The sequence below is a fragment of the Roseateles flavus genome (genome assembly GCF_039872765.1).
GTDB classification, from domain to species: domain Bacteria; phylum Pseudomonadota; class Gammaproteobacteria; order Burkholderiales; family Burkholderiaceae_C; genus Roseateles_B; species Roseateles_B flavus.
Genome location: NZ_JBDPZC010000001.1, coordinates 1,230,448 through 1,285,564 on the forward strand (window position 1 = coordinate 1,230,448; position 55,117 = coordinate 1,285,564).

At 69.1% G+C, this 55,117-nt stretch carries 50 protein-coding genes (2 of these 50 running past the window's edge); 21 read left to right on the forward strand and 29 right to left on the reverse strand.

The window, feature by feature from the left end; all coding sequences use genetic code 11:
- From ABDJ40_RS05570 to prfB, 3 genes are all read right to left on the reverse strand, one after another.
- Positions 1-959, reverse strand: the 5' portion of a protein-coding gene (locus ABDJ40_RS05570; RefSeq protein WP_347607143.1) for a class 1 fructose-bisphosphatase. It extends 55 nt beyond the left edge of the window; 959 of the gene's 1,014 nt are visible here — the first part of the coding sequence; its start codon is at positions 957-959; the stop codon falls past the left edge of the window.
- A 37-nt stretch (positions 960-996) separates the two neighbouring features.
- Positions 997-3,681 (reverse strand): aminopeptidase N, encoded by a 2,685-nt coding sequence (pepN, locus tag ABDJ40_RS05575; protein WP_347607406.1) that lies wholly within the window; start codon positions 3,679-3,681, stop codon positions 997-999.
- Positions 3,682-3,873: 192 nt separating this feature from the next.
- A protein-coding gene (gene prfB, locus ABDJ40_RS05580; RefSeq protein ID WP_347607145.1) for a peptide chain release factor 2 occupies positions 3,874-4,981 on the reverse strand; the annotation gives its coding sequence in 2 pieces (ribosomal slippage) (positions 3,874-4,899 and positions 4,901-4,981; 1,107 coding nt in all).
- A gap of 210 nt (positions 4,982-5,191) precedes the next feature.
- Between prfB and ABDJ40_RS05585 the strand changes: the two genes are divergently transcribed.
- Together ABDJ40_RS05585 and ABDJ40_RS05590 are read left to right on the forward strand one after the other, a co-directional pair.
- A complete protein-coding gene (locus tag ABDJ40_RS05585) occupies positions 5,192-5,476 on the forward strand; it encodes a DUF4212 domain-containing protein (RefSeq protein WP_269631455.1) in 285 nt (94 codons plus the stop codon).
- Between the two features lie 241 nt (positions 5,477-5,717).
- Positions 5,718-7,568, forward strand: a complete 1,851-nt coding sequence (locus ABDJ40_RS05590; protein ID WP_347607149.1) for a pre-peptidase C-terminal domain-containing protein — start codon at positions 5,718-5,720, stop codon at positions 7,566-7,568.
- A 352-nt stretch (positions 7,569-7,920) separates the two neighbouring features.
- On the opposite strand, the gene ABDJ40_RS05595 is transcribed toward ABDJ40_RS05590, so the two are convergent.
- On the reverse strand, positions 7,921-8,832 hold the full coding sequence (locus ABDJ40_RS05595; protein WP_347607152.1) for an alpha/beta fold hydrolase: 912 nt from the start codon (positions 8,830-8,832) through the stop codon (positions 7,921-7,923).
- Positions 8,833-8,982: 150 nt separating this feature from the next.
- On the opposite strand from ABDJ40_RS05595, the gene ABDJ40_RS05600 reads away from it, so the two are divergent.
- The gene (locus ABDJ40_RS05600; RefSeq protein ID WP_347607155.1) at positions 8,983-9,474 is read left to right on the forward strand and encodes a GNAT family N-acetyltransferase; all 492 of its coding nucleotides are present in this window, start codon (positions 8,983-8,985) and stop codon (positions 9,472-9,474) included.
- Positions 9,475-9,495: 21 nt separating this feature from the next.
- On the opposite strand, the gene arsC is transcribed toward ABDJ40_RS05600, so the two are convergent.
- A complete protein-coding gene (gene arsC / locus ABDJ40_RS05605) occupies positions 9,496-9,834 on the reverse strand; it encodes an arsenate reductase (glutaredoxin) (RefSeq protein ID WP_269632105.1) in 339 nt (112 codons plus the stop codon).
- Between the two features lie 134 nt (positions 9,835-9,968).
- Here arsC and ABDJ40_RS05610 point away from each other — a divergent pair, with 134 nt between their 5' ends.
- Positions 9,969-11,702 (forward strand): acetate--CoA ligase, encoded by a 1,734-nt coding sequence (locus tag ABDJ40_RS05610; RefSeq protein ID WP_347607158.1) that lies wholly within the window; start codon positions 9,969-9,971, stop codon positions 11,700-11,702.
- A gap of 6 nt (positions 11,703-11,708) precedes the next feature.
- On the opposite strand, the gene ABDJ40_RS05615 is transcribed toward ABDJ40_RS05610, so the two are convergent.
- The 3 genes from ABDJ40_RS05615 to ABDJ40_RS05625 are packed head-to-tail and all read right to left on the reverse strand — an operon-like array spanning position 11,709 to position 13,230.
- Entirely contained in the window at positions 11,709-12,398 is a 690-nt protein-coding gene (locus tag ABDJ40_RS05615) for a hypothetical protein (protein WP_347607161.1), read from the reverse strand.
- Between the two features lie 26 nt (positions 12,399-12,424).
- Positions 12,425-12,670 carry a helix-turn-helix domain-containing protein gene (locus tag ABDJ40_RS05620; RefSeq protein WP_347607165.1) on the reverse strand — a complete coding sequence of 82 codons (246 nt, stop codon included), beginning with the start codon at positions 12,668-12,670 and terminating at the stop codon, positions 12,425-12,427.
- Positions 12,670-13,230 (reverse strand): DUF2975 domain-containing protein, encoded by a 561-nt coding sequence (locus ABDJ40_RS05625; protein ID WP_347607168.1) that lies wholly within the window; start codon positions 13,228-13,230, stop codon positions 12,670-12,672. Before ABDJ40_RS05625 ends, ABDJ40_RS05620 begins: the two co-directional genes overlap by 1 nt.
- A gap of 127 nt (positions 13,231-13,357) precedes the next feature.
- Here ABDJ40_RS05625 and ybaK point away from each other — a divergent pair, with 127 nt between their 5' ends.
- Genes ybaK through ABDJ40_RS05640 form a run of 3 tightly spaced genes read left to right on the forward strand, consistent with a single transcriptional unit; the run spans position 13,358 to position 14,934 of the window.
- Positions 13,358-13,852 carry a Cys-tRNA(Pro) deacylase gene (ybaK, locus tag ABDJ40_RS05630; protein WP_269631446.1) on the forward strand — a complete coding sequence of 165 codons (495 nt, stop codon included), beginning with the start codon at positions 13,358-13,360 and terminating at the stop codon, positions 13,850-13,852.
- A 6-nt stretch (positions 13,853-13,858) separates the two neighbouring features.
- Complete coding sequence (gene plsY / locus ABDJ40_RS05635; protein WP_269631445.1) at positions 13,859-14,587, forward strand: glycerol-3-phosphate 1-O-acyltransferase PlsY; 729 nt, start codon at positions 13,859-13,861, stop codon at positions 14,585-14,587.
- Positions 14,587-14,934, forward strand: a complete 348-nt coding sequence (locus tag ABDJ40_RS05640) for a RidA family protein (protein WP_269631444.1) — start codon at positions 14,587-14,589, stop codon at positions 14,932-14,934. The genes plsY and ABDJ40_RS05640 overlap by 1 nt, the downstream gene beginning before the upstream one ends.
- Positions 14,935-15,009: 75 nt before the next feature.
- Here ABDJ40_RS05640 and ABDJ40_RS05645 read toward each other — a convergent pair whose 3' ends face one another.
- The 13 genes from ABDJ40_RS05645 to ABDJ40_RS05705 all read right to left on the reverse strand — a co-directional run bounded on the left by ABDJ40_RS05645 (position 15,010) and on the right by ABDJ40_RS05705 (position 29,342).
- Positions 15,010-15,789 carry an oxygen-binding di-iron domain-containing protein gene (locus tag ABDJ40_RS05645; RefSeq protein ID WP_269631443.1) on the reverse strand — a complete coding sequence of 260 codons (780 nt, stop codon included), beginning with the start codon at positions 15,787-15,789 and terminating at the stop codon, positions 15,010-15,012.
- Between the two features lie 154 nt (positions 15,790-15,943).
- The gene (locus ABDJ40_RS05650; RefSeq protein WP_347607175.1) at positions 15,944-17,254 is read right to left on the reverse strand and encodes a M56 family metallopeptidase; all 1,311 of its coding nucleotides are present in this window, start codon (positions 17,252-17,254) and stop codon (positions 15,944-15,946) included.
- On the reverse strand, positions 17,251-18,780 hold the full coding sequence (locus tag ABDJ40_RS05655) for a M56 family metallopeptidase (RefSeq protein ID WP_347607178.1): 1,530 nt from the start codon (positions 18,778-18,780) through the stop codon (positions 17,251-17,253). Before ABDJ40_RS05655 ends, ABDJ40_RS05650 begins: the two co-directional genes overlap by 4 nt.
- Positions 18,773-19,138, reverse strand: a complete 366-nt coding sequence (locus ABDJ40_RS05660; RefSeq protein WP_269631440.1) for a BlaI/MecI/CopY family transcriptional regulator — start codon at positions 19,136-19,138, stop codon at positions 18,773-18,775. Before ABDJ40_RS05660 ends, ABDJ40_RS05655 begins: the two co-directional genes overlap by 8 nt.
- A 361-nt stretch (positions 19,139-19,499) precedes the next feature.
- Positions 19,500-19,862, reverse strand: coding sequence for a TonB family protein (locus tag ABDJ40_RS05665; protein ID WP_347607182.1), 363 nt, complete (start codon positions 19,860-19,862; stop codon positions 19,500-19,502).
- A gap of 23 nt (positions 19,863-19,885) precedes the next feature.
- The gene (locus ABDJ40_RS05670; RefSeq protein ID WP_347607185.1) at positions 19,886-21,436 is read right to left on the reverse strand and encodes a methyl-accepting chemotaxis protein; all 1,551 of its coding nucleotides are present in this window, start codon (positions 21,434-21,436) and stop codon (positions 19,886-19,888) included.
- Between the two features lie 203 nt (positions 21,437-21,639).
- On the reverse strand, positions 21,640-22,272 hold the full coding sequence (locus ABDJ40_RS05675; protein WP_347607189.1) for an L-threonylcarbamoyladenylate synthase: 633 nt from the start codon (positions 22,270-22,272) through the stop codon (positions 21,640-21,642).
- A gap of 58 nt (positions 22,273-22,330) precedes the next feature.
- Positions 22,331-23,527: a M56 family metallopeptidase gene (locus ABDJ40_RS05680; protein ID WP_347607192.1), complete on the reverse strand. Its 1,197-nt coding sequence runs from the start codon at positions 23,525-23,527 to the stop codon at positions 22,331-22,333.
- Positions 23,517-23,888 (reverse strand): BlaI/MecI/CopY family transcriptional regulator, encoded by a 372-nt coding sequence (locus ABDJ40_RS05685; RefSeq protein WP_347607195.1) that lies wholly within the window; start codon positions 23,886-23,888, stop codon positions 23,517-23,519. The genes ABDJ40_RS05680 and ABDJ40_RS05685 overlap by 11 nt, the downstream gene beginning before the upstream one ends.
- A 94-nt stretch (positions 23,889-23,982) precedes the next feature.
- A complete protein-coding gene (locus ABDJ40_RS05690) occupies positions 23,983-24,849 on the reverse strand; it encodes a 3',5'-nucleoside bisphosphate phosphatase (RefSeq protein WP_347607410.1) in 867 nt (288 codons plus the stop codon).
- A gap of 98 nt (positions 24,850-24,947) precedes the next feature.
- Positions 24,948-26,513, reverse strand: coding sequence for a methyl-accepting chemotaxis protein (locus tag ABDJ40_RS05695; protein WP_347607198.1), 1,566 nt, complete (start codon positions 26,511-26,513; stop codon positions 24,948-24,950).
- Positions 26,514-26,688: 175 nt separating this feature from the next.
- Entirely contained in the window at positions 26,689-28,425 is a 1,737-nt protein-coding gene (gene recJ / locus ABDJ40_RS05700; protein WP_347607201.1) for a single-stranded-DNA-specific exonuclease RecJ, read from the reverse strand.
- Positions 28,422-29,342: a hypothetical protein gene (locus ABDJ40_RS05705; protein ID WP_347607204.1), complete on the reverse strand. Its 921-nt coding sequence runs from the start codon at positions 29,340-29,342 to the stop codon at positions 28,422-28,424. Before ABDJ40_RS05705 ends, recJ begins: the two co-directional genes overlap by 4 nt.
- Positions 29,343-29,427: 85 nt before the next feature.
- Here ABDJ40_RS05705 and ABDJ40_RS05710 point away from each other — a divergent pair, with 85 nt between their 5' ends.
- Both ABDJ40_RS05710 and ppk1 read left to right on the forward strand, forming a co-directional pair.
- Positions 29,428-30,378 (forward strand): UDP-2,3-diacylglucosamine diphosphatase, encoded by a 951-nt coding sequence (locus ABDJ40_RS05710; protein ID WP_347607207.1) that lies wholly within the window; start codon positions 29,428-29,430, stop codon positions 30,376-30,378.
- A gap of 9 nt (positions 30,379-30,387) precedes the next feature.
- Positions 30,388-32,448, forward strand: a complete 2,061-nt coding sequence (gene ppk1 / locus ABDJ40_RS05715; protein ID WP_347607210.1) for a polyphosphate kinase 1 — start codon at positions 30,388-30,390, stop codon at positions 32,446-32,448.
- A 21-nt stretch (positions 32,449-32,469) separates the two neighbouring features.
- Here the strand turns inward: ppk1 and ABDJ40_RS05720 are convergent, their stop codons facing one another.
- Positions 32,470-34,008 carry a Ppx/GppA phosphatase family protein gene (locus tag ABDJ40_RS05720; RefSeq protein WP_347607213.1) on the reverse strand — a complete coding sequence of 513 codons (1,539 nt, stop codon included), beginning with the start codon at positions 34,006-34,008 and terminating at the stop codon, positions 32,470-32,472.
- 206 nt (positions 34,009-34,214) lie between these two features.
- On the opposite strand from ABDJ40_RS05720, the gene ABDJ40_RS05725 reads away from it, so the two are divergent.
- Positions 34,215-35,009, forward strand: a complete 795-nt coding sequence (locus tag ABDJ40_RS05725) for a ZIP family metal transporter (RefSeq protein ID WP_269631428.1) — start codon at positions 34,215-34,217, stop codon at positions 35,007-35,009.
- Positions 35,010-35,068: 59 nt separating this feature from the next.
- Here ABDJ40_RS05725 and ABDJ40_RS05730 read toward each other — a convergent pair whose 3' ends face one another.
- From ABDJ40_RS05730 to ABDJ40_RS05745, 4 genes are all read right to left on the reverse strand, one after another.
- Positions 35,069-35,503, reverse strand: a complete 435-nt coding sequence (locus ABDJ40_RS05730; RefSeq protein WP_269631427.1) for a universal stress protein — start codon at positions 35,501-35,503, stop codon at positions 35,069-35,071.
- A gap of 181 nt (positions 35,504-35,684) precedes the next feature.
- Positions 35,685-36,539, reverse strand: coding sequence for a sulfurtransferase (locus ABDJ40_RS05735; protein WP_347607218.1), 855 nt, complete (start codon positions 36,537-36,539; stop codon positions 35,685-35,687).
- Positions 36,536-37,444 (reverse strand): DMT family transporter, encoded by a 909-nt coding sequence (locus tag ABDJ40_RS05740; protein WP_347607221.1) that lies wholly within the window; start codon positions 37,442-37,444, stop codon positions 36,536-36,538. The genes ABDJ40_RS05735 and ABDJ40_RS05740 overlap by 4 nt, the downstream gene beginning before the upstream one ends.
- 76 nt (positions 37,445-37,520) lie before the next feature.
- Positions 37,521-38,627: an aromatic ring-hydroxylating oxygenase subunit alpha gene (locus ABDJ40_RS05745; protein ID WP_347607224.1), complete on the reverse strand. Its 1,107-nt coding sequence runs from the start codon at positions 38,625-38,627 to the stop codon at positions 37,521-37,523.
- Positions 38,628-38,982: 355 nt separating this feature from the next.
- Between ABDJ40_RS05745 and xseB the strand changes: the two genes are divergently transcribed.
- The 5 genes from xseB to ABDJ40_RS05770 all read left to right on the forward strand — a co-directional run bounded on the left by xseB (position 38,983) and on the right by ABDJ40_RS05770 (position 46,282).
- Positions 38,983-39,255: an exodeoxyribonuclease VII small subunit gene (gene xseB, locus ABDJ40_RS05750; protein WP_430765598.1), complete on the forward strand. Its 273-nt coding sequence runs from the start codon at positions 38,983-38,985 to the stop codon at positions 39,253-39,255.
- A gap of 3 nt (positions 39,256-39,258) precedes the next feature.
- Entirely contained in the window at positions 39,259-40,146 is an 888-nt protein-coding gene (locus tag ABDJ40_RS05755; RefSeq protein ID WP_347607227.1) for a polyprenyl synthetase family protein, read from the forward strand.
- Between the two features lie 23 nt (positions 40,147-40,169).
- Positions 40,170-42,092 carry a 1-deoxy-D-xylulose-5-phosphate synthase gene (dxs, locus tag ABDJ40_RS05760; protein WP_347607230.1) on the forward strand — a complete coding sequence of 641 codons (1,923 nt, stop codon included), beginning with the start codon at positions 40,170-40,172 and terminating at the stop codon, positions 42,090-42,092.
- Between the two features lie 151 nt (positions 42,093-42,243).
- On the forward strand, positions 42,244-43,038 hold the full coding sequence (gene folE2, locus ABDJ40_RS05765) for a GTP cyclohydrolase FolE2 (protein WP_269631420.1): 795 nt from the start codon (positions 42,244-42,246) through the stop codon (positions 43,036-43,038).
- Positions 43,039-43,654: 616 nt separating this feature from the next.
- Positions 43,655-46,282, forward strand: a complete 2,628-nt coding sequence (locus tag ABDJ40_RS05770; protein ID WP_347607234.1) for a TonB-dependent receptor plug domain-containing protein — start codon at positions 43,655-43,657, stop codon at positions 46,280-46,282.
- A gap of 166 nt (positions 46,283-46,448) precedes the next feature.
- Here the strand turns inward: ABDJ40_RS05770 and ABDJ40_RS05775 are convergent, their stop codons facing one another.
- Positions 46,449-46,625 carry a hypothetical protein gene (locus ABDJ40_RS05775; RefSeq protein ID WP_347607236.1) on the reverse strand — a complete coding sequence of 59 codons (177 nt, stop codon included), beginning with the start codon at positions 46,623-46,625 and terminating at the stop codon, positions 46,449-46,451.
- 227 nt (positions 46,626-46,852) lie between these two features.
- Complete coding sequence (locus ABDJ40_RS05780; protein ID WP_347607238.1) at positions 46,853-47,773, reverse strand: LysR family transcriptional regulator; 921 nt, start codon at positions 47,771-47,773, stop codon at positions 46,853-46,855.
- Between the two features lie 107 nt (positions 47,774-47,880).
- Here ABDJ40_RS05780 and lysA point away from each other — a divergent pair, with 107 nt between their 5' ends.
- The 3 genes from lysA (at position 47,881) to ahpF (ending at position 51,592) form a co-directional block, all read left to right on the forward strand.
- Complete coding sequence (gene lysA, locus ABDJ40_RS05785; RefSeq protein ID WP_347607241.1) at positions 47,881-49,125, forward strand: diaminopimelate decarboxylase; 1,245 nt, start codon at positions 47,881-47,883, stop codon at positions 49,123-49,125.
- A gap of 155 nt (positions 49,126-49,280) precedes the next feature.
- Positions 49,281-49,844 carry an alkyl hydroperoxide reductase subunit C gene (ahpC, locus tag ABDJ40_RS05790; protein WP_183103175.1) on the forward strand — a complete coding sequence of 188 codons (564 nt, stop codon included), beginning with the start codon at positions 49,281-49,283 and terminating at the stop codon, positions 49,842-49,844.
- A 182-nt stretch (positions 49,845-50,026) separates the two neighbouring features.
- Positions 50,027-51,592 carry an alkyl hydroperoxide reductase subunit F gene (ahpF, locus tag ABDJ40_RS05795; RefSeq protein ID WP_347607245.1) on the forward strand — a complete coding sequence of 522 codons (1,566 nt, stop codon included), beginning with the start codon at positions 50,027-50,029 and terminating at the stop codon, positions 51,590-51,592.
- Between the two features lie 16 nt (positions 51,593-51,608).
- On the opposite strand, the gene rarD is transcribed toward ahpF, so the two are convergent.
- A complete protein-coding gene (gene rarD, locus ABDJ40_RS05800; protein WP_269631413.1) occupies positions 51,609-52,499 on the reverse strand; it encodes an EamA family transporter RarD in 891 nt (296 codons plus the stop codon).
- Between the two features lie 154 nt (positions 52,500-52,653).
- Between rarD and ABDJ40_RS05805 the strand changes: the two genes are divergently transcribed.
- The 3 genes in view from ABDJ40_RS05805 to ABDJ40_RS05815 are tightly spaced (at most 45 nt apart) and all read left to right on the forward strand, a layout consistent with a single transcriptional unit that may run on beyond the window.
- Complete coding sequence (locus tag ABDJ40_RS05805) at positions 52,654-52,929, forward strand: MoaD/ThiS family protein (protein ID WP_347607249.1); 276 nt, start codon at positions 52,654-52,656, stop codon at positions 52,927-52,929.
- Between the two features lie 35 nt (positions 52,930-52,964).
- Positions 52,965-54,053 carry a WD40/YVTN/BNR-like repeat-containing protein gene (locus ABDJ40_RS05810; protein ID WP_347607252.1) on the forward strand — a complete coding sequence of 363 codons (1,089 nt, stop codon included), beginning with the start codon at positions 52,965-52,967 and terminating at the stop codon, positions 54,051-54,053.
- A gap of 45 nt (positions 54,054-54,098) precedes the next feature.
- Positions 54,099-55,117, forward strand: partial view of a CocE/NonD family hydrolase gene (locus tag ABDJ40_RS05815; RefSeq protein ID WP_347607255.1) — the 5' portion only. Its footprint extends 910 nt past the window's final position; 1,019 of the gene's 1,929 nt are visible here — the first part of the coding sequence; its start codon is at positions 54,099-54,101; the stop codon falls past the right edge of the window.

Here is a 55,117-nt window from a genome sequence, read left to right on the forward strand (position 1 = left end):
CCCAGCACCACGGCCACGCGCTCATGCAGCTTGGTGGGCTTGAGGTCCATGATGCGCTCGCGGGCGTTGGTGGCTGCGCCGCCGGCCTGCTCCACGAGGAAGGCCATCGGATTGGCCTCGTACATGAGACGCAGCTTGCCTGCCTTGTTGGGCTCGCGCTTGTCCCAGGGGTACATGAAGACGCCACCGCGGGTGAGGATGCGGTGCACGTCGGCCACCATGGAGGCGATCCAGCGCATGTTGAAGTTCTTGCCGCGCGGGCCTTCCTCGCCCGCCAGGCATTCGTCGATGTAGCGCTTCACCGGGGCGTCCCAGTGCCGCATGTTCGACATGTTGATGGCGAACTCCTTGGTGTCCTCGGGGATCTTCACGTCCTCCTGCGTCAGCACGAAGCTGCCCTGCTCGCGATCCAGGGTGAACATGGCCACGCCGTCGCCCACGGTGAGCACCAGCGTGGTCTGCGGGCCGTAGACGCAGTAGCCCGCGGCAGCCTGGGCGCTGCCGGGCTGCAGGAAGTCGTCCTCGCTGACGCCCTTGCTGCCTTCGGGCTTCTTCAGCACCGAGAAGATGGTGCCGATGGACACGTTGACGTCGATGTTGGACGAGCCATCCAGCGGGTCGAACATCAGCAGGTACTCGCCCTGCGGGAAGCGGTTGGGCACCAGGTAGATGCCCTCCATTTCCTCGGAGGCCATGGCCGCCAGGTGGCCGCCCCATTCGTTGGCCTCGATCAGCACCTCGTTGGCGATGATGTCCAGCTTCTTCTGGACCTCGCCCTGCACGTTCTCGCTGCCGGCCGTGCCCAGCACGTCACCCAGGGCACCCTTGTTGACGCTGATGGCGATGCGCTTGCAGGCGCGGGCCACGACTTCGATCAGCAGGCGCAGCTCCTGCGGGATGTGGCCGTGCTGGCGCTGTTGCTCGATCAGGTACTGCGTGAGGCTGATGCGACGGGTCATGGAAACACCTTGAAGTTGCGAATGCGGGGCAGGGCACTCAGGCGGCGCCGCCGGAGGCCAGGGCGCGCTCGACGATCTCGCGCACGTCATTGGACAGCTCGGGCTTGGCGGCCACGCGGGCGATGGCCTCGCGGGCAGCGGCGCGGTAGGGCTCGGCCAGCACCGTCCAGCGGTCCATGGCGCGGGCCACGCGGCCGGCCAGCTGCGGGTTGATGCCGTCCAGCAGTTGCACCTGCTCGGCCCACAGCACGTAGCCGGCGGCATCGGCGCGGTGGAAGGCGGCCGGGTTGAACATGCACAGCGAGGCCAGCAGGCTGCGGGCGCGATTGGGGTTCTTCAGCGTGAAGTCCGGGTGCTGCAGCAACTGCTTGACGCGGGCGAAGGTCTTGCCGCCGTCCTCGGCCGCGCGGGCCTGCAGGGCGAACCACTTGTCCACCACCAGGGCCTCGTGCTTGAACAGCGCGTGGAAGCGCTGCAGCGCGGGCTCGGCCAGCTCGGCATGGGCGTTGACCAGGGCCGACAGAGCGCCCAGGCGCTCGGTCATGTTGGTGGCGTCCTTGAAGCGCTGGTAGGCGCGGCCGGGCCAGACGGCGTCGCCGTTGCGGGTGGCATGGAGCACCAGCATGGACAGGGCCAGGTTGGCCAGGGCGCGCTGCCCGGACTGCACCGGGCTGGGCTCGTAGCCGGCCTTGACCTGGTTGGCCTCGTAGGCGGCGGCCCAGTCGTCCGCCAGGGCGGCGGCCAGCTGCACGTGCGCGGCCTCGACGGCGGCGTGGATCTCCTGCGGGTCGACCACCTCCAGCTGCTCGGCCACATAGGCTTCGCCCGGCAGCGTGAGGGCCAGTTCCTTGAAGGCGGCGTCCAGCTGCGGGTCGCGCAGCACGGTGCGCATGGCATCCAGGTAGGCGGCATCCAGCACCAGGGTCTCGCCGGTGCGCACGGCCTGCAGGATGCGGTTCAGGGCCAGGCGCTGGCTGGCTTCCCAGCGGTTGAAGGCGTCGGCGTCGTGCTGCAGCAGGACCAGCAGCTCGGCGTCAGTGAGGCCGTCGTCCAGGATCACCGGGGCCGAGAAGCCGCGCAGCAGCGAAGGCACAGGTTCGCTGGCCACGCCGGTGAACACGAAGCACTGCTCGGCCTGGTCCAGCACCAGCACGCGCTCGGTGCCCACCGGGGCGGCCTCGCCCTGCAGCTGCAGAGGCAAGACCTGACCCTCACGGCTCAGCAGGCCCATGGTCACAGGGATGACCTGGGGCAGCTTGTGCTCCTGGCCGGGCGTGGCGGGGTTGTGCTGCTTCAGTGTCAGGGTGTAGGTCTGGGCAGCGGCGTCGTAGCTGCCGCGGGCCTGCACACGAGGCGTGCCCGACTGCGAGTACCAGCGCTTGAAGGTCTCCAGGCGGGTGCTCAGGGCGGAGCCGGGGTTGGCGTCGGCGATGGCAGCGGCGAAGTCGTCGCAGGTCACGGCCTGGCCGTCATGGCGCTCGAAGTAGAGCTTCATGCCGGCCTCGAAGCCCTGGCGTCCGACCAGGGTCTGGTACATGCGCACCACTTCCGAGCCCTTTTCGTAGACCGTCGGGGTGTAGAAGTTGTTGATCTCGACGTAGGAGTCGGGGCGCACCGGGTGGGCCATGGCGCCGGAGTCCTCGGGGAACTGCACGCTGCGCAGCGCGCGCACGTCCTGGATGCGGCAGACGGCACGGGCGCTGGGCGCGGCGGCCATGTCCATGCTGAATTCCTGGTCGCGGAAGACGGTCAGGCCTTCCTTCAGCGAGAGCTGGAACCAGTCACGGCAGGTGACGCGGTTGCCGGTCCAGTTGTGGAAGTACTCGTGGGCGACGATGGACTCGATGCGGGCGAAGTCCGCGTCGGTCGCGGTGGCCGGCGAGGCCAGCAGGGCGCTGGTGTTGAAGATGTTGAGGCCCTTGTTCTCCATGGCGCCCATGTTGAAGTCGGACACGCCGACCACCATGAAGCGCTCCAGGTCCAGGGGCAGGCCGAAGCGGGCCTCGTCCCAGACGATGGAGGCGATGAGGCTGTTCATCGCATGCTCGGTCTTCTCCAGGTCACCGCGGCGCACGTAGACCTGCAGCAGGTGGTCCCGGCCGGCGCGGGTGCGGATGCGCTGCTCGCGCGAAACCAGGTCCGCCGCGACCAGCGCGAACAGATAGCTGGGCTTGGGGAAGGGGTCATGCCACTTGGCCAGGTGGCGGCCGTTGTCCAGCTCGGCGGTCTCCAGCAGGTTGCCGTTGGAGAGCAGCACGGGGTACTTGGCCTTGTCGGCGCGCAGGGTGACCGTGTAGACGGCCATCACGTCCGGGCGGTCCAGGAAGTAGGTGATGCGGCGGAAGCCCTCGGCCTCGCACTGCGTGAAGAAGCCGCCGCCCGAGGTGTAGAGGCCCGACAGCGAGCTGTTCTTCTCGGGGGCGCAGGTGTTGCGGATCTCGAGGGAGAAGTCAGCGTCCGGCGCGCTCTCGATGATCAGCTCATGGCCCTCCTGGCGGAAGGACACGCTCTCGCCATTGATCAGCACGCGCAGCAGGTTCAGCTCCTCGCCATGCAGGCGCAGCGGGCCGTGCGGCACGGCGGCATTGCGCTCGACCTTCATCTTGCTGGTGACCAGCGTCTTCGCCGGGTCCAGGTCGAAAGTCAGGTCGACGGTGCGGATCCAGTAGGCCGGAGCCACGTAGTCTTCGCGGCGGATCAGTGCGGCGGTGCCTTCACGCATCATGGCGGACTTCCTCGTTTTGTTTGTCATTGCCCGGGCTCGTGACCCGAAGCTGTTGGATTCAATCGGGAGAGACGCGCCCGTCGGCACGCCTCAGCCTGCATTCCCCAGCGGGCCCCGCTGATCCGGCTCTGCCGGGCAGCCGGGGCCGCCCCCTCGAGGGGGCCGGCGCAGCCGGTAGGGGGTGGTCCATCACACGCCCTGTTTCAGGGACGCGGTGATGAAGGCGTCCAGGTCGCCGTCCAGCACCTTCTGGGTGTTGGAGATTTCCACATTGGTGCGCAGGTCCTTGATGCGGCTTTGGTCCAGCACATAGGAGCGGATCTGATGGCCCCAGCCCACGTCCGTCTTGCTGTCCTCGAGCTTCTGCTGCTCGGCCATGCGCTTCTTCATCTCGTGGTCGTACAGGCGCGAGCGCAGGCGGCGCCAGGCCACGTCACGGTTGCTGTGCTGCGAGCGGCCGTCCTGGCACTGCACCACGATGCCCGTGGGGATGTGGGTCAGGCGCACGGCCGAGTCCGTCTTGTTGATGTGCTGGCCGCCGGCGCCGGAGGCGCGGAAGGTGTCGGTGCGCACATCGGCCGGGTTGATGTCGATCTCGATCGAGTCATCGATTTCCGGGTAGACGAACAGCGAGGCGAAGGAGGTGTGGCGGCCCCCCGAGGAGTCGAAGGGGCTCTTGCGCACCAGACGGTGCACGCCGGTCTCGGTGCGCAGCAGGCCGAAGGCGTACTCGCCCTCCACCTTGATGGTCGCGCTCTTGATGCCGGCCACGTCGCCGGGCGTCTCGTCTTCCATCGTGGTGGTGAAGCCCTTGCGCTCGCAGTACTTCAGGTACTGGCGCAGCAGCATGCCGGCCCAGTCGCAGGCCTCAGTGCCGCCGGCACCGGCCTGGATGTCGATGAAGCAGTTGCTGGGGTCGGCCGGGTTGTTGAACATCCGGCGGAACTCCAGCTCCTCGACCTTTTCGTTCAGTTTGGCCGCATCCGCTTCAATGGTTTCCAGGCCGCCGAAGTCGTTGTCGGCCTTGGACATCTCATAGAGCTCGACGTTGTCGGAGAGGTTGCTGGTCAGGTAGTCAATGGTTCCCACCACCTGCTCCAGTGCGCCTTTCTCCTTGCCAAGTTCCTCGGCGCGCTTTCGATCGCTGGTCCAGATGTTTGGATTCTCCAGCGCCGCATTGACTTCATTCAGCCGAAGTGACTTGCGGTCGTAGTCAAAGATACCCCCTTAGCGCGTCGGTACGCGCTGTGAGGTCGGCGAGGGTCGTGCCGATTTGGTTGATGCGTTCGATGTCCATGACGGATCCTGATTGGTGCCCGTGGTGCTGCCTTCGCGTTCAGCGGGGCCAGCCGGGGGCTGGCAGCGGCTCGGCCGGGCCATGTCTTGTGAGCAACCGCGCATTTTAAGCTGGCCCGGGGCTGATCCCGGCTTCCCGGGCCGCCGAAATGGGGCCGGCCCGCTGTCGCCCGTGCGGCTGCTGAGGCACACTGCGCACCGGACACCCGCCATGGACCCCCTCCACCAGCCCGCCACGCCCGCCCGTGAACGCCGCCATCGCCGCTACTGGCGGGCCACGCGGCGCCTCACCCTCGTCCTGCTGGGCGGCTGGACCGTGCTGAGCTTCGGCCTGACCTGGTTCGCGCGGGACCTCAGCTTCAGCTTCTTCGGCTGGCCCTTCAGCTTCTGGGTGGCCTCGCAGGGGGCGCTGATGGGCTATCTGCTGATCGTGGTCCTCTATGCCTGGCTGATGGCCCGGCACGACGACGAGCACCGCGAGGACGCCGGCGACTGAGCCCGCGCCGCCAGACCGGCGCCTGCCAGGCTTCGCGCGGGCAGCCCATCAGGGTTGCCACGGCTGTCAATGCTGACACTTGGGCGATCAACGCCCGCTGACCATAGTCCGCATGGCGCCAGCATGCCGGCGGCATTCTGTGCCGGCGCTGGCCCGTCCCCGGCGCCGCAATGGCCGGCAGTACCCCGTTGCGATGCTTCACCCGCGGCACCGACCGCGTCTCCACACCGAGAGATCGTCCATGAAGCGTATGTTCCATTTCCCTTCTTCTCACGCACGCCTGTCGGCGCTGATGCTGGCCTGCCTCGCCGCCTGCCCGGCCACGTCCGCCCTGGCTGCCGACGGCACCGAGCTGGGCAGCGCCAGCGGCCTGATCCAGAGCCTCAAGCAGCAGCACCAGGGCCGCCAGGCCCTGAGCCTGCAGGCCCAGGACGGCACGGCGCTGCCGGTGCTGGTCCAGGACTTCTTCGAGCAGGGTGGCAAGGTCTCCATCGCCGGCCGCCACCGCGATGCCGAGGACTCCATGTTCTTCCTCAAGGGCGACGGCAAGACCCTGCGCGGCTTCCTGGTCCTGCACGGCCAGAAGAAGGCCTGGGAGTACAGCACCGACGCCCGTGGCGTGGTCAGCGTCAAGGCCGTGCCGCTGAGCCGCGTCTACCCCGACCTGGACGAGGACTTCCAGCGCAGCAACCGCAGCACCGCCAGCCTGGCCCAGATCGCGGCGGCGCACCCGGTCTACAGCCCCATGGCCCTGCGCCAAGCGCCCCACATCGGCCCCTACAACAACCAGGACGTCACCAAGCTGGAGAGCAAGCCCGGCAGCCCCTACGTCTTCTACCTGAACACGGCTGCCGTGATGAGCGGCAGCACGCCCCTCAACGGCGTGACCAAGGAGAACATGTACCGGGCCTGGCAGTCCGTGGCGGACCAGTACTCCATGCTGCAGCTCAACGTCACCACCAACAAGGCGGTCTATGACGCCGCCAAGGCGGCCAGCCTGCTGCGCACCGGCGTCATCAATTTCGTCAACCAGGACGGCCGCAGCTTCGCCCCCCTGCACTCCTTTGGCACCACCTCGGCCGGCACGCTGTACCGCAACCCGGCCAGCGGCTTCGACTACGGCTACGGCATCGGCATGACCGGCGCGCACGAGGTCGGCCACCAGATGGGCATGAACCACGATGGCGGCGGCACCGGCGGCGAGTACTTCGAGGGCATCGCGGCCTATCAGTGGGGGCCCATCATGGGCAACTACTGGATGGGGGGCTCCTGGACCAACCAGCTTTTCACCTGGAGCAAGGGCGAGTACAACACCGCCAGCAACAGGGAAGACGATCTCAAGATCATGACGGTCGACGAGGGCGTGCCTTACATGGCCGATGACAACGTCAACGGCAAGCCCCTGGCCCTGCGTGCCGGCGGCGAGATCAACCCGGCGGACAACTGGGGCCAGATCGAGCGCAACACCGACACCGACGTCTTCACCTTCAGCCTCGGCAGCGCCGGCACGCTGAACCTGCGGGTCGATCCCATCGAGTACCTGCGCATGCTGGACGTCGACGCCACCATCACCACCGCCGCCGGCACCCAGGTGGCGCGCAGCAACCTCTCGGTGAACCGCTCGGCGGAGTTCGTCAACCTGAACCTGGCGGCGGGCGACTACAAGCTCATCATCCAGGGCGGCGCGGAAGGCACGCCGGCGAACGGCTTCTCCAAGTACAGCTCCCTGGGCTACTACGCGATGAAGGGCACGCTGAGCGCCGCCACCACGCCGTCCACCATCCCGCTGACCAGCGGCGTGGCCCTGGGCAGCCAGTCGGCGTCCACGGGCACCTGGACCTACTACTCCATCCAGGTTCCGGCCGGCAGCACCAAGCTGGTCGTCAACCTGGCGGGCAGCAATGGCGACGCCGACCTCTTCGTCGGCGCCGGCCAGAAGCCGACCGGCACCAGCTATGCCTGCAAGTCCGACGGCTCCACGAGCACCGAGACCTGCACGGTGAATTCGCCGGTGGCGGGGACGTACTACGTGGGGGTGCAGGCCTATGCCACGTACAGCGGCCTCAGCGTCAAGGCGACTGTGAGTCCTTAACCCCCCCCTACCGGCTTCGCCGGCCCCCCCAGGGGGGCGCGCATGTAGGACCGGCAAAGCCGGATCCTCATGCGCCGTGCGGGGCGGCCTGCTGGCGCGGCCGGTTGGGTGTGCTGCGGGTGGGGGATGCGGTGAGCAAGGCCGGATCCTCGTGCGCCGTGCGGGGCGGCTGGCTGGCGCGGCCGGTTGGGTGTGCTGCGGGTGGGGGATGCGGTGAGCAAAGCCGGATCCTCTTGCGCCGTGCGGGGCGGCTGGCTGGCGCGGCCGGTTGGGTGTGCTGCGGGTGGGGATGCGGTGAGCAAGGCCGGATCCTCTTGCGCCGTGCGGGGCGGCTGGCTGGCGTTAGCCTAGCTCAGCGCAGGAAGTCCTCCAGCACGGCGGCCAGCGCTTCGGGCTGGTCGTGGTGCAGCATGTGGGCGGCGTCCTCGAGGCGGGCACGCTGCAGCTGGGGCACGAGGGCGAGGCGGGCCTCGAAATCCTCGCGGGGGTAGCGATTGCCCCACCACTGGCTGAGCTGGGTGTGGGCGCCTTCCACCCACAGCGTCGGAGCCTGGATGGCCTGCCAGCAGGCCTGGGCCTCGGCCTTGCGATACAGCACCGGATTGGTCCGCTTGTGGGCCGGGTCGCCGAGGATGTGGAAGGCACCGTCGCGCTGCTCGGACCAATGCGGCGCCAGCCAGGCGGCCTTGGCGGGCGAGAGGCGCGGGTTGGTCTTCATCAGGCGCTGGGCCACTTCGTCCAGGCTGGCATAGGGCTTGAGCTGCTGGGGCTGCTTGAGCTCGTCCAGCCACTGCCGCAGGCGCTTGGGCGCTTCCTCGGGCAGGGTGTCGGGCAGGCCGAAGCCTTCGAGGTTGACCAGGCGGCGGATTCGCTCCGGCCGCACGCCGGCATAGCTCATCACCACATTGCCGCCCATGCTGTGACCCAGCAGATCCACCGGCCGGTCGGGGCTGACGGAGTCCAGCAGGGCGTCGAGGTCTCCCAGGTAGTCGGGGAACCAGTAGGCGTCGCTGGCCGTCCAGTCGCTGAGGCCGAAGCCGCGCCAGTCCATCGCCACCACATGGCGGTCCGAAGGCAAGGCGTCGACCACGAACTGGAAGGACGCGCCCACGTCCATCCAGCCGTGCAGCATCACCAGCAGCGGGCGCTCGGGCGTCTGCATCGAGGCGTCGCCCCAGTGCAGCACGTGGTGATGGAGGCCGCGCAGCAGGAGCATGTCGCTGCGGAAGGGGCGGCGTTCGGTGTAGGCGGTGGGGGTGTTCATGGCGGCGACTCTAGCGGCTTGCCGCAGGGCCTGCTGTCCGGGCTGGGACAGGCCCCCAGTGCCGTCGGATTTTGCAGGCCGGGGGCAGGTCATTCCGGGGGGCGCAGGCTGCAGCACCCTGCCTTGGCGAGCGGCGGTCAGAATGCAGGGATGGACAAGCACAACTACCTCATTCGCCCCGCCGAACCCCACGACCTCGGCGCCATCGTCGGCCTCATCCGCGAGCTGGCGGACTTCGAGCGGCTCACCCACCTGCTGCAGGTCGACGAAGAACGGCTGCGACCGCATCTCTTCGGGCCCAGCCCCAAGGCCGAGGCCGTGGTGGCCGAGGCCGGCGAGGGCCAGGTGGTGGCCTTCGCGCTCTTCTTCCACAACTTCTCGACCTTCCTGGCCCAGCCGGGGCTCTACCTGGAAGATCTGTACGTGCAGCCCGCGCATCGCGGGACGGGCCTGGGGCGGCAGCTGCTGACGCATCTGGCGCAGCTGGCCGTGGCCCGCGGCTGCGGTCGATTCGAATGGAGCGTGCTGGACTGGAACCGGCGCGCCATCGACTTCTACGAAGCCATGGGTGCCACGGTGATGCCGGACTGGCGCATCTGCCGCCTCAGCGGCGAGGCCCTGCAGGCCTTGGGCAAGACCTGACCCTGTCAGCGGGCCGAGGCTTCAGAGCCAGGCTTTGAGCCGCTCCGGCGGGCGGGCGATCAGGGCCTGCTCGCCGCGCACGACGATGGGCCGCTGCAGCAGCTGCGGATGGTGCAGCAGGGCGTCGAGCAGCTGCTCGTCACTGGCGTCGGCCAGGCCCAGCTCGGCGTAGAGCGCCTCGCTGCTGCGCAGCAGCTCGCGCACAGGCAGGCCCAGCTGGCGCACCAGGGCTTTCAAGGTGCCCAGGTCGGGCGGCGTCTTCAGGTACTCGATGACTTCAGGCGCCAGGCCGGCCTCCTGCAGCAGGGCCAGGGCCTCGCGGGACTTGGAACAGCGGGGGTTGTGGAAGATCTTCATGATCGCAGGGCAGAAGCAAATGCGGCCGGCGCAAAAGGCGCAGTGTAGAACCGGCGGGCTTGGTGGAATCCATGAGGAGCCCGCCGGGCCGGCTCGATAGCATGCGGCGCTTGACCTGCCGACGCAAGGAGGGCCCGATGGCCCAGGATGCCCTCGCTGCCCCCGCCCCCCGCCCTGCGGACGGCCCGGGCGATCTCCACGCCGCCCTGCATGCCGGCTTCCGCTGGCGGGTCCCGCCGGACTTCAGCCTGGCCGAGGCCTGCTGCGGCCGCTGGGCCCGGGACACACCCGAGGCCACCGCGGTGATCTTCGAGGACGAGGGCGGCAGCCGCGCCAGCTACAGCTACGGCCAGCTGCAGCGGGCGGCGAACCGGCTGTCCAACGCACTCGCGCGCCGCGGCGTGCGGACGGGCGAGCGCGTGGCCCTGATCCTGCCGCAGCGCTTCGAGACGGCCGTCGCCCACATCGCCATCAACCAGCTGGGCGCGGTGGCGGTGCCGCTGTCCATGCTCTTCGGCCCCGACGCCCTGCAGTACCGGCTGCAGGACAGCGGTGCCGTGCTGGCCATTGCCGAGGGCAGCGTGCTGCCCGCCTTGCGAGGCCTGCGCGACAGCTGCCCGGCCCTGCGCGAGCTCATCGCCGTGGGCGAGGGCGCCGGCGCTGGAGAGAGCGCCTGGATGGACGCCCTGCAGTCCGAGGACGCCCGCTTCACGTCCGCCGCCGCCCACGCCGACGCGGCCGCCGTGCTGATCTACACCAGCGGCACCACCGGCCCGCCCAAAGGCGCGCTGATCCCGCAGCGGGCCCTGATCGGCAACTTGAGCGGCTTCGTGGCCAGCCAGAACTGGTTCGGCTTCGATCCCTTCGACGCCAGCCGCCCGAGCGGCGCGGTGTTCTGGTCCCCTGCCGATTGGGCCTGGACCGGCGGCCTGATGGACGCCCTGCTGCCCACGCTCTACTTCGGCCGCCCCATCGTGGCTTTCCAGGGCCGCTTCTCGCCCCAGCGGGCCTTCGAGCTGATGCAGCGCCACGGCGTCACCCACAGCTTCCTCTTCCCCACGGCACTCAAGGCCATGATGAAGGCGGTGCCGGAGCCGCGCCGTCACTACCGGCTGCGCCTGGAGGCGGTGATGAGCGCCGGCGAGGCTGTGGGCGACGCCGTCTTCCGCTGGTGCCAGCAGGCCCTGGGCCTGACCGTCAACGAGATGTTCGGCCAGACCGAGATCAACTACGTGGTGGGCAACTGCAGCCGCCTCTGGCCGGCGCGGCCGGGCAGCATGGGCCGGGCCTATCCGGGCCACCGGGTGGCCGTGATCGACGAGGCAGGCAAGACCTGCCCCCCGGGCGCGCCCGGCGATGTGGCCGTGCACCGGCGCGACGTGCATGGGGATCCCGACCCGGTCTTCTTCCTGGGCTACTGGAACCGGCCCGAGGCCACGGCGGCCAAGTTCACCGGGGATCCGGCCGACAGCTGGTGCCGCACGGGCGACACGGCCGTGATGGATGCCGATGGCTACCTCTGGTACCAGGGCCGCAGCGACGACCTCTTCAAGTCCGCCGGCTACCGCATCGGCCCCAGCGAGATCGAGAACTGCCTGGTCAAGCACCCGGCGGTGGCCAATGCCGCCGTCGTGCCCAAACCCGATGCCGAGCGCGGCGCCCTGGTCAAGGCCTTCGTGGTGCTGGCGCCGGGCCATCAGGGCAGTGATGCGCTGGTCGAGGCGCTGCAGGCGCTGGTCAAGGGGCAGCTGGCGCCTTACGAGTACCCCAAGGAGATCGAGTTCATCGAGGCCCTGCCCATGACCACCACGGGCAAGGTGCAGCGCGCCGTGCTGCGCCAGCTGGAGGCGCAGCGCGCGGCAGGGGCCTGAACGACTTCAGCGCTCCCGCATGGACGCATGGGCGCCGTTGCGACCGCTGGGCTCGGGGGGCGGCGGCCCGGCGGGCGGCGGGTTGCCCTTGGCGCATTTGCCCGTGGCCTCGGCCAGCAGGTAGAAGGGCGCGCTGAGCAGACCCATGCCGCCGCCGGCGTACTGGCCCTTGGCGCAGTCGCCATGGCCGGCCTGCTGCATCTTGCGGCCCAGCTTGTCGCTGACGCTGACGCCCGTCTCCTGCTCCTGCGCCATCAGGTGCTTCTCGCCGTTGAGCGGCTCGCGGGCGGCCTGGCGCAGGGCCGAGCGGGTGGCGGCGCTGTCGATCAGGCGTTCCGGGCTGGCCGATGCGGCGGGCGTGGCAGGCAATGCCAGGCTCTGGGGCACCTCAGCGGCACGGGGCGCGGGCGCCTCGGGCTGGATGCCCGTGGCCGGCGCGGCGTCTGGCCTGGGCCTGGCCAGTGCTGGAGCGGCCGCTCGCCGGGCCGGCGCTGCGAGGGGCTGGAGGGCGGCCGGCGTGCGAGGGCGGCGCTCCTGCAGCAGCGTCACGGTGATGCGTTGGGCCTCGTGCGCCTGCGGGGCCGCTGGGTGGCGCAGGCCCGCGCGCAGACCGGCGAGCAGGAGCAGGTGCAGGACGATGACCAGCAGAGTCAGCTGCCATCTTCTGGGCGTGGCGGGGAGGGGGGCGTGGTCCATCGGAGGCAGGAAATCAGGCAGGGCGCTCAGTCCTGCGCCTCGGGTTCGTCGGCGCCATCGGCCTCGGGACCGGGCTCGTAGGCCAGCAGCTCGCCGGGCTGGCATTGCAGCTCGCGGCAGATGCGGGCCAGGGTGTCGAAGCGCACGCCCTTGACCTTGCCGGACTTCAGCAGCGAAAGATTGGCCTCTGTGATGCCTACCCGCTCCGCGAGCTCCTTGGAGCGCATCTTGCGGCGGGCCAGCATGAGGTCCAGGGTGACGACGATGGGCATCAGACGAACTCCGCGTTCTCCTGCGCCACCCGCACGGACTCGCGCATGATGCGCGCCATGGCCACCAGCACCAGGCCCAGCATCAGCAGCGTGTAGTGGTCCGAGCTGATGCCCACCAGCAGCTGGCGCTGCCCTGGCGGGTTGTGCCAGCTCAGCGTCAGCACGGCCAGGGTGTGACTCAGCGGCCGGGCCGCTGCCAGCGCCAGCAGGCCCCAGCCCAGCCACTGCAGATGGCGCACCGAGGCCAGGTCGAACACGCGCCCCGCGGCGTAGTGACCGAACAGCCGCCACACATGCCATAGCAGCAGCAGGCCCGACACCAGGGGCAGGCTCAGAGACAGCCACAGCACGGCCAACGTCGGCCCGTCCGGCGTGCGGTAGGGCAGCTCGGGCACCACCTCGTGCAGGACGTACTGGATCATCAGCTCCGGGGCCCAGGCCAGCTGCACGGCGTACTGGGCCAGGCCGAAAGCGCCCAGCAGCGCGAGGATCTGCACGGCCCGTGCCAGGCCCTTGAGGGCGAAGGGCGAAGGCGGGGAAGGGCGGTGCGAGGCGGCCATCATCAATTTCGAAGTCTGAGAATTATTGTATGACAGCAATAAATTGATGTGCCAATGAAATTCGTCAGGGTGGGTTCGGCGGGCTGAGGCACACTGCGCTGCCTGCATTTCCCTTTGCTCCGCCTGCATGTCCAAGAAGTCCGCCCATGTCAGCGAAACCCCGGCCACCCAAGTGCTGCGCCGGCACGGCATTGCCTTCACCGAGCATGTCTACGACTACGTCGAGCATGGCGGCACGGGCGAGTCTTCCCGCCAGCTGGGTGTGCCCGAGCATGAGGTGGTCAAGACCCTGGTGATGCAGGACGAGAAGGCCCAGCCCCTGATCGTGCTGATGCATGGCGACCGCACGGTGAGCCTCAAGGAGCTGGCGCGGCAGATTCCCTGCAAGAAGGTCGAGCCCTGCAAGCCCGACGTCGCGCAGCGCCACAGCGGCTACATGGTCGGCGGCACTTCGCCCTTCGGCACGCGCAAGGAGATGCCGGTCTTCGTGGAGGCCAGCATCCTCGAGCTGGCGCGCATCTGCATCAACGGCGGCCGGCGCGGCTACCTGGTGGGCATCGAGCCCCGGGTGATCACCGAGCTGCTGCAGGCCCGGCCGGTGCAGTGCGCCAGTGCAGAATAGCGGCCCATGCAAGACCTCCTCTACCCTTTGCTGGCCGGCGTGGCCGGCTATCTGCTGGGCTCGCTCTCCTTCGCGGTGATTGTCAGCCGCGTGATGGGCCTGTCCGATCCACGCAGCTATGGCTCCGGCAACCCGGGCGCGACCAATGTGCTGCGCTCGGGCAACAAGAAGGCCGCCCTGCTGACCCTGCTCTTCGACGCGCTCAAGGGCTATGTGCCGGTGCTGCTGGTGCTGCTCTACGGCGAGCGCTTCGGCCTGGGCGAGGACAGCGCCGCCTTCGTGGGCCTGGCCGCCTTCCTGGGCCATCTGTGGCCGGTGTTCTTCAGGTTCGAGGGCGGCAAGGGCGTGGCCACGGCGGCCGGCGTGCTGCTGGCGATCAACCCGCTGCTGGGCGGCGCCACCCTGCTGACCTGGCTGATCATTGCGTACTTCAGCCGCTATTCTTCGCTGGCCGCCATCGTGGCGGCGGTGTTCGCGCCCTTCTACCAGATGCTGATCTGGGGGGCCTCGCCCACGGTGCTGTACGTCGCGCTGATGGGCCTGCTGCTGGTGTGGCGCCATGAGGCCAACATCAGGAAGCTGCTGAACGGCACCGAAAGCAAGCTCGGCCAGAAGTCCGGCAGTGCCACGCCGCCTCAGGGCAGCAGCAAGAAGCATCCGCATGGCGAGGGCTACCAGGCTCGCGGCCATTCGCACCATCACACGAAGAACCAAGCCAAGAAGAAGGGCAACTGATGACGATCCAACGCTTTGATGTCGGGCAGCGCATGTCCGAGATGGCCGTGCACAACGGCGTGGTCTACCTGGCCGGCCAGGTGGCCTCGGACGCCAGCCTGGACATCACCGGCCAGACCGCCGACGTGCTGGCCCAGATCGACGCCCTGCTGGCCCGCGCCGGCAGCGACAAGACGAAGATCCTGCGCGCCCAGATCTACATCGCCGACGTCGCCGAGTTCGCCGGCATGAACGCCGCCTGGGACGCCTGGGTGCCGGCGGGCCACACGCCGCCGCGTGCCACCGTCGAGGCCAAGTTGGCCAAGCCGGAATGGAAGGTGGAGATCGTGGTCACCGCCGCGGTCTGACCCTCGATCCCGCAAGGCAAAGGCCCCGTCCGGCAGGTCGCCGGCGGGGCCTTTGTCATTGGAGGGCGTGGGCGCTTACTCGGGGATCTGGTACTGCGCCGAGCCCATGAGGTCGATGCCGCACTGCAGGTTCTCGGCCCAGTCGATGAAGTCCTTCACCGCCGGGCCCGCCATGGGCGCGCCGTGCTGGGGCACGATCATCTTGATGTCCAGCTGGCGCACCATGCCGGCCCACAGGCGCATCACCTTGTTGCTGACCATGTAGCGGCGGTGGAAGCCTTCCATGCGCTTGAGATGGGGGCCCAGGTCGGTGACGGTCTTCTCGGGGTTCAGGTCGGCGCCGATGGACGCGCCCAGGTCGCCCGAGAAGAGGATGCGGCTCACCGGGTCGTAGAACTGGAAATTGCCCTCGGAATGCAGGAAGTGCGCGGGCAGGGCGATGAGGTCGAAGGCTGCGCCGCCCTCGCCCAGACGCAGGCGCTGGCCCGGGTCGGGGATGCCCGCGATGCGGCCCACGGTCTTGCCGGGCTTGCAGAAGTGCGGGGCGAAGCGCTCCCAGATGCGCGAGATGTAGACGGTGGCGTTGGTCGCCGTCATCCAGCGGTCCAGGGAGGCGATGATGTCCGGGTCCGCATGCGAGGCCAGGATGGCGGCGAGCTTGTGCGGCGGGAAGTGCTGGGACATGCCCAGGTACAGCTCGTTGTAGGCGAGGTTGCCACCCGGGTCGATGATGCAGCCCGTCCCCTTGTTGACGATCAGGAACTGGTTGGACTGGACGGCCTCGCCTTCCTCCTCGCTCAGCTTCGCGAACATCAGACAGACGTGATCGTCCTTGCGGAACAACTCGATGGCCACGGGCTCTCTCCCTGCATTGGATGAGCCCCTACTCTAGGTGGGGTGGTGTGCCCGCGGCTTGAGGCATCTCAAGACGGACGGTGAATTCTTGGCCTGGATCAAGAAAGGCCGGGCCCTTTTCACGGGTCCGGCCGCGGACTTTTTGCAATGGGGCCTACAGGACGGCCGTCTTTGGGGCTGTGTCCCGGGTCGGGTCCCGCGCCGGATCCAGGGGCTGGGCCAGGAGGTCGATGCGCAGGGCGCGGCCCGCCTCGTTGACGTCCACGCGGATGGGCTCGCCGGCCTTGAACTCCAGGCGGGGCTGGGCCACCAGGGTCAGGGGCTGGCCCTGCTCCAGCTTCAGCACCACGTGATAACGGTTGCCTGGCACGGCCTGGGTCGTGATGCCCAGGCGCAGGGGCCGGCCGGCCTGCGCGCCGTCCTCGCTGCGGATCTCGACGGCCGCGGCCTGGCCGTCCTGCACCACCAGGCGGGGGCGGCCCAGCAGGGTCTCGCCCTCATGGATGCTGAGGTGCAGGTCGATGGGCTGTGTGGCGGGCTGACTGCCCTGGGCCTGGACGCCATAGCCGAGGCCTGCCAGCAGCACGGCACACAGGCCCGCGCCGACGCGGGCACGCCAGCGGTGGGCCGCGTGCAGGGGGTGGGTCTTGAGCATCAGGATTCTCCTCTTGAGTGGATGGCAGTCTTGCCAGGAAGCGGCCAGCGCGGGCCAGGCCGCGTCGGCATCGGGGGCCTGCCCGGCCTTGAGCAGGGCGTGGGCGTAATGCGCCAGGTCCTGGGCGCGGGCCTGCTGCAGCACGAGGGCGTCGCAGGCCAGCTCCTGGTCCTGCGCGAAGCGCCGCAGCGCCCACCAGGCCAGCGGGTTGAACCAATGCAGGCAGGCCAGCAGCCGGGCCAGCAAGGTCCAGGCGTTGTCGCCGCGGCTTGCATGGGCCGCCTCGTGGGCCAGCACCAGGGCCTGCTCGGCGGGCGTGAAGCGCTGCTCGAAATCAGCCGGCAGGACCAGACGCGGCCGCCACAGGCCGATCAGGGCCGGGCTGCAGCCGGCCTGGCTGCGCCAGGGCTGCTGGCGGCGGTCCAGCTGCTTCAGCACGCGGGCGTGGGCCCGCCCTTGCAGCAGCACCAGGGCCGAGACGCCCGCCAGCCAGCCCAGCACCAGCAGTGCCGGCCAGGCCCCGCCCTGCGCGGCGGCCGCGGGCGCCGCGCCCCAGGGCAGCAGGGCGTCCGGGGGGGCCAGGCGCAGCAGGGGCAGGGGCGGCAGGGCCGCCGGGGTGGGCAGCAGAAGCCCCAGCAGGCCCAGGGGCAGGGCGATCCAGGCGGCATGCACCGCCCGGGGACCCGCCGCCCGCATCAGCAGGGGGCGCAGCAACGTGAGCAGCAGCAGCGCGAGGCTCAGAAAGGCGGTGCAGCGCGCCAGGCCCTGCAGGACGGCCGCGGCGTCCAGCCCGTTCGGCAGTGGACTCAAGGCTGCTCCCCGCGGGACAGGCGCCAGGCCTTGTCCTGGGCCTGCAGTGCCGAATGGTGGCGGCTGTGTTCGTCGAGGTACTCCGTCATGCGGGCGCGCTGCTGAGGCGACATCTCCTCGAGCTGCTGACGGTACAGGGCCTGGAAGGCCTCCGAGCGGGGGTCCTCGAGGCGCAGGCTGACCTGGGCCTGCACGACCTCCTGCGCGCCCTGCGGCAGGCGGGCCATGAGGCTGGTCTGACCCTTGCCCAGGATCACGGGCTGCAGCTCCGTGAGCGTCTTCCTGCAGTCCTTGTCCAGGATCTCGGTCCGGGGGCGGAACTCGCCGCCTGGCATGCGGTAGAGGTGCATGCCCAGGCACCAGTCCTTCATGGGCGCTACCAGCTGCATCTGCGAATAGGTGTCTTGCAGGGGATGGGCAAAGGCAAAGACCATGTCCTTGTGCTTCCAGCCTTCCTGCCCTTGCTGGCTGTCCAGCTGCACGACCAGGCCGATGGGACGGGCGCCCAGGGTGGCCGACTCCTTCTCCAGGTGCTGCATCATCCGCTCGAAGGCCTCCGAGCCTGAGACCGGCTGCGCGGCCCGGGCCAGCACGGTCAGGCCCAGGCACAGCCCGATGGCGCCGCCGCGGCCCAGCACGCGCTGCCATGCCGGGCGGCGGTGCAGGCGCAGGCCCTTCACCCGCTCCAGCAGGGGATGACGGTGGGCCCAGCCGGTGCTCAGTACGGGCAGGGCGCGCTGGGGATGGGACTTCAGCAAGGCGTTGACATAGGTCTTCACAAGGGGCTCCTCTCCTGGGTTGTGGGGATGTGCTTGATTGAGTACGGCGGCGTCGCAGGCCACTTCCTGGTCCAGGCGCATGGCACGCAGGGCCCACCAGGCCAGTGGGTTGAACCATTGCAGGACCAGCAGGCCGGCGGCCAGCAGGTTCCAGGCGTTGTCATGGCGGCGTGCATGGACGGCCTCGTGCGCCAGGATCAAGGCCTGCTCGCGGGCGCTGAAGCGCGTCTCGAAGTCCTGAGGCAGGACGAGGCGGCCATGCCAGAGGCCCATCAGCGCGGGGCTCTCGCCAGCCGGGGCGCGCCAGGCATCGGCCTGGCGCAGCAGGCGGTCATTGAAACGGCGCTGGCGCTGCGCCAGCAGGGCGAGCAGGGCCAGGGCGCCCAGGCCCCAGCCGGCGAGCGCGAGTGCCTGGGGCGCCGGCCGGCCCGGGGCCGCGTCCGGCTGGGGCCGCGCCGCCGGGGCACTGGATGCAGGCGTCTGCGCAGCGGCCGCCGAAGGCGTCCGGAGCCAGGCGGGCACGGCGCGCTCCAGCGGCTGCACCGGCGAAGGCAAGACCTGACCCTGCAGCAGGCGTGGCAGCGCCGGGCTCAGCATCATCAGGGGCACCAGCAGCCAGGCCAGGTAGATGGCGCCGGCGTCCAGCAGGCGCCGAAGCAGCGGGCGCAGCAGGGCCAGCAGCAGCACGGCGGCGCTGAACAGCAGGGTCTGTGTTGCCAGCAGCTGGATCCAGGGGGCCTCAGTCATTTTCATGCTCCCGGATCAGCTGCTTGAGGGCCTGGATGTCGGCCTCGCTGAGCTTGCGCTCGGACGAGAACTGCGCCACCAGGGGCGCCAGGCTGCCGCCGAAGAGGCGGTCCAGCAGGCCCATGCTCTGGCGCTTGAGCCAGTGCTCGCGCTGCAGCACCGGGCTGTAGAGGTAGCGCCTGCCGTCCTTCTCGGCACTGATGGCGCCCTTGTTGAGCAGGCGGTTGAGCAGGGTCTTGATGGTGGCCAGCTGCCAGTCCTGGCGGTCCTGCAGGGCGGCGGCAATGTCCTCGGTGCTTTGCGGGGCATGGCCCCACAGCACTTCCATGATCTGGGCTTCGGCGTCGCTGATGTTCATGGTCTGATTACGGTTGTAAACGTCGATATTGTTTACGCGTGTAATCGAATGAGGCAAGGGCCGACTGCTAGGGACTTACCCGAGCCTGGCTCGGGCATGAAAAAACCCGCCGAGCGGCGGGTTTGCGGGGTGAGGCGGCCTGGCGCCAGCGTGCGCCAAGCCCTGATGCAGGCTGGGTGCCTCTGGAGCTTGAGGGCTTGCAAGCCCTCAAGCCTTCGTCAGACAGGGGGCTCTGGAGGCTTGGCGCTTGCATGCGCCAAGCCCTGATGCAGGCCGGGTGCCTCTGGAGCTTGAGGGCTTGCAAGCCCTCAAGCCTTCGTCAGGCACAAGACATGCCGCAGGGCATGTCTTGTGTCCTGACTCAGTCCTCGTTCTTGAAGACGAGCTTGACTTCGTGGGTCTGCTTCTCGCCCGTGCCCTCGAAGCGCCATTCCATCAGCGCATTGGTCACCGCACGGTCGAAGATGCGCTTGGGCTCGGCCTCCAGGATCTCGACGCCGGTCACCTTGCCATCGGCATCGATCAGGATCTTGGCCTTGACGCTGCCGCCATTCACGCCCTTCTGCGTGGCCTCGCGCGGGAACTCCGGCGGCACCTTCTTGACGATCTTGGGGCTGGCGTGCGCGGCAACGCTCAGCAGGGCGGCGCCCACAAAGGCCAGCAGCCAGCGGGAGATGCCTGTCTTGTCGAACATGGGGTTCATGGCCTTGCGCTTCATCTGCATGGTGTTCCCTGGATGGTGGTGGTTCATGTGCCGGTACGGAAGAAGTCTACGGCCTGCAGCAGGCGCGAAGAGCTGTCGGTCAGGGCCTCGGTGGAGCGGGTCAGCTCGCTCACCAGGCTGGCGTTTTGCTGGGTGCTGCGGTCCAGCTCGTTCATGGCCTGGTTGACCACGCCCACGCCGCTGGCCTGCTCCTGAGCCGAGTGCGAGATCTCTTCGATCAGCTGGCCCATGTTGTTGACCTCGTCGACCACACTGCGGATGGTGGCGCCGGCATTGTTGACGTGGCCCGTGCCCTGCTCGACGCGCACGGAGGATTCCTGGATCAGGACCTTGATTTCCTTGGCCGCCGCGGCCGCACGCGAGGCGAGGGCGCGGACTTCCGAGGCCACCACCGCGAAGCCTTTGCCGTGCTCGCCGGCACGGGCCGCCTCCACGGCCGCGTTCAGGGCCAGGATGTTGGTCTGGAAGGCGATGCCGTCGATGACGCCGATGATGTCGCCGATCTTCTTGGAGCTGGCGCTGATCTCCTGCATGGTCTCGACGACCTGGGCCACGGCATTGCCACCGGCCGAGGCCGATTGGCGGGCCTTGCCGGCGATGTTGGCAGCCTTGCGGGTCAGCTCGCTGGCGCCGCTGAGGTTGGCGGCGATCTCCTCCACCGAGGCGGCCGTGGTCTGCAGATTGGACGCCGATCGGGCGGTGCGCTCCGAAAGGTTGTTGTTGCCTCCGGCGATGTCCCCGGAGTTCTGCGCCACCTCGCGAGCGGCGGTGCTCACGCTGCTGACCACGCCGCGCAGGGCGCGCTGCATCTCCTGCATGGCGTCCAGCATCTGGCCGAGCTCGTCGCTGCCCATGGTGCGGATGTCGTGCGTCAGGTCGCCCTGGCTGATGGCCTCGGCGGCGCTGCGGGCCTCGTGCACCGGCACGATGATGCTGCGGGTGATTAGCAGGCCGCCCCCGGCGCCCAGCACCACCGCGGCGATCACCAGCACCACGGTGACGATGACGGAATTGCGCGCCACCTCGCCGTCGGCGATGGCGAGGTCCTTGGCCGTCTCGAACTGCAGGTCCACCAGCTGCTTGAGCCCGTCCTGGTAGGCCTGCTGGGCGGGGCGGACGTCAGTGATCAGGCTCTCGCGGGCCTCGTCGGGGCTGCCGTCGGCCTGGACCTTGAGGAACTTGGCCACCGAGGCGAAGAACTTGGCCTGGCGTTCCTTGACGCTGCTGAGAACCTCGGTCTCCCTGGGGGTGTCGATCTGCTGCTGCAGCGCGCCCAGCTGCTTGTCGATCTCCTGCAGGGCGCCATCGATGGCGGCCTTCTGCTTCTTGATCTGGCGAGCCTCGTCCAGCAGCAGCAGGTCGCGCGAGGCGCGGGCAATGACGTTGACATTGCCTTCCAGCGTATTGGCCGCCGCGATCTTGACCAGGCTCTGGTTGGCCGTGCGGTCCAGATCCTTGGCCAGGCGGTTGGCGCTGCTGGCACCGTAGGCACCGATGACCACCAGCAGCACGATCAGCAGCCCGTAGCTGAGGGAGAGGCGCTGGCTGATGCGCAGGCTTGTCAGAAAGCTCATGTTCTTGTCCTCGCGGTTGGAGTCCCGAAAGGCACAGATTCAGGCCTCCAGGACGGGCGCGGGATGCTGGCGGGACCGGTGCCGCATCGAGCCGTGCCTGTTTCCGATTGTGTCGGCAGCACTCGCTCCTTGGGGGAGGTCAAATGCGCACAATTTGATGCGCATTTCGCGGTCGGCTGGCAAATATGCGGCGTGTCCGGGCCTCAATCGAGCTGCAAACCGAGGCTCTCCGGGTTACCCCTGCCCTGGCGGATGAGCACGGGTTCCTCGCCGCTGAGGTCGATCACGGTGGTGGGCTGCATGGGGCAGGCGCCGGCATCGATGATGGCCTGCAGCTGGCGGTCGAAGCGCTCGCTGATCTCGTGCGCATCGTTGAGGGGCTGCTCCTCGCCGGGCGGGATCAGGGTGGTGGCCAGCAGGGGCTGGCCCAGCAGCTCCAGCAGGTCCAGCGTGACGCGATGGTCCGGCACGCGCAGGCCAATGGTGCGGCGTGACGGGTGCGAGACCCGGCGCGGCACCTCCTTGGTCGCCTCGAGGATGAAGGTGAAGGGCCCCGGCGTGGCGTTCTTCAGCAGGCGGTACTGCTTGTTGTCCACCCGGGCGTAGGTGGCCAGCTCGCTGAGGTCGCGGCACAGCAGGGTCAGGTGGTGCTTCTCGTCGACCCCGCGCACGCGGCGCAGGGCGTCCGCGGCGGCCTTGTCGTCGAGGTGGCAGACCAGGGCATAGCTGGAGTCGGTGGGGATGGCGACCACGCCGCCGGCATGCAGGATCTGCACGGCCTGGCGCAGAAAGCGGGGCTGCGGGTTGTCGGGATGGACTTCAAAGAGTTGGGCCATGACAGGCATGGTGTGCCTGTCATGGCCCGGGGTGTGTGGCAAGGATGCTGCGCAGGTGTCAGTCGATGACGAAGACGAACTCCTGCATCACCTCCATGCCTCTCGTGGTGGGCTTGCAGGCATAGCCCTGGATGGACTCCTGAACGGCCGCCCTGAGAGCCGGCTCGCCGGCGATCCTGATGTTGAAGGGCTCACCCTTGGGGCTGACCTCGTAGATGGCGACCAGCTCAAAGCGGCCGCGCAGGTCCACCTCCGGCACATTGGGCTTGGGCATGACATGGCACACGGAGCCGGCCGTCAGGGGCTTGCCCTGGGTGCCAGCGGTCGAGGGCGTGTCCGCTGACCTCAGGGCCTGGACGGCGCCCGCGGCCAGCAGCGCGACGGCACTCAGGCCCAGGCGCGCCAGGTGGCGGCGCCAGCTGGGAAGATGGGAACTTGTCTTCAGCATTTCGATCCTCTCCTTCAAGGGATGGGTGGGCTGCCAGGCCGAGGCAGTGATCGGTACTGCGGGGACTGCAAATCGGGGATCCGTCTTCAGCAGCGCCTGCGCATAGGCGCGCCATTGCCCGGGTTGGCGGCGCAGCAGGGCGGCGTCGCAGGCCAGCTCCTGGTCGTGACGCAGGGCCGGCAGGGCCCACCACAGCAGCGGGTTGAACCAGGCCAGGGCCTGCAGCAGGGCGGCGAGCAGGCGCACGGCGTTGTCATGGCGGCGGGCGTGCTGGGCCTCATGGGCCAGCACCCAGGCCCGCTCCTGTGGTGTGAAGCGCTCCTCGAAGTCCAAGGGCAGCAGCAGGCGCGGCTTCCACACGCCCACCAGGCCTGGCGAGCTGCCCCGCGGCGTACGCAGGCAGTCCTGCAGGTCCATGGGCAGGGCACGCAGGAAGCGCCGGTGCCGATGCCAGTGCCCGCCCGCCACCAGCAGCGCGCCCACGGCCCACACCAGGGGCCACGACAGACCGGGCAGGGCCGCCTGGGCCCGGGCGTCGAACGTGGCCATGGTGGCGTGCCAGACCACTGGCGCGAGCGTGAGCTGCGTCAGGCCAGCGTCGGGCAGCGCGGTGCCGGCCACGCACAGCAGCGGCAGCAGCCACAGCGCATAGGCCTCCTGCGGGCCGGCCAGGCGCCGCAGGGGACGCCTCAGCAGGGCCACCGCGAGGAGGCCCAGGCTCAAGCCGAGATGGGCCTGCCAGAGCCCCAGCAGCCCGGCCTCCAGCCACGCGGGCAGCCCGGCAGCGCCGAGTCCTTCAGTGCTCATCGTCATGCTCCTTGAGCAGCTGGCGCAGGGCTTGGGCATCCTCGGCGCTGAGCCTGCGCTGGGCCGAGAAGTGCGCGACGAGCGGCGACAGCCGGCCGCCGAAGACGCGGTCCAGCAGGCCCATCGATTCCGAGCCTTCCCACTGCGCCCGGTCGATCAGCGGCTCGTAGAGATAGCGCCGGCCCTCGCGCTCAGCCTTCACGGCGCCCTTGTTGAGCAGTCGGTTCAGCAGGGTCTTGACGGTGCCCAGCTGCCAGCCGCCCTCGGCGGGCAGGGCGGCGAGGATGTCCTCGGCACTGAGCGGATGCTGGCCCCAGAGGGCCTGCATGATCTGGGATTCGGCGTCTGAGATGGTGCTCATGATTCGACAACAGTTGTTGACGAATTGATTGTCAACACGTGTTGTCGAAGTGCCTAGCCCAGGCAAACCCTAGGATGGCCGGGGTCGCAAAGGCTCAGTGGGAGGGGGCGATGATGCGCGGCTGCAGCGCTTCCCAGACCGGCTTCAGGCGGCCCGAGAGGGCGGCCAGCTTGCCGAGGTCGGTGTGGCTTTCGTCCGGGCTGTGGAAGTCCGAGCCGCGCGAGGCCAGCAGGTCGAATTCCAGGGCGGTCTCGGTGTACTTGGCCGCCTCGGCCGCGGTGTGGCTGCCCGTCACCACCTCGATGCCACGGCCGCCGTGGGCCATGAACTCGGTGATCAGCGCGTATTCCTCGGTGGGCGTGAAGTCGTAGCGCCCGGGATGGGCGATCACGGCCTCGCCGCCGGCCTGGGTGACCCAGCGCACGGCATCGCTCAGGCGGGCCCAGCGGTGGGGCACGAAACCGGGCTTGCCTTCGGTGAGGAAGCGGCGGAAGACCTCGGGCACGTCCTGGCAATGGCCGGCATCCACGAGGAAGCGGGCGAAGTGGGTGCGGGAGATCAGCTCGGGGTTGCCCACGTACTTCAGCGCGCCCTCATACGCGCCCTTGATGCCCACCTGCGCCAGGCCCTCGGCCATGTCGCGGGCGCGCTCGCCGCGGCCGCCGCGGGTCTCGCGCAGGCCCTGCACCAGCGCCTCGTCCTCGTGGTCGAAACCCAGGCCGACGATGTGCACCACGCGGCCGGCGAAGGTCACGGAGATCTCGCAGCCGGTCAGGTAGTGCAGGCCCAGGCGGCCCGCGGCCTCGATGGCGCGGGCCTGGCCGCCGACCTCGTCATGGTCGGTCAGGGCCCACAGCTCGACGCCGTTGGCCTGCGCGCGCGCGGCCAGGGCCTCGGGCTCCAGCGTGCCGTCGGACACCTTGGAGTGGCAGTGGAGGTCGGCGTTGCTGAGGGCATTGATGGTGTTCACACGCCCATTTTAGAGGGCCCACCCTGGAGGCCCGCTGCGCTGCAGCAAAGCCCCTGCGGGTCGCACAGCAGGCGCCACGTTTGCCGCGATCAGGCGCGCCGCGCGCTCACGCGGAAGCTGCTGATGGCGGCCGTCAAGCCGACGGCCTGGTCGCGCAGGCTGCTGGCCGCGGCAGCGCCCTGCTCGACCAGGGCGGCATTCTGCTGCGTCATCTGGTCCAGGTTGGTGATGGCCTGGCCGACCTCACCGATGCTGGTGCTCTGCTCCAGCGTGGAGGCGCTGATCTCGCCCATGATGTCGGTGACGCGCTGCACGGAGCTGACGATCTCCTGCATGGTGCTGCCGGCCTCCTGGACCAGGCTGGCGCCGGCCTCGATGCGGTCCATGGAGCCGGTGATCAGGCTCTTGATCTCCTTCGCGGCCTCGGCGCTGCGCTGGGCCAGCGAACGCACCTCGCCGGCCACCACCGCGAAGCCGCGGCCCTGCTCGCCGGCCCGCGCGGCTTCCACTGCGGCGTTCAGGGCCAGGATGTTGGTCTGGAAGGCGATGCCGTCGATCACGCCGATGATGTCGCCGATCTTGCGCGAGCTGGTGCTGATCTCGCCCATGGTGTGCACGACCTGCTGCACCACATCGCCCCCGCGCTGGGCCACGCTGGAGGCGCTGCTGGCCAGCTGGTTGGCCTGGCGGGCGGAGTCGGCGTTGTGACGCACGGTCTCGGTCAGCTGCTCCATGGAAGAGGCGGTCTCCTCCAGGCTGGCTGCGGCCTGCTCGGTGCGGGCCGACAGATCCTGGTTGCCCGTGGCCACCTCGGACGCCGCCACCTGGATGGACTCCGAACCCTCGCGCACCTTCAGCACGATGCCGCGCAGGCCCTCCTGCATGTGGACCAGGCTGGTGGACAACGCGGTCAGCTCGTCCTTGCCCTCGATGTGCAGGTGCTCGTCGAGGTTGCCGTTCTCCACCGCCGAGGCGAAGGCCATGCCCTGCTGGATGGGCAGCAGCAGCGAATGGGCGATGCGCCAGCCGATGAAGGCCGCCAGGCCCATGCCCGCCAGCAGGGCCACCACGATCACGGTGGTGATGGTGGCGTAGACGCCGGCGATCTTGTCATGGGCCATCTCGACGAAGCGGTCCACCGTGGTCAGCGCCTGCTCCAGGCCCTGCTCGGCGAGGTCGATGGACTTCTTGGCCTCGCGCGGGGCGTCCCAGGCGGCCTTGAGGTCCCCCTCCATGCCGCCCTTGGCGAGCTGGGCCATGACCGGCTGCATGCCGCTGCGGTAGGCGTCGAAGTTGTTGCGGATGAGGGTCAGGCCTTCACGCACCTTGGGGTCCTTGACCCGCAGCTCCAGGTCCTTGAGGCCCTTGTCCGCGGACTTCATGGCCTCCTCCCAGCGCTCCTGCGCCCGCTTGAAGTCGGCCACGCCGATGGCGGCGAAGATCATGTCCTTCTCGTAGCGGCGTGCCGTGAGCATGCCCGAGCGCAGGTCGTCCACGCTGCGCAGCGAGGCCACGACCGAGGTATTGAAGGTCTCGAAGGCGCCGAACATCGCGCGGGTGGCCAGCCAGCCGCCCCCGCCCAGCACCAGCATCAGCAGCACCATCAGGCTGAAGGCCAGGCCCAGTCGGGCTTTGATGGACAGTTGTCGCAGCATGGCGGTGTCTCCTTTTCTTGTGGCTTGTGGCGTCAGGGCTGCGCCCCGCGGAGAAAGCCTCCGGCCGGACCGGGCGCAGCCTGCAAGCATGCGCTTCGCCGCAGTCCCCCAGCAAGCAGAAATGCAGGACAGCCGTGGCGCTCTTCACACGAGCGGGCTGCGCGTGCTCAGGCGCTCAGACGATGGCCTCCACCACCATCTGCACCCGCTGCTGCCCCTGGTATTCGTCCAGGCTCAGGCGGTAGGCCATGCGGGCCTGCTCGGGGACCGGGTCGGTGTGGCCGAACCAGATGGCGTCGCGCAGCAGGCCGCCCTGGCGCACCCGCAGCTTGAGGTGGCGCTCTCCTACGATGCGCTGGGCCACGATCTGGACCTCGTCGCAGAACAGCGGGGCCTCGAAGGCCTGGCCCCAGACCTGGGACTCCAGCTCCTGCACGGTCTGGGCGTTGAAGGCCTCGGCGGGCAGGGGGCCGTCGGTGCGCAGCGTGCGCTGCAGCGAGGCCTCGTCCAGCCATTCGGCGGCGACCTGGGTGAAGGCCTGGCGGAAGGTCTCCACCCCGCCCTCGGCCAGGGTGCAGCCGGCCGCCATGGCGTGGCCGCCGAACTTCTTCAGCAGCTCGGGGTGGCGCTTGGAGACCAGGTCCAGCGCGTCCCGCAGATGGAAGCCAGTGATGGAACGCCCCGAGCCCTTCAGCTGCCCATCGACCCCGCGGGCCAGCACGAAGGTGGGGCGGTGGGCGGCGTCCTTGATGCGCGAGGCCACGATGCCCACCACGCCTTCGTGGAAGTCCTCGTCGAAGATCACCAGCGCAGGCGGTGTCTGCTGCTCCAGGCGGGTCTGCAGGCGGGCCAGCTGGGCCTCGGCCTGCTCGCGCATGCCGGCTTCGATCTCGCGGCGCTCGCGGTTGATGGTGTCCAGCAGGCGGGCCAGCTCCAGCGCGCGGGCCGGGTCTTCGCAGAGCAGGCACTCGATGCCCACGGTCATGTCGGACAGCCGCCCCGCCGCATTGATGCGCGGGCCCAGGGCGAAGCCCAGGTCGAAGGTGTTGGCGCGGGCGGCGTCGCGGCCCGCGGCGGTGAAGAGGGCGGCCACGCCCGGCTGCATGCGGCCCGCGCGCATGCGGCGCAGCCCCTGCGCGACCAGGCGGCGGTTGTTGGCGTCCAGCCGCACCACGTCGGCCACAGTGCCCAGCGCCACGAGGTCCAGCAGGCCGTCCAGGCGCGGCTGCTCGCGGCCCTCGAAGGCGCCGCGGCGGCGCAGCTCGCCCCGCACCGCCAGCAGCACATAGAAGGCCACGCCCACGCCGGCCAGGTTCTTGCTCTCGAAGGCGCAGCCTGGCTGGCTGGGGTTGACCAGGGCATCGGCCGCGGGCAACTGCACCACCTCGTCCACCAGGGCGGGCAGATGGTGGTCGGTCACCAGCACCTTCAGCCCCAGGGACTTGGCGTGCGCCACGCCGGCCAGGCTGGCGATGCCGTTGTCCACGGTCATCAGCAGCTGCGGCTGCAGCGGCAGGGCGAGGTCCACGATGGCCGGCGTCAGGCCGTAGCCGTGGATGGCGCGGTCGGGGACGACATAGTGCAGGGTGTCAGGTCTTGCCCCCAGCAGGCCCAGGCCGCGCAAGGCAACGGCGCAGGCGGTGGCGCCGTCGCAGTCGTAGTCGGCGACCAGGCAGATGCGCTCGCCTTGCTGGATGGCATCGGCCAGCAGGGCGGCCGCCGCGGCGATGCCCTTGAGGCCCTCGGGCGGCAGCAGCTTGTCCAGGCCGGCGTCGAGCTCGTCGGCGCTGCGCACGCCGCGGGCGGCGAAGAGCCGGGCCAGCAGCGGGGAGACGCCGGCCTGCTCCAGCGCCCAGGCGGCACGCGGCGGGGCGTCGCGGGTCAGCAGGGTGGGGCTGAGGGAAGGATTCACAGGCTCTCCAGGAGGCGGGCGGCCTGCCCGTGGGTCGGGCGCAGCTGCTGCCACAGGCGCTGCGTCCAGGAGCGCGGCTGCGGGCGTAGGGTCAGGGCTTGCCGCTCGCCGGCCAGGCTCAGCGTGGCGGTGCCGGCGGCGAGGGCGGGCAGCAGCGGGGCGATGCGCCGGGCGTCCAGCAGGCGCCACGCCTCGGCCCAGGCCGTCCAGTCGCCGGCGATCCAGGGGGTGCGCAGCTGCTCGTCGAGCTCGATGTCCGCGGGCAGCGCATGGTCCGCCGCGCTGCCGCAGCCCCAGATCCACACGCTGTTGATGGGGCGCAGGCCCGCCTGTTCGCGGGCGGTGTTCAGGGGATGGCCATGCAGGGTCATCTGCGCCTCCATCTGCAGGCGCAGCAGCTGGCGCGGCTCGGGCAGCCAGGCGTCGACATTGCGATGGATGACGCGGTCCAGGCTGGCGGTCTCCAGGCCTTGCAGGCGCTCGTGGGAGATGAACCACTGGCCCGCGGCCTGGTGCATGAGCGCCCAGCCCTCCTCCTCGGGAAAGAGCGGCGCCAGGGCCTCGAAGAGCAAGGCCTGCGAGCTGGCGGCGTCCAGGCCCAGGGCCTCCGGGTCCAGGGCCGTGACCTGGTCACTGCCCACATCGCAGTGCAGGGGCGTGAGGCGGGCCCAGACCTGCGAACCGGCCGACGCGCCCAGGGCCCAGGCGGCCAGGGGCGGCGGGCTCTCCTCAGGCAGGCCGGCCAGCGCGGCGAGCAGGCGCTCCTGGGGCAGGGCGGGGCTGTATTCGTCGCCGCCGAAGCGGGGGCCGGCGCCCAGGTCGGCCAGGGCGCGGTCCAGGGCCGGCAGCTGCAGGTCGGCCAGGACGGCTCGGGCCTGCGGGTCCATGGCGCTGGCATAGGGAATCACGAGATGCATGGGGCGGATTATCCGGTGCGGCCTGTCATCGCCCGGCCATGGTCCGGACATCAGGCGGACATCGCACGGCGGCAAGCTGCGCGGCATGCAGCACGACACCCTCCTGGCACGCGCCGCCACCCTGGTCCCCGGCCTTCGTGGCGTCCCCGGCGCCGGCGGTGAGGAGCCTGCCGAGGCCGGCGAGGGCCTGCCGCGGCTGCGGGTGCGCACGGTCTGGATCTCGGACCTGCACCTGGGCACGCCCGGCTGTCAGGCCCGCCACCTGCTGGACTTCCTGCGCACCGTGGAGTGCGAGCAGCTCTTCCTGGTGGGCGACATCATCGACGGCTGGCAGCTGCGGCGCAGCTGGTACTGGCCCCAGGCCCACAACGACGTGGTGCAGAAGCTGCTGCGCAAGGCGCGCAAGGGCTGCCGCGTGATCTTCATTCCCGGCAACCACGACGAGTTCGCCCGCAGGTACGTGCAGCACAGTTTCGGCGGCATCGAGGTGGCCGAGGACTGGATCCACGAGACCGCGGACGGCCGCAAGCTCTGGATCACCCACGGCGACCTCTTCGACGGCGTCATCCAGTGCGCGAAGTGGCTGGCGCACGTGGGGGATTCGCTCTACGAGTTCACCCTGCGCCTGAACCGCCACCTCAACAGCCTGCGGGCGCGGATGGGCCTGCCCTACTGGAGCCTGTCCCGCTACCTGAAGCTCAAGGTCAAGCGGGCGGTGAGCTATGTCTCGCAGTTCGAGGAGGCCGTGGCGCGCGAAGCGCGGCGCCGCGGCGTGCAGGGCGTGGTCTGCGGTCACATCCACCATGCGGAGCTGCGCACCATCGACGGCGTGCTCTATGCCAACGACGGCGACTGGGTCGAGAGCCTTACCGCCCTCGTCGAGCATGCCGACGGCCGCCTGGAGATCCTGGACTGGACGAGCTTCAGCCAGAACGTCGGCCAGGGCGGCGGCCCTGCGTCCGCTGCGCGCACGGCAGAATCGGCAGCGGCCGCATGTGCCGAACAGCGTCATGCGCCTGTCACGATGCCTTCATAAAGTGAGGACATGACCCTGATGCCTCCCGCCCTGCTCAATCGCGAACAAGCCATCCTGGAATTCAATGCCCGCGTGCTGGCCCAGGCTCAGCGCGAGGACGTGCCGCTGCTGGAGCGGCTGCGGTATGTGTGCATCGTGTCGTCCAACCTGGACGAGTTCTTCGAGGTGCGCTTCGCCGACATGCTGGATGCCGCCCGCGAGCCGGGCAGCGTGGTGAGCAACCGCGACATCGAGCGCGTGGCCGGCGAGGCCCACGCGCTGATCGACCGCCAGTACGACGTGTTCAACGAGCAGATCATGCCCAGGCTCCTGGAGCAGGGCATCGTGATCCACAACCACGCCGATCGAGACGAGGCGCAGCGCCACTGGGTCTCCCGCTTCTTCGAGCGCGAGGTCAAGCCCCTGCTGGTGCCCGTGGGCCTGGACCCCGCCCATCCCTTCCCGCAGGTGGCCAACAAGTCTCTGCACTTCGTGGTGAGGCTCTCGGGCAAGGATGCCTTCGGGCGCGACAACCGCATCGCCATCGTCAAGGTGCCGCGCGTGCTGCCGCGGGTGATCAAGCTGCCGGCGCAGATCAGCGGCGGGCGGCAGGTCTTCGTGCTGCTGACCAGTGTGATCCGGGCCCACCTGGAGGAGCTGTTCCCGGGGCGGCAGGTGGAGTCCTTCTCCCAGTTCCGCGTGACCCGCGATTCGGACCTGGAGGTGGACGAGGAAGAGGTGGCCAATCTGCGCCACGCCCTGCGTTCCGGCCTGACCACGCGCCATTTCGGCCGGGCCGTGCGCCTGGAGGTGGTCAACTCCTGCCCCGAGGAGCTCTCGCGCTTCCTGCTGGAGCAGTTCCAGCTGCCGCACGCGGCCCTGTACCGCGTCAACGGCCCGGTGAACCTGGTGCGGCTCAACGAGCTGATCGACCTGACCGATGCGCCGGAGCTGCGCTTCGTGCCTCATGAGCCGCTGTGGCCCCAGGCCAGCCTGCCGCGCCAGAAGCGCTGCTTCGAGCGGCTGCGCAAGGGCGATGTGCTGCTGCACCATCCCTTCGAGAGCTTCGAACCCGTCGTGCAGTTCCTGCGCGAGGCCGTCGAGGACCCGGACGTGCTGGCCATCAAGCAGACCATCTACCGCACCGGCAGCCAGTCCGTGCTGATGGACCTGCTGATCGAGGCCGCGCGCCGCGGCAAGGAAGTGATGGCGGTGGTGGAGCTCAAGGCCCGCTTCGACGAGGAGGCCAACATCAACTGGGCCGAGCGCCTGGAGGCCGTCGGCGCGCAGGTGGTCTACGGCATCGTCGGCCTGAAGACCCACGCCAAGATGCTGCTGGTGACGCGGCGCGAGGGCAAGCCCGGCGGCAAGCACGTGCTGCGCCGCTACGCCCACCTCTCCACCGGCAACTACAACCCCAAGACGGCGCGGCTCTACACCGACATCGGCTGCCTCACGGCGGATCCGGACCTCACCGCCGACATCGACAACGTCTTCCGCCAGCTGGCCTCGCTGGGCAAGGCCAGGCCCGCGAAGCGCCTGCTGCTGGCGCCCTTCCACATGCACGAGCGCATGGTCGAGTGCCTGGCGCGGGTGGAGCAGTCGGCCCGCGAGGGGAGGGTGGCGCGCGTGGTGCTCAAGGTCAATGCGCTGACCGACGCCGAGCTGATCCACGCCCTGCTGCGCTGCGGCCAGGCCGGGGCGGAGATCGACCTCATCGTGCGCGGCGCCTGCATGCTGCCCCCGCAGCTGCCGGGCATCTCGGACCGCATCCGCGTGCGCTCCGTGGTGGGCCGCTTCCTGGAGCATTCGCGCGTCAGCTACTTCCGCTGGGGCGAGGGTGAGGAGGACGAAGCCCTGTACCTCTCCAGCGCCGACTGGATGAGCCGCAATATGTTCCGCCGCATCGAGGTGGCCTGGCCGGTGCTGGACCCCAAGCTGCGCCAGCGCCTTATCGACGAGACCTTGCAGCCCTATCTGCATGACAGCCTCGATGCCTGGGAGCAGCTGCCCGACGGCCACTACCGCCGCATCGAGGGCGAAGGCCTCAGCGCCCAGCAGGCCCTGATGCGGCGCTACGCCGTCGAGTGAAGCCGGGCCGCCGGCGCGGCCTCAGGTCTGGAGGCTCAGCTGCAGGCGACCCAGCTTGCGCCAGGCCTCCAGCTCCTCGCTGAGCAGGTACAGCGCCCGCGGGTGCGAAGGCGCCCAGCCCTCGGCCATGCGCACCGTCACCCGGTCACCCTCGCGCTGCAGGCGCATGGCCTGAGGGGCGATGGGCTGGCGGGCATGGCACATGATCAGCGCCAGGCGCAGGGCCAGCAGCTGCCACAGCAGGCTGTCGTCCTGCAGCTCCTGCTCCAGCTTGCGCAGGCCGCCGCGCTGGCCCAGGGCCAGGTCGCCCAGGCGGCGCAGCTGGTTCTGGGAGAAGCCGGGGGCATCCACATGGGCCAGCAGGTAGGCGCTGTGGCGGTGGTGGTCGTGGTGCGACACCATCATGCCGATCTCATGCAGCTTGGCCGCCCAGGCCAGCTCGCGCTGGCGCTCGCGCTCGGCCTTGGGGGCGAGCTGCTCGTGCAGCTGCAGGGTCAGGTCTTGCACGCGCTGGGCCTGCTCGGTGTCCACGCCGAAGCGCAGCTGCAGGGCGGCCACGGACTGGTCGCGCATGTCACGGCCGCGGCTGAGCTCACCCTGGCTGGCCTGCAGCCGCTCGGCGAGGTCGAAGACCACGCCCTGGCGCAGCGCACCCTTGGCTGGCTGCAGGCGTTCGATCTGGAACTGGCTCAGCAGGGTGTAGAGGATGCACAGGCCGCCGCCCACCACGGCGCGGCGGTCGTCCTTGAGGCCGGGCAGGTCCAGCGCGTCCATGTGGCCGGCGTCCAGGCAGCGCTCGATGCACCAGCGCAGGGCCTCGGGCGTGATGCTGCCGTCGGTGACGCCGCTGGCGGCCAGCAGCTGCGAGACGGCCCCCACGGTGCCCGAGGAGCCCAGGGCCTCCTGCCAGACCGGCTGGGAGCGCTCGCGGGCGAAGAGGTTCAGCGCCTCTTCCAGCTCGGCACCGGCGGCCACCTGGGCCGCGCGGAAGGCCTCGGGCGTGAAGCGGCCGTCGGGGAAATAGCGCAGGGACAGGCTGACGCTGCCGATCTGGAAGGACTCGGCCTTCAGCGGCTTGCGGCCCAGGCCCAGGATCATCTCGGTGGAGCGCCCGCCGATGTCGATCACCAGGCGCGGCCGCTCGGAGGGCTGCAGCCGGGCCACGCCGGCGAAGATCAGGCGGGCCTCCTCGCGGCCCGAGATGACCTCGATGCCATGGCCCAGCGTCTTCTGCGCCAGCTCCAGGAAGGCGTTGCGGTTGCGCGCCTCGCGCAGGGTCTGGGTGGCGACGGCGCGCACGCGGCCGGCCGGGAAGTCGCGCAGGTGCTCGGCAAAGCCGGCTAGGCAGTCCAGGCCGCGCTGCATGGCCTCGGCGGTGAGCATGTTGTCGCCGTCCAGGCCGGCACCGAGCCGCACCGTCTTCTTCAGGTAGAGCTGGCGCTTGTACTGGCCGCGGTACAGCTGGGCGATCTCCAGCCGGAAGCTGTTGGAACCCATGTCGATGGCGGCCAGGGCCTCGCCGGTCGGGGCGAGCGTGGAATCGGTGCGGAGCGCGTTCATGGCGACGGATTGTCGCGGCTGATGCGGCGTGTCGTTGTGTAAGCGTGCGCGGGGTGTGGCGGCCTGCACAAAGCTTGTCGTTCCGCTTGCCGCTCTGCCCGGCGGCCCGACTCCGGCGAGGCCATTGACAGGTCTGAGAGAATCCCGGCATGTGCAAACCCTGAAGGCGCGCCACCCGGTGCGCCTTTTGTTGTCGAGCGCCGGGCATGACGGCGCGCCTCGCCTCACGCATGACCCTGTCCTACATCCTGCTCGCCACCTTCGTTGGCGGCCTGCTCTCCGTGCTGATCGCCGCCAGCCTCACGGTGGCCCTGCTGGGGCGCCTGGTGCGGCATCTGGTCAGCCTCTCCACCGGTGTGCTGCTGGCCACGGCCCTGCTGCATGTGCTGCCCGAGGCCTTCGAGCGCCAGGCCAGCCCTCACGCCCTCTTCATGACCCTGCTGGGCGGGCTGATGTTCTTCTTCCTGCTGGAGAAGGCCGAGCTGTACCGCCACACCCACCACCACGAGGGCGACGGCCACCACCACCACCATCATTTCGATGCGGAGCAGGCGGGGCGCGGCGGGCTCTCCGTGCTGGTGGGGGACAGCATCCACAACTTCTGCGACGGCCTCATCATCGCGGCCGCCTTCCTGGCGGACCAGCACCTGGGCTGGGTCACGGCGGCGGCCATCATCGCCCATGAGATCCCGCAGGAGGTGGGTGACTACATCGTGCTGCTCAACGCCGGCTTCAGCCGTGGCAAGGCCCTGCTGTTCAACGCGCTGTCCGGCCTGGCTGCAGTGGCGGGCGGCCTGCTGGGCTACTTCGTCGTGGGCCCTTGGGAGTCCCTGTTCCCCTATCTGCTGGTGCTGGCCTCCAGCAGCTTCATCTACGTGGCCGTGGCGGACCTGATCCCCCAGCTGCAACGCCGCCTGCCCTGGCGCGAAACGGCCGCCCAGCTCTTCTGGCTGGCCGCGGGCATGGGCTTCATCGTGCTGGTGCTGGGCAGCAGCCACTGAACACGCGCCCATGAAAAAAGCCCGCCTCGGGGGCGGGCCTTGTCGAGGAGCGCGGGGTCTCAGCGCACCACGAGGACCGGGATGGTCGAGTGGGTCAGGACCTTCTGGGTCTCACTGCCCAGCAGCAGAGCCTGCACGCCGCGGCGGCCGTGCGAGGCCATCACCACGAGGTCAGCCTCCACGCGCTTGGCGTGTTCGATGATGGCCTCCCACGGGTGCAGGGCCTCGATGCTGTGCGCCTCGGCGGGCACGCCGGCCTTCTCGGCGGCGGCCAGCACGGTGCGCAGGCGGGTCTGGGCGATGCGTTCCTGGGCGTCGAAGAACTCCTGCGGCGGCGTGGGCTGCATCTCGGAGACGGCGCTATAGGGGAAGGGTTCCTTGACGCTGATCGCGAAGATCTTGGCGCCCAGTTCCTGGGCCAGGGCCAGGGCCTGTTCGAGGGCCTTGGCGGTGATGTCGGAACCGTCGGTCGGGACGATGATGCGCTTGTACATGCGAGCCTCCTTTGAGCTGATCCTGAAAGCCTTGGGTGAAGACCTCGCCGGACCTCTTGGGCGGCTGTGTCGGCCGCTGCTGAAATCCGGTGCTGATGCACAGAGTGTTGCTGTTCAGTAGGCCGCCGCGCTTGCGCTATGTCAAGACTCGGGCTCGCATCGCCGCGAGGGCGTCAGGGGCTCAGCCCTGGGCCACCGGCCGGCGCGGATCGGCCGACCATTCGCTCCACGACCCCGGGTAGAGACGCGAGCCGCGCAGGCCCGCATGCTCCATGGCCAGCAGGTTGTGGCAGGCGGTGACGCCGGAGCCGCACTGGTGCACGACTTCCGAGGCGGCGAAGGGCGGCAGCAGGGCTTCGAAGTCCGCCCGCAAAGCGTCTGCCGGCTTGAAGCGGCCGTCGGCCTGCAGGTTGTCCTTGAAGAAGCGGTTCAGCGCGCCGGGGATGTGGCCGGCCTGCTTGTCCAGGGGCTCGACCTCGCCGCGGTAGCGTTCGCCGGCCCTGGCATCCAGCAGGCGCACGCGGCCCAGCTGGGCCTGCAACGAGTCGGCCTGGATCGATGGGGCGAGCGAGGCGCTGGCCTGGAAGCTGCCGGCGCGGGTGGCGGGGAGGTCGGTGCCCAGCGCGCCGCCGGCCGCCTGCCAGGCGGCGAGGCCGCCGTCCAGCACGGCCACGGCCTCGTGGCCCAGCCAGCGCAGCATCCACCAGACGCGGGCGGCGTACATGCCCCCCTGGCCGTCATAGGCCACGACCTGCATGCCGGCGTCCAGCCCCAGGGCCGCCAGGCGCTGCGCGAAGGCGGCCGGCTCGGGCAGCGGGTGGCGGCCGGTAAAGACCTGACCCTCCGCCGCCTTGGCGCCGCTGAGATCGCGGTCCAGGTGCAGGTAGTGGGCGCCGGGCAGGTGGCCCTGGGCATAGGCGCGCTCGCCGGCGGCGGTGTCCGCCAGGTCGAAGCTGACGTCCAGCAGCAGGAGAGGGCGGGCAGCGGCCTGCAGGGCTTGCAGTTCCTGGGCGCTGATCAGGGTGGTGTGGCTCATGATTCGCTCGTGCCTTGCGGGCTGTCGGAAGGGAGGCTGCGGGTGCGCAGCAGCGTGGCCGCGAGGCCGGCGCCGACGATCAGCAGCATGCCCAGTATCGCAGCGGGCTCCAGGTGTTCCTGGAAGATCCAGACGCCGTAGAGGCAGGAGAAGACGATGCCCAGGTACTGCAGGCTGGCGTTCACCAGCGTGCGGCCCTTGCGGTAGGCGGCCGTCATCAGCAGCTGGGCCGCAGTGGCCAACAGGCCCACGGCCAGCAGCAGCATCAGGCCGCGGCCACTGTGGCCGTGCCAAGCCTGGGGCTGGCCCCATTGCTGCGCGACATTGACCAGCGCGCCGGCCAGCGCGCCACCCAGCGAGAAGTAGAAGACGATGCGGTACTCCGGCTCCCCCGCCCGCCCCAGGGCCGTGACCTGCAGATAGGCCAGGGCGGCCAGCATGCCCGCCAGCAGGCCGGCCAGGCCGTACCAGGCCTGCTCCTGGTGCATGCTGGGGCGCAGCACCAGGGCCACGCCCAGAAAGCCCGCCAGCACGCAGGCCACCAGGCGGCCGTCCACGCGGCGGCCGCCCATCAACACGCTGCCGCCGATCAGGAACAGGGCCATCCAGACCGAGGACATGTAGTTCAGCGTCATCGCCGTCGGCAGGGGCAGTTTGCCGATGGCATAGAACCACAGGGACAGCGCCGCCACGCCGGAAAGGCCCCGCCAGAAATGCATGGCCGGCACCGCGGTGCGCAGGCTCAGCCCGCGAGCCAGCACCAGTCCTGAGACCATGACCAAACCGACCAGCCCGCGGTACATGACGATCTCGCCCGAGCTGTACTCGGCCGAGGCCAGCTTGACGCAGACGCCCATGGTGGCGAAGAGCAGGGTGGCCAGGGCCATCATGAGGGAAGCAGGCATCGTGCGGCGGACTGTAGTGGCAAAGAAAAACCGCCCAGGGCGCGGGGCCGATGGGCGGTTGGCGGACGCGGGGGCGTCAGAACTTCATTTCGCGGCGGTACCACTCATGGAAGTGCTTCATGCCGTCCTCCATGGGGCTCTGGTAGGGCCCGACCTCGTTGTCGCCGCGGTCCATCAGGGCCTTGCGGCCCCAGTCCATGCGCTCGGCAATTTCGTCGTCCTCGATGCAGGTCTCCATGTAGGCGGCCTGGTTGGCTTCGACGAACTCGCGCTCGAAGGCGGCGATCTCCTCGGGGTAGTAGAACTCGACGATGTTGGTCGTCTTCTGCGGGCCCTTGGGATGCAGGGTGGAAACCACCAGCACGTGCGGGTACCACTCGACCATGATGTGCGGGTACAGCGTCAGCCAGATCGCGCCCTGCTCGGGCGGCTGGCCATTGCGGAAGCCCAGCACCTGCTCGTGCCACTTCTTGTAGACGGGCGAACCGGGCGTCCTCAGGTCCTTGTGGATGCCCACGGTCTGCACCGAGTGGTTGCTGCCGAACTCCCAGGCGAGGTCGTCGCAGGTGACGAACTGACCGAGGCCGGGGTGGAAGGGGCCGACGTGGTAGTCCTCGAGGTAGACCTCGATGAAGGTCTTCCAGTTGTAGTCGCACTCGTGCACCTGGACCTTGTCCAGCACATAGCCGCTGAAGTCCAGGTCGCGAGCCTTGGCGATGCGGGAGAGCTCCCCGGCGATGTCGCGGCCGTTGTCCTCGAACAGCAGGCCGTTCCATTCCCGCAGCTTGTAGCGGTTCAGGTGCTGGCAGGGGTCGTGGTCGAAGTGCGGGGCGCCGATGAGGGTGCCCTTGAGGTCGTATGTCCAGCGGTGCAGCGGGCAGACGATGTTGCTCTTCGTGTTGCCACGGCCGCGCAGCATCACCGCCTGGCGGTGGCGGCAGACGTTGGAGATCAGCTCGATGCCCTCCGGCGTGCGCACGAGCGCGCGACCCTCGCCCTCCTGGGGCAGGGCGTAATAGTCGCCTACCTCGGGCACGCTCAGGGCATGGCCGAGGTAGCGGGGTCCTGGCTGGAAGATGAGCTCGAGTTCCCTGCGGAACAAGCCCTCGTCGAAGTAGGAGGAAACGGGCAGCTGGGTGGTGCTGCTGTCAAGCGCTGAGAGAGTGAGGCTCAGGTCGGACATGATCCAAGAGGGTCTCCAAGAAACCAATGTCAACCCCCCGGGCCCGTCATTGGGGCTGCTGCCTGAGGTGCGGGACCGGGTTTGTGTCAAAAAGCCCGGCCTATCTTGCTGAGGGGCGCAGCCTGTCGATGGAGGTCGATGTGCTGCGCCGCCATGCAATGGCCGGGCTCCCGAGGTCCGCCGCCTGGTGGGGCAGCGGGCGAGGGCGGGATTGTACCCGGGGCGCGGGGGCGCCGCTTGCTGAGTTGGGAATCAAGGGCCAGGGCCTTTGGCTGCAGTGCTCTGGTTACATTGCTCCAGCGCGCGGCAAGCCGGGCATGTTGGTACCCCACTACAATGCGCCTTTCGCATTTCTATGAGCAAAGCCACAGCGACTCACCGTCTGGCCTCCGGTGCATCATCCGATGAGCCAGGAACCCCCCAGCAACTCAGCTACGAGCAGGCGCTCGATGAGCTGGAGCGACTCGTGTCTGCCATGGAGGCGGGGCAGCTGCCCTTGGATCAGTTACTTGACAGTTACCGTCGGGGCGCCGAGCTCCTGGCCCTGTGCCGGGATCGCCTGCACGCCGTCGAACAGCAGGTCAAGGTGCTGGAGACGGGCGAGATGCGTCCGTGGGAGGACGAATAAGGAATGGATGCAGGCGTGTTTGATCAATGGGCCGCGCGCAGTCTGGCGCAGGTGGAACAGGCATTGGATGAGTGGACGCCGGCCGATGCCCCGGCGGGTCTTGGCGAGGCCATGCGCTATGCCGTGCTCGGAGCAGGCAAGCGCCTGAGGCCGCTGCTGGTGCTGGCGGCTGCCGAGGCGGCTGCGGCGCAAGGCGAGGCCGCGCTGCGTGCCGCCTGTGCCGTCGAGCTGATCCACGCCTACTCGCTGGTCCACGATGACATGCCCTGCATGGACAACGACGTGCTGCGCCGTGGCAAGCCCACCGTGCACGTGCAGTTCGGCGAGGCGCAGGCCATGCTGGCCGGCGATGCCATGCAGGCCCTGGCCTTTGACGTCCTGACGCCCGACGGCGGCATGGACGCCGCGCTGCAGGCGCGCCTGTGCCGCCTGCTCGCGCGAGCCTCCGGCCATGCCGGCATGGCGGGCGGCCAGGCGATCGACCTCGCCAGCATCGGCAAGGCCTTGACCGAGGACACGCTGCGCGACATGCACCGCCGCAAGACCGGCGTGCTGCTGCAGGCCAGCGTGCTGATGGGCGCCGCCTGCGGCGACGTCTCCGACTCGGCCTGGCAGGCCCTCAGCGATTACGGCTCCGCCCTGGGCCTGGCTTTCCAGGTGGTCGACGACATCCTGGACGTCACCCAGGACTCCGCCGTGCTGGGCAAGACCGCCGGCAAGGACCAGGCCTGTGACAAGCCCACCTACGTGAGCCTGCTGGGCCTGGACGGCGCCCGCAGCTACGCCGAGCAACTGCGCACCCAGGCCCATGCGGCGCTGGCTGCCAGCGGCCTCGAGAACACGGCCTGGCTCAGCGTGCTGGCCGACAAGGTCGTGGACCGCGACAACTGAATCCAAGAAGAGCAGGGTCCCCCATGAGCTTTCCCTTGCTGCAGACCATCGCCAGCCCCGCCGACCTGCGTCGCCTGCCGCGTGCGCAGCTCAAGCAGCTGGCTGACGAGCTGCGCGCCTACGTGCTGGAGAGCGTGTCCAAGACCGGCGGCCATCTGGGCTCCAACCTGGGCACGGTCGAGCTGACGGTTGCACTGCACTACGTGTTCAACACGCCCGAGGACCGCCTGGTCTGGGACGTGGGCCACCAGACCTATCCGCACAAGGTGCTGACGGGCCGGCGCGATCGCATGTCCGGCCTGCGCCAGCTGGGCGGCATCAGCGGCTTCCCGCGCCGCGACGAAAGCGAATACGACACCTTCGGCACCGGCCATTCCTCCACCTCGATCTCCGCCGCCCATGGCATGGCCATGGCGGCCAAGATCAAGGGCGAGGACCGCAAGGCCGTGGCCATCATCGGCGACGGCGCCATGACCGCGGGCATGGCCTTCGAGGCGCTGAACAACGCAGGCGTGGCCCACGGCGGCCTGATGGGCGATGTGCTCGTCATCCTGAACGACAACGACATGTCGATCAGCCCGCCCGTCGGCGCCCTCAACAAATACCTGGCCCGCCTGATGAGCGGCAGCTTCTACGCCGCCGCCCGCGAAGGCGCCAAGAGCGTGCTCAAGAACACGCCGCTGTACGAGTTCGCCCGCCGCTTCGAGGAGCACACCAAGGGCATGGTGGTGCCCGGCACCATCTTCGAGGAGTTCGGTTTCAACTACGTCGGCCCCATCGACGGTCATGACCTCGACTCCCTGATCCCCACCCTGGAGAACCTGCGCGACCGCGGCGGCCCGCAGTTCCTGCACGTGGTCACGAAGAAGGGCGCCGGCTACAAGCTGGCGGAGGCCGACCCGGTCAAGTACCACGCCGCCTCGGGCAAGTTCGACCCGGCCGTGGGCTTCGTCAAGTCCGCCACGCCGGCCAAGCCGACCTTCACCCAGATCTTCGGCGAGTGGCTGTGCGACATGGCCGAGCAGGACCCGCGCCTGGTGGGCATCACGCCGGCCATGCGCGAGGGCTCGGGCATGGTGGACTTCCACAAGCGCTTCCCGACCCGCTACCACGACGTCGGCATCGCCGAGCAGCACTCGGTGACCTTCGCCGCGGGCCTGGCCTGCGAGGGCCTGAAGCCCGTCGTGGCCATCTACTCGACCTTCCTGCAGCGCGCCTACGACCAGCTGATCCATGACGTGGCCCTGCAGAACCTGGACGTGCTCTTCGCCCTGGACCGCGCCGGCCTGGTCGGCGCGGACGGCGCCACGCACGCCGGCAACTACGACATCGCCTTCACCCGCTGCATTCCGCTGATGAGCGTGCTGACCCCGGCCGACGAGAACGAGTGCCGCCAGGCGCTCTACACCGGCTACCAGCACGAAGGTCCGGTGACGGTGCGCTATCCGCGCGGCGCCGGCGTGGGCACGGCCATCGAGAAGGACATGAAGGCCTGGCCCTGGGGCAAGGGCGAGATCCGCCGGGAGTCCGGCAGGCCGCAAGGCCGCGCCGGCGCGCCGCGCATCGCCATCCTGGCCTTCGGCACGGTGCTGTACCCGGCCCTGCAGGCCGCCGAGCAGCTGGACGCCTCCGTGGCCAATATGCGCTTCGTGAAGCCGCTGGACGTCGAGCTGGTCCGCCAGCTGGCCGAAAGCCACGATGCCCTGGTGACAGTCGAGGAGGGCTGCATCATGGGCGGCGCCGGCAGCGCCGTGATGGAGGCCCTGCAGTCCATGGGCCTGAACCTGCCGGTGCTGCAGCTGGGCCTGCCGGACCAGTTCGTCGAGCATGGCGACCCGGCCAAGCTGATGGCCATGTGCGGCCTGGATGCGGCGGGCATCGCCCAGTCCATCCTGCAGCGCTTCGGCGCGCGGCCCGAGCTGCTGCGCCCGGCCGTCAACGAGTGAGGACGCGGGCAGGCCTGCGGGCCTGCCGCCCCTGCCGGCGCCCGATGTCACGCGGCAGGCATTTTTAGAGACCTTGCCCGCACGGGTTTCCCCGGGTCGTGTCATGCTTGCGGCTTCCGGTGCTTCCCCTGGCCGGCCGTATTCCCCGCTTATGAACCAAGTCACCAGCAGTCTCCACATCCCCGACACCCAGAGCGAGCGCGACGAGCGTCACCTCGTGATCCAGCGCGTCGGCGTCAAGGATGTGCGCTATCCGCTGCAACTGCGCCTGGACCGCGACACCCAGCCCACCGTGGGCACCTGGGCCCTGGACGTGATGCTGCCTGCCGAGAAGAAGGGCACCCACATGTCCCGCTTCGTGGCCTGGCTGGATGCGCTGAAGCAGCCGCTGGACGCCGCCGTGCTGCGCGCCCTGCACGAGGAGATGCTGGCCAAGCTGGAAGCGCGCGAGGGCCGCATCGAAGTCCGCTTCACCTTCTTCCTGCGCAAGCGCGCGCCGGTCTCGGGCATCGAGAGCCTGCTGGACTACCAGGGCGCCTTCATCACCGAGACCCGCGAGGGGCGCAGCCGCGTGTGGCTGGAGATCGCGGCGCCGGTGAAGAGCCTGTGCCCCTGCTCCAAGGAAATCTCCGACTACGGCGCCCACAACCAGCGCTCGCTGGTGACCATCCGCGTCGAGCTGCTGGACGACAGCCTGGGCCTGGCCGAGCTGGTGCGTGCCGCCGAGCTCAGCGCGTCCAGCGAGATCTGGCCCCTGCTGAAGCGGGCCGATGAAAAGTGGATCACCGAGCACGCCTACGAAAACCCCAAGTTCGTTGAGGACCTGGTGCGTGACGTGGCCCTGCGCCTCAACGCCGAGCCGCGCATCGGAGCCTACCGGGCCGAGGTGGAGAACTTCGAGTCCATCCACAACCACAGCGCCTACGCCTGCATCGAGCGCGCCTGAGCGCCTGCATCTGGCTGTCGTCAGGGGGCAGCGCGCGGCTCATGCCCGCTGCGCCCGCGGCCCGGCCCTCGGCGCAGGCCCGCCCCGGCCCGCTCTGCGGCATCGACGCCACAGTCCCCACCGCCGCGCCGGTCCGGACTTGCCCCTAGCTCCGTGAATTGTTGGCAGAGTGGCCCGCGCGAGGCCGAATTTTCTTCGGCGCCAGGCGGCCCCGTCCGAGGACGCGCCCGCACCGCTTCTCAGGGTCCCTCCGGAGGCGCGGGCCGTGTGCGAGGGCCGGATCGGCCTGACGGGCGGCTGGCAATGGGCGGGCGCCCCTATCTGCGTTCGCCAGTAGCGAATGCGGTGTTCGTGCCTTCGGTGTGCTAGCGAATTCCCGAGTTCCGCACCACAGGGATAGGGCGCGAGTGTGGCCTGCAGGCCTCACCATTCTTGCGCCGGAAATTAGCGAAACATTCTGTAATCCGCTCCCAAGAATGCGATCTGCCAGACAGCGGATCTTCTGAAATCCGCGCCCGGCAAGCGCCGCGCCGGCCTCACGGCTGGTGTCACAAGAGACGAGGGACTGGCCGCCACATACCTACATCAACGGTGGCCGCATGCAGGAGTACTTGAAATGAATCATTCCTTGGGTAAACGCCGGGCCCTGGCCCTGGGCACCGTGGCTGCCGCTGCCGCCTTTGCTTGCACCGCCGGCCATGCCGACGAGGCGCCGAAGCAGCTGGAGCGCGTGGTGATCGTCGGCTCCAACCTGAAGCGCATCGACGCCGAAGGCCCGTCGCCGGTGCAGGTGTACAAGCGCGCGGACATCGAGGCGACCGGCGCCACCACGCTGGTGGACGCCCTGTTCACCATGAGCTCGACGACCGGCGGCTTCGACGGCACCAACAGCAATTCCTTCGCCCCCGGCGCCGCCGCCGTGTCGCTGCGCGGCATGGGCGAGAAGAACGTGCTGGTGCTGCTGAACGGCCGCCGCCTGGCCAACTACGGTTTTGCGCAAGGCACCGATTCCACCTTCGTGGACCTGAACAGCCTGCCGCTGTCGGCCATCGACGAGATCCAGGTGCTGCGCGACGGCGCTTCCGCCATCTACGGCTCGGACGCCGTGGCCGGCGTGATCAACTTCGTGACCCGCCGCGACTTCAAGGGTCTGGAGCTGGGCGCCAAGTACTCGCAGAACACCGCGGGCGACCTGAAGACCGGTTCGGCCAACATCACCGCCGGCTTCGGCGATCTGGGCCGTGACCGCTTCAACCTGCTGGCCACGCTGGACCTCTACCAGCGCGGCGCCAAGATCGCCGGCAAGCACGAGTTCACCCGCACGAACGACCTGCGCTCCATCGGCGGCCAGGACAACCGGGCCACCGATCGGAGCCCGGGCTCCTACTACAACGTCGGCACCGGCGAGCGCCATGCCATGCCCGGCTGCGCGGCACCTTCCGTCGTCGAGGTGGACGACCGTGGCGACGAATACTGCCGCACCGACGTCGATGGCGGCACCAAGCTCACGCCCAACCTGAAGCGCGCTACCGGCATCCTGGTCGGCACCTTCGAGCTGAGCAAGGACACGCAGCTCTTCGGCGAACTCTCGCTGAACCGCAACAAGACCGACTGGGCTGACAGCTACTCCAGCATCGAGACCTACCAGGCTGACCGCTACATCATGCCGGACTGGGGCTCCTACAAGCCCGCGCTCGGCGGTGGCGAAGCGCTGATGGTGTTCCGCTCGGTGTACGAGGCCGGCCGCTCGCAGTCCCATGCCACCTCGGACAACACCCGCGTGCTCGCCGGTGCCCGGGGCTCCTTCGGCAACTATGACTGGGAAGCTGCCGCGAGCTACAGCAACAACGCCCTGTCCCTGGGACAGGACGGACTGCTCAAGCGCGATGCCGTCACCCAGGCCCTGAAGACCGGCAGCTACGACCCCTTCGCGCTGAAGAACCCCGAATCGGCCTGGCGCCCCCTGCTGACCTCGGTGGAGCGCACGGCTTCGTCCAAGCTGAGCACGCTGGACGCCAAGATCAGCAATCCCGAGGCCTTCAAGCTGGGCGGCCCGGTGGGCATTGCCGCGGGCGTGCAGTTCATGAGCGAGTCCATGCGTGACACGCCGGATGCGCAGATCCAGGCTCACAACATCGAGAACTATGGCGGCACCGGTTCGGATGGCAGCCGTCGCGTGAGCTCGGCCTTCGTCGAGATGAGCCTGCTGCCGATCAAGAAGCTGGAAGTGCAGCTGGCCCTGCGCAGCGACCACTACAGCGACTTCGGCAACACCGTGAACCCCAAGCTGGCCGTGGCCTTCCGCCCTACGGACAGCCTGCTGCTGCGCGGTGGCTACAACACGGCCTTCAAGGCGCCGACCCTGCCCCAGATGCACATGGCCGAGACCACGGCCTACTCCTCGGGCGTGGCCGACTGGGTGCGCTGCCGTCCGCTGGGCTACGGGCCCGACCAGTGCCACTACTACCCCAAGATGCTGCTGGTCTCGAACACGGAACTGAAGCCGGAGAAGACCAAGATCGCCTCCTTCGGCGCCGTGTTCAACCCGACGCGCGACTTCCTGCTGAGCCTGGACTACTACCGTCTCGAGCAGCGTGACGCGATCCAGCTGCTGGACGGCCAGTACCTGCTGGACCACGAGTTCGACACCCCGGGCTTCGACAAGCTGGTGATCCGTGATCCGCGCAATCCCGCGCTGGAGGCACGCTTCCCCGGCCTGCGCCATGGCCGCCTCAACACCATCGTCACGCCCTTCATCAACGTGGGCCGCGTGAAGACCGATGGTGCCGACATCGAGGGCCGCTACGCCTTCGAGCTGGCCGGTGGCAAGTTCTCGCTGCGCAACGAACTGAACTACCAGTTCCATTTCAAGCAGTCCGACGTGCAGGACCAGGACCCGACCGAACGCCTGGACAGCTACTACCGCCCGAAGTGGCGCAATGTGCTGAGCCTGGGCTACGAGCGCGGCGCCTGGGCCGGCAGCCTGCGTGCGAACACCAGCGCCAGCGTCCTGAACATCGACGATCCCACGCACATCATGGACGGCCAGGAAGTGGACCGCCTGCCCAGCTACACCACGCTGGACTTCAACGTCCGCTACAAGGGCTTCAAGAACATGGTGGTCAATGCCGGCATCACCAACTTCACCGACAAGCGCTCGCGCTTCTCGACGCAGTACGGCAGCTTCCTGGACAGCACCGACGGCCCCAACGCCTACGTCAGCGTCCGCTATTCCTTCTATTGATCCGGCACGGGGGCGACCCCGTCCTGATTCCCACGGGGCCCGCGCAAGCGGGCCTTTTTCATTTCGCAGGCGCCAATGAAAAGTGCCCGCCGCAAGTCATGCGGCGGGCACCGAGGTGCTCAGCGCTGTCGCGCTGAGTGGGTGTCTTGAATCGGTGGCGCTGCTCTTACAGCGGAGGAGGGGACGTCTCGTCGGGTTCCGGCGTCAGGCGATCCTTGCGGGGCGGGTCGAACAGAGCACCACCGTCGCCGGGCTTGTTGCTGCTGCCGTCGATGGTGACCGTGGGCAGGGTGTTGGTGCCGCCAGCGACGGCCAGCAGTTCGTCAAGACTCAGTGCGATCATGGATCTCCCTTTTTTGGATGATTCGAGTTGGTTTGGATGCCATCGGCTGGTGCAACTGGCATGACCCAGGATCACACCGAACTCGCAGGTGGGCGGCCTCTGCGCCTTCTGCCCACCGACGAGCTCTGCCATGGTGAAGGGATTCTAGTCAGGCGCTAACGCCAGAAATGCATGCCTTGCACTCGCTGTGCGAGGAGCGGGCAGACGCACCGCGCGGCGGGCACCGCTCAATGTGGTGGCAGGGCTTGGCGGGCCGCAGCGGCTTCCTCCTGAATGGCCTGGCACAGACTCGCCCGCAGCGCATGACGGCTGCGCAGCAGCGGCCGGATGATATAGATCCGATAGGGCACCGACACCCGCAGCCGCCGCAGCTGCAGGCCCTGACCGCTGAACTGCAGCGCCGTCAGCGGGTTCAGGATGGACAGCCCCAGCCCCTGGCGCACGCATTCGCAGATGGCGGCGGCGCTGTGCGTCTCCAGCTGCAGGCGGCGGGCGATGCCGGCGGCTTCGAACAGGGCGTCGAGCTGCTGGCGGTAGGGGTCCTGGCTGGCCAGGCTGATGAAGGCCTGGCCGCGCAGGTCCTCCAGGGCCAGGCTGGCGTTCGCGAGCAGCGGGTGGCCGTCGGGCAGCACGCAGACCTCGTCGGCCTCGAACAGCAGCTCGCTGTGCGTGCCCGGCGGCGAGGTCGCCTGCTCGCTCAGGCCAAGGTCGTAGCGCTGCTCGCTGAGCCACTCCTCCAGCAGGGGCGACTCCTGCGGTGTGATGCTGATGCGCCCCTCGGGGGCCAGGTCTTGCCAGCGCTTGCAGGCGCCCGGCAGCAGGGCCTGGGTCAGGGCCGGCAGGCTCAGCAGCTCCAGCACGGTCTCGTGGCCCTGGGCCAGGGCGCGGGCCCGCTGCACGATGCGGTCCAGGCCGGCGTAGCTGCGCTGCACCTCTTCAAAAAGACTCAGGGCCGCCTGCGTGGGCTTGAGCCGGCCGCGCACGCGGTCGAACAGCGCATAGCCCAGCAGGAACTCCAGCCGGGCCAGCTCGCGGCTCAGCGTGGGCTGCGAGGTGTGAAGGGCGCGCGCCGCCTCGCTGACGCCGCCGCTGAGCATCAGGGCGCGGAAGATCTCGATGTGCCGGTGGCTGATCAGGTCGGGATTCATGCCGAAAGCATATCAAGCGTGAATACATGATGAACAAAATGCTATTTGCGGATATGGAAAGGCGCCTGCATGCTGTGAAGCATCCCAGACCTCTCCCGGTGCCGACCATGACCCTGCCCCTCGATCCCGCCCGCATCCAGCAACTGGCCCAGCAGTTCGGCACGCCGCTGTGGACCTACGACGCGCCCACCATCCGCGAGCGCATCGCGGCGCTGAAGGCCTTCGACACCATCCGTTTCGCGCAGAAGGCCTGCTCCAACACCCACCTGCTGCGCCTCATGCGCGAGCAGGGTGTGAAGGTGGATGCGGTGTCGCGCGGCGAGATCCTGCGCGCCCTGGCCGCGGGCTACGAGCCTGGCACGCCGGGCCAGGAGATCGTCTTCACCGCCGACCTGCTGGACCGCGCGACGCTGGACACCGTGGTGCAGCACCGCATCCCCGTGAACGCCGGCTCCATCGACATGCTGCGCCAGCTGGGCCCGCGCTCGCCGGGCCACCCGGTGTGGCTGCGCATCAACCCCGGCTTCGGCCATGGCCACAGCAACAAGACCAACACCGGCGGCGAGCACAGCAAGCACGGCATCTGGCACGCCGAGCTGGGCGCCGCGCTGGCCGAGGTCAAGGCGCAGGGCCTGCAGCTGCATGGCCTGCACATGCACATCGGCTCCGGCGTGGACTACAGCCACCTGGCCCAGGTCTGCGATGCCATGGTCGATCTCGTGAAGCAGGTGAAGGCCGCGGGCCTGGACCTGCAGGCGATCTCCAGCGGCGGCGGGCTTTCCATCCCCTACCGGGAGGGCGACCCTGTGGTCGACACCGCCCACTACTTCGGCCTCTGGGACAGCGCCCGCCACACGGCCCAGGCGCTGCTGGGCCACGCCCTGCATCTGGAGATCGAGCCGGGCCGCTACCTGGTGGCCGAGTGCGGCAGTCTGATCACCGAGGTGCGGGCAGTGAAGGATGCCGGCCGCAATCACTTCATGATGGTCGATGCCGGCTTCAACGAGCTGATGCGCCCCGCCATGTACGGCGCCTTCCACGCCATGAGCCTGGTGCCGCAGGACGGCGCCCAGCGCCCGCTGCAGCCCACCGTGGTGGCTGGCCCGCTGTGCGAATCCGGGGATGTGTTCACCCAGGGCGATGGCGGCGTGGTCCAGCCCCAGCCGCTGCCGCCGGCGCAGGTGGGCGACCTCCTGGTGATCCATGACACCGGGGCCTATGGCGCGTCCATGTCCAGCAACTACAACTCCCGGCCCCTCATCGCCGAGGTGCTGCTGGACGGGGGCGAGGCCCGCCTCATCCGCCGCCGGCAGACGGTGGAGGAACTGCTGGCCCTGGAGCAGGGGCTGTGACGGCCGCGTGACAGAAATTTCCTATCAAATGTCCCGTTTGATAGGGCTGCTTAATAGCCAGGGCCAATAGGGGCGATTTGATAAATCAAAGCTAAGGGAGTCGGGATGACCATAAGATTCAGTCCATCCCAACAACCCTACAGCGGAGAGTCCCGATGTCCCTGATCAACACCCAAGTCCAGCCCTTCAAGACCGAAGCCTTCCACAACGGCAAGTTCGTCGAGGTGAGTGACGCCAGCCTGAAGGGCAAGTGGTCCGTGCTGGTCTTCATGCCGGCCGCCTTCACCTTCAACTGCCCGACCGAAGTCGAAGACGCCGCTGACCAGTACGCCGAGTTCCAGAAGGCCGGTGCCGAGATCTACATCGTCACCACCGACACCCACTTCTCGCACAAGGTGTGGCACGAGACCTCCCCCGCCGTGGGCAAGGCCAAGTTCCCCCTGGTCGGCGACCCCACCCACAAGCTGACCCGCGCCTTCGGCGTGCACATCGAGGAAGAAGGCCTGGCCCTGCGCGGCACCTTCGTGATCAACCCCGAGGGCGTGATCAAGACCGCCGAAGTGCATGACAACGCCATCGCCCGCGACATGAAGGAAACGCTGCGCAAGCTGCGCGCCGCCCAGTACGTCGCCAGCCATCCCGGCCAGGTCTGCCCCGCCAAGTGGAACGAAGGCGCCAAGACCCTGACCCCCTCGCTGGACCTGGTCGGCAAGATCTGACCCCAGTGACGCACGTCCGTTTGTCGTGAGACAGACCCGAGCCGCCGGCCTGACAGGGCTGGCGGCCCTCCCAGCGCGCATCGAGCGACGCTGAAAGCGCCCCGGCGGCCCCGGCGGGTGTTTTCAGGGTGGCTTGGATGGCCACATCTGTACGAAACACACGCAAGGAAAGAGAGCCCGCCATGTTGGACGCCGCACTGAAGGAACAGCTCAAGGCCTATCTGGAGCGCGTTCGCGAGCCCTTCGAGATCGTCGCCTCCCTGGATGACTCCGCCACCGCGGCCGAGATGAAGGAGCTGCTGCAAGAGATCGACGGCATGTGCGACAAGATCCAGCTGCGCCTGGACGGCAGCGACGCCCGCAAGCCCTCCTTCAGCCTGCAGCGCCTGGGCACGCAGCAGAGCCTTCGCTTCGCAGGCCTGCCCCTGGGTCATGAGTTCACCTCGCTGGTGCTGGCCCTGCTGTGGACCGGCGGCCATCCGCCCAAGGTCGAGCAGGACGTGATCGACCAGATCAAGGGCCTGGACGGCGACTTCAGCTTCGAGGTCTACATGAGCCTGAGCTGCCACAACTGCCCGGACGTGGTGCAGGCGCTGTCGCTGATGGCCGTGCTCAATCCCAAGGTGAAGACCGTGGTGATCGAGGGGGGCGCCTTCCAGGAGGAGGTCACGACCCGCGAGATCATGGCCGTGCCTTCGGTCTACCTGAACGGCCAGCACTTCGGCTCGGGCCGTATGACCGTGGAGGAGATCGTCGCCAAGCTGGACACCGGCGCCGCCGCCCGCGATGCCGCGAAGCTGAGCGCCAAGGATCCCTATGAGGTGCTGATCGTCGGCGGCGGCCCCGCCGGCGCGGCCGCGGCCGTGTACGCCGCCCGCAAGGGTATCCGCGTGGGTGTGGCGGCCGAGCGCTTCGGCGGCCAGGTCAACGACACCCTGGCCATCGAGAACTACATCTCCGTGCTGGAGACCGACGGCCCCAAGTTCGCGATGGCGCTCGAGGCCCATGTGAAGGCCTATGACGTGGACATCATGAACCTGCAGCGCGCCGAGAAGCTGATTCCCGCCGCGCAGCCGGGCGGCCTGATCGAGGTGCAGCTGGCCAATGGCGCGGTGCTCAAGAGCCGCAGCGTCATCCTCTCCACCGGGGCCCGCTGGCGCAACATCAATGTGCCCGGCGAGGCCGAGTACAAGAACAAGGGCGTGGCCTACTGCCCGCATTGCGACGGTCCGCTGTTCAAGGGCAAGCGCGTGGCGGTGATCGGCGGTGGCAACTCGGGCGTCGAGGCGGCCATCGACCTGGCGGGCATCGTGTCCCATGTGACGCTGCTGGAGTTCGGCGACCAGCTGCGCGCTGACGCCGTGCTGGTGGACAAGCTCAAGAGCCTGCCCAATGTGGCGATCCACACCCAGGCCCAGACCACCGAGCTGACCGGCGACGGCAACAAGCTGGGCGGCCTGCGCTACACCGACCGCGCGACGGGCACCGAGCATCACGTCGAGCTGGAAGGCGTCTTCGTGCAGATCGGCCTGGTGCCCAACACCGAGTGGCTCAAGGGCACGGTGGAGCTGTCCAAGTTCGGCGAGATCATCGTGGACCACCACGGCCGCACCTCGCTGCCCGGTGTGTTCGCCGCGGGCGATGCCACGACCGTGCCCTTCAAGCAGATCGTCATCGCCGCGGGAGACGGCGCCAAGGCCGCGCTGGGTGCCTTCGACTACCTGATCCGCACGCCGGCGGCGGCCTGAGCGGGCCGGGCCAGGGTCAGGCCAGGGCCGGCTGGCGGCTGCGCCACCAGCCCTCGGCGCTGTAGACGGCCAGGGCGGCCCAGATCAGGGCAAAGCCCAGCACGCGGCCGGCCGAGAAGGGCTCGTGGTACAGCCACACGCCCAGGATGAACTGGATGCTGGGCGAGATGTACTGCAGCAGGCCCAGCGTGGCCATGGGGATGCGGCGCGCGCCGGCCGCGAAGAGCAGCAGGGGCGCGGCCGTCAGCGGGCCCGCCAGCAGCAGGAGGCCGATGAGGCCGGCGTCGCCGCTGTTGAGGGCGCTGTGGCCCTGCTGGCCCCACCAGGCCAGAGCCGCGATCGCCACCGGTGCCACGACGAGGCATTCCAGCACCAGCCCTTCCAGCGCGCCCAGCACGGCGATCTTGCGCAGCAGACCATAGACACCGAAGCTGCCGGCCAGGATCAGGGCCACCCAGGGCAGACGCCCGGTCTGCACCGTCAGCCACAACACGCCGGCCGCGGCCAGGCCCACGGCCACCCACTGCGCGGGTCGGGGCCGCTCGTGCAGGAAGAAGAAGCCCAGGGCCACATTGACCAGGGGGTTGATGAAGTAGCCCAGGCTGGCGTCCAGCACATGGTCGTGCTGCACGGCCCAGACATAGGTCAGCCAGTTCGCCGACAGCAGCAGGGCCGAGGCCGTGAAGGCCCCCAGCACCTTGGGGCTGCGCAGCACCGGGCCCAGCCAGGCCCAGCGCTTCATGACGCTCAGCACGACCACCATGAGCAGCAGGCACCAGACGATGCGGTGGGCCACCACCTCCATGGAGGGCACGCCGCCCAGGTGCTTGAAGTACAGGGGGAACAGGCCCCACATGGCATAGGCGAGGGCGGCGCTGATGACGCCGTGGCGCAGGGAAGCGGTCATGAGAAGGGGCGGTGGTACTGCTGAAGGTGCGGCATTGTCGCGGGCCGCGCCGGGTCTGTCCTGCCGCGGGGCATTGCGCCCGGGGGATGGGTGCACAAAGTCATGGCGGGTAAGTCCGCTTCGGGGCGGAAGCCCTTCACGGCCTAATGCGGCCATGCCCCGCATCGTCTTCACGCCCCAGCTGCGGCGTTTCATCGAGGCGCCCGAGTTCGAGGCCACGGCCCTGGTCCTGCGCGAGGCGCTGGAGCAGGCCTTCGCCGCCCATGGGCTGCTGCGCGGCTATGTGCTGGACGACCAGGGGCATCTGCGGGCCAATGTGGTGGTCTATGTGGACGGGCGGGTGGTGCATGATCGCCAGCGCCAGCGCCTGGACCTGGCCCTGCAGCCGGCTTCGGTGATCCACGTGCTGCAGGCGCTGTCCGGCGGCTGAGGCGACTGTCATCTCTCTTCCCGAAGGAGCCACGCATGAGTCTTCAAGCCTGGATTGCCACCCGCAAGGGGCTCTTTGAACTGCGCCACGAGGGCGCCCGCGGCTGGCAGGTGGCGGGCACCAGCTTCCTGGGGGACCCGGTCAGCATGGTGCTGCCGCGCGGTGCCGGTGCCCATGCCGGGCGCATGCTCGCCGGCCTGAATCTGGGCCATTTCGGCGTCAAGGTGCAGGCCTCGGATGACGGGGGCAAGACCTGGCACGAGCTGCCGGCCCCGGCCTATCCGCCACAGCCTGAAGGCGCGCCGGGCCCGGCCTGGAAGCTGGCGCAGATCTGGTCCCTGGAGCGCGACGGCCAGCGCCTCTGGTGCGGCACCAACCCCGGCGGCCTGTTCCGAAGCGATGACGGTGGTGCCAGCTGGGCCCTGCAGCACGGGCTCTGGGACCGCCCCGAGCGCCCCGAGTGGTTCGGCGGCGGCTACGACAGCCCGGGCATCCATTCCATCTGCCCGCACCCGCAGGCGGCGGACGAGCTGCTGCTGGGCATCAGCTGTGGCGGTGTCTGGCGCAGCAGTGATGCGGCGGCGAACTGGGAGCTGCTGGGCGAGGGCCTGCTGGCCGAGTACATGCCGCCGGAGCTGCAGGGCGCGCTGAACACGCAGGACCCGCACCGCATCGTGCGCTGCGCGGCGCAGCCGGAGGTGCTGTGGTGCCAGCACCATTGCGGCATCTGGCGCAGCACGGACAACGGCCGGCGCTGGCAGCGCCTGCAGGGCCCGGTGTCCAGCTTCGGCTTCGCCGTGGCCGCCCACCCGACGGACGGTGGCACGGCCTGGTTCGTGCCTGCCGTCAAGGACCAGTGCCGGGTGCCCGTCGACGGCGCCCTGTGCGTGCAGCGCACCCGCGATGGCGGCCGGAGCTTCGAGGTGCTGCGCACCGGCCTGCCGCAGCAGGGCTGCTATGACCTCGTCTACCGCCACGGCCTGGCCGTCGATGCCAGCGGGCAGCACCTGCTGATGGGCAGCACCACCGGCGGCCTGTGGGCCAGCGATGATGGCGGTGACCACTGGCAAGACCTGACCCTGCGCCTGCCGCCCATCTATGCCGTCCGCTTCGAGGGCTGCTGAGCCCACGCCGCGGATCTTCTTCCACTCCACTGTCCGATGTCTTTCGTGAAGCCCACCGTTCTCCTCCCCTGCGCCCTGTCGCTGCTGAGCCTGGCCTGCCAGGCGCAGACCTCTGCTCCCGCCACGCCGGCCCCCTACGACCTCAAGGCCAACTACACGAAATATGAGTTCCGCGTGCCGGTGCGGGACGGCAAGAAGCTGTTCACCGTGGTCTATGTACCCAAGGAGGCGGAGGCCTCGGGCAAGCGCTATCCCTTCCTGATGACGCGCACGCCCTACAGCTGCGGACCCTATGGCGTGGATCGCTACGGCAGCCGCTTCGCGCCTTCGGAGGACTTCCTCAAGGCCGGCTACATCTTCGTGTGCCAGGACGTGCGGGGCCGCTTCATGTCCGAGGGCGTCTACCAGGAGATGGCGCCCATCAAGACGGGCAAGGGCCCCCGGGACGCCGACGCCAGCACCGACATGCACGACACCGTGCAGTGGCTGCTGGACCACGTGAAGGGCCACAACGGCAAGCTGGGCATCTGGGGCATCTCCTATCCGGGCTACTACACGTCCACGGCCATCATCGATTCGCACCCGGCCATCAAGGCGGCCTCGCCGCAGGCGCCCATCGCCGACTACTTCCACCGCGATGACGGCTACCACGGCGGCGCCGTGATGCTGGCCCACAACTACGGCTTCCTGACCGGCTTCAAGCCCCAGGACAACCCCACGGTGGAGCCCAAGCGCTGGGCCAGCTTCGACTACAACAGCAAGGACGCCTACGACTACTTCCTGCGGCTGGGCAACCTGGACAACATCGCCAAGTCCATCGGCAAGGAGCGCAACCCGTACTTCGACGAGCTGATCGAGAACGACCGCTACAACGACTACTGGAAGGCACGCTCCGTCGGCCCTCACCTGAAGAACATCAAGGCCGCCGTGCTGACGGTGGGCGGCTGGTTCGATGCCGAGGACCTCTCGGGCGCCCTGGCCACCTACCAGTTCATCGAGAAGCAGAACCCCGGCATCAGCAATGCCCTGGTGATGGGCCCCTGGGTGCATGGCGGCTGGGTGCG

Excerpts from the sequence above, each read along its gene's own strand:
- xseB (WP_430765598.1), top strand. The coding sequence starts at position 38,983 with ATGAGCAAAGCCACAGCGACTCACCGTCTGGCCTCCGGTGCATCATCC.
- ABDJ40_RS05595 (WP_347607152.1), bottom strand. The coding sequence starts at position 8,832 with ATGAACACCCCCACCGCCTACACCGAACGCCGCCCCTTCCGCAGCGAC.
- ahpF (WP_347607245.1), top strand. The coding sequence starts at position 50,027 with ATGTTGGACGCCGCACTGAAGGAACAGCTCAAGGCCTATCTGGAGCGC.
- ybaK (WP_269631446.1), top strand. The coding sequence starts at position 13,358 with ATGTCCAAGAAGTCCGCCCATGTCAGCGAAACCCCGGCCACCCAAGTG.
- ABDJ40_RS05660 (WP_269631440.1), bottom strand. The coding sequence starts at position 19,138 with ATGAACATCAGCGACGCCGAAGCCCAGATCATGGAAGTGCTGTGGGGC.
- ABDJ40_RS05665 (WP_347607182.1), bottom strand. The coding sequence starts at position 19,862 with ATGCAGATGAAGCGCAAGGCCATGAACCCCATGTTCGACAAGACAGGC.
- ABDJ40_RS05655 (WP_347607178.1), bottom strand. The coding sequence starts at position 18,780 with ATGACTGAGGCCCCCTGGATCCAGCTGCTGGCAACACAGACCCTGCTG.
- ABDJ40_RS05695 (WP_347607198.1), bottom strand. The coding sequence starts at position 26,513 with ATGCTGCGACAACTGTCCATCAAAGCCCGACTGGGCCTGGCCTTCAGC.
- ABDJ40_RS05705 (WP_347607204.1), bottom strand. The coding sequence starts at position 29,342 with ATGCATCTCGTGATTCCCTATGCCAGCGCCATGGACCCGCAGGCCCGA.
- ABDJ40_RS05725 (WP_269631428.1), top strand. The coding sequence starts at position 34,215 with ATGACGGCGCGCCTCGCCTCACGCATGACCCTGTCCTACATCCTGCTC.
- ABDJ40_RS05805 (WP_347607249.1), top strand. The coding sequence starts at position 52,654 with ATGCCCCGCATCGTCTTCACGCCCCAGCTGCGGCGTTTCATCGAGGCG.
- ABDJ40_RS05615 (WP_347607161.1), bottom strand. The coding sequence starts at position 12,398 with ATGGACCACGCCCCCCTCCCCGCCACGCCCAGAAGATGGCAGCTGACT.
- ABDJ40_RS05680 (WP_347607192.1), bottom strand. The coding sequence starts at position 23,527 with ATGAGCACTGAAGGACTCGGCGCTGCCGGGCTGCCCGCGTGGCTGGAG.
- ABDJ40_RS05670 (WP_347607185.1), bottom strand. The coding sequence starts at position 21,436 with ATGAGCTTTCTGACAAGCCTGCGCATCAGCCAGCGCCTCTCCCTCAGC.
- ABDJ40_RS05620 (WP_347607165.1), bottom strand. The coding sequence starts at position 12,670 with ATGCCCATCGTCGTCACCCTGGACCTCATGCTGGCCCGCCGCAAGATG.
- ABDJ40_RS05610 (WP_347607158.1), top strand. The coding sequence starts at position 9,969 with ATGGCCCAGGATGCCCTCGCTGCCCCCGCCCCCCGCCCTGCGGACGGC.
- ABDJ40_RS05730 (WP_269631427.1), bottom strand. The coding sequence starts at position 35,503 with ATGTACAAGCGCATCATCGTCCCGACCGACGGTTCCGACATCACCGCC.
- pepN (WP_347607406.1), bottom strand. The coding sequence starts at position 3,681 with ATGCGTGAAGGCACCGCCGCACTGATCCGCCGCGAAGACTACGTGGCT.
- ABDJ40_RS05745 (WP_347607224.1), bottom strand. The coding sequence starts at position 38,627 with ATGTCCGACCTGAGCCTCACTCTCTCAGCGCTTGACAGCAGCACCACC.
- ABDJ40_RS05775 (WP_347607236.1), bottom strand. The coding sequence starts at position 46,625 with ATGATCGCACTGAGTCTTGACGAACTGCTGGCCGTCGCTGGCGGCACC.
- ABDJ40_RS05600 (WP_347607155.1), top strand. The coding sequence starts at position 8,983 with ATGGACAAGCACAACTACCTCATTCGCCCCGCCGAACCCCACGACCTC.
- ABDJ40_RS05710 (WP_347607207.1), top strand. The coding sequence starts at position 29,428 with ATGCAGCACGACACCCTCCTGGCACGCGCCGCCACCCTGGTCCCCGGC.
- ABDJ40_RS05780 (WP_347607238.1), bottom strand. The coding sequence starts at position 47,773 with ATGAATCCCGACCTGATCAGCCACCGGCACATCGAGATCTTCCGCGCC.
- ABDJ40_RS05755 (WP_347607227.1), top strand. The coding sequence starts at position 39,259 with ATGGATGCAGGCGTGTTTGATCAATGGGCCGCGCGCAGTCTGGCGCAG.
- ABDJ40_RS05675 (WP_347607189.1), bottom strand. The coding sequence starts at position 22,272 with ATGGCCCAACTCTTTGAAGTCCATCCCGACAACCCGCAGCCCCGCTTT.
- ABDJ40_RS05590 (WP_347607149.1), top strand. The coding sequence starts at position 5,718 with ATGAAGCGTATGTTCCATTTCCCTTCTTCTCACGCACGCCTGTCGGCG.
- folE2 (WP_269631420.1), top strand. The coding sequence starts at position 42,244 with ATGAACCAAGTCACCAGCAGTCTCCACATCCCCGACACCCAGAGCGAG.
- rarD (WP_269631413.1), bottom strand. The coding sequence starts at position 52,499 with ATGACCGCTTCCCTGCGCCACGGCGTCATCAGCGCCGCCCTCGCCTAT.
- plsY (WP_269631445.1), top strand. The coding sequence starts at position 13,859 with ATGCAAGACCTCCTCTACCCTTTGCTGGCCGGCGTGGCCGGCTATCTG.
- lysA (WP_347607241.1), top strand. The coding sequence starts at position 47,881 with ATGACCCTGCCCCTCGATCCCGCCCGCATCCAGCAACTGGCCCAGCAG.
- ahpC (WP_183103175.1), top strand. The coding sequence starts at position 49,281 with ATGTCCCTGATCAACACCCAAGTCCAGCCCTTCAAGACCGAAGCCTTC.
- ABDJ40_RS05625 (WP_347607168.1), bottom strand. The coding sequence starts at position 13,230 with ATGGCCGCCTCGCACCGCCCTTCCCCGCCTTCGCCCTTCGCCCTCAAG.
- ABDJ40_RS05640 (WP_269631444.1), top strand. The coding sequence starts at position 14,587 with ATGACGATCCAACGCTTTGATGTCGGGCAGCGCATGTCCGAGATGGCC.
- ABDJ40_RS05685 (WP_347607195.1), bottom strand. The coding sequence starts at position 23,888 with ATGAGCACCATCTCAGACGCCGAATCCCAGATCATGCAGGCCCTCTGG.
- ppk1 (WP_347607210.1), top strand. The coding sequence starts at position 30,388 with ATGACCCTGATGCCTCCCGCCCTGCTCAATCGCGAACAAGCCATCCTG.
- ABDJ40_RS05720 (WP_347607213.1), bottom strand. The coding sequence starts at position 34,008 with ATGAACGCGCTCCGCACCGATTCCACGCTCGCCCCGACCGGCGAGGCC.
- ABDJ40_RS05585 (WP_269631455.1), top strand. The coding sequence starts at position 5,192 with ATGGACCCCCTCCACCAGCCCGCCACGCCCGCCCGTGAACGCCGCCAT.
- dxs (WP_347607230.1), top strand. The coding sequence starts at position 40,170 with ATGAGCTTTCCCTTGCTGCAGACCATCGCCAGCCCCGCCGACCTGCGT.
- ABDJ40_RS05810 (WP_347607252.1), top strand. The coding sequence starts at position 52,965 with ATGAGTCTTCAAGCCTGGATTGCCACCCGCAAGGGGCTCTTTGAACTG.
- ABDJ40_RS05770 (WP_347607234.1), top strand. The coding sequence starts at position 43,655 with ATGAATCATTCCTTGGGTAAACGCCGGGCCCTGGCCCTGGGCACCGTG.
- ABDJ40_RS05735 (WP_347607218.1), bottom strand. The coding sequence starts at position 36,539 with ATGAGCCACACCACCCTGATCAGCGCCCAGGAACTGCAAGCCCTGCAG.
- ABDJ40_RS05740 (WP_347607221.1), bottom strand. The coding sequence starts at position 37,444 with ATGCCTGCTTCCCTCATGATGGCCCTGGCCACCCTGCTCTTCGCCACC.